We start from the raw sequence: 40,908 nt of genomic DNA, 5'->3' as shown, positions 1-40,908 counted from the left end.
CCCCGCGCCCGGGTCAGCGGGCCGTCGGGGGGAGGGCCGGGTGGGGGTCGCCCGAGGCGATGGCCGCCGCCCTGGCCACGGTCGGCGGGTCGCCGCTCATGATCGGCAGGCCGCCCGTGACGGTGTGCGTGCGGACGTCGAGCACGCCGCCCGCCGGCGCCGCCGCCACGGCGAACGCCGGGAAGGCGCTGCCGCCGGGAACGATCGAGACCGAGAGGTAGTCGCCCGCCATCCGGCCGTCCGCGGTGGCGGCCAGCCAGCCGGGCGACATCGGCCCGGCCAGCTCCAGCGGCGGCGACCAGCTCGCCCCGCCGTTGGAGGAGGAGGTGTAGGCGACCGTGAGGCGGCAGGTCGCGGGCGTGCAGAGGGCCTCGGGGTAGCGGTAGTACACGAGCGCGAGCCTGGCCTGGTCGCCCGCGCTCTCGCGGTCCACGCCCAGGCCGGGGATGAAGTGGTCGCCCCCGTAGGCGGCGACCCGGGCGGCCTCGCTCCACGAGGCGCCGGTGGCCGAGCGGCTCAGCACGATGTCGTTGCCGCCGCAGTCGGTCTGGAAGCGGCAGTCGTGCCAGGCGACGTACACGGCGCCGCTCGCGTCGGTCTCCGCCGACGGCAGCGGCGCGGCCCGTAACCCGCCCGCCACCGCGTGCCGCTGCGTCTCCGCGACCAGCACGCTCTCCTCCCAGCTCGCCCCGCCGTCGCGGGAGCGGACCGAGCGGATCCGGCCGTCGTTGCCCAGGTACGGGACCACCACGGCCCCGTTCGGCCGCACCACCGGCTGCCCGCCGATCCCCGTGGCGGACGTGCCCGTGACCTCCCAGCTCAGGCCGCCGTCGGAGGAACGGGCCAGGTGGATCGCGTTGCCGTCGGCGTGGTCGTCGTACAGGACGTGGCAGCGGCCACGGAACGGGCTTTGCGCGCCGTTGTCGCAGACGATCCACGGCTTGTCCAGGTCGCCTCCGCCCGCCACGGCGGTCGTCACCGGTCTGTCCCAGGTCACCCCGTCGGCCGAGCGGCTGGTCAGCACCGCCGCCCCGGTGAGCCCGCCCGCGTCCGACAGTGCCAGCGAGGCGATCAGCCACACGCCGTGCCGGGCGTCGAAGGCCACCGACGGGTCGCTGACCCGCGCGTACGGCCCGCCGCCCGGCGTCGTCAGCCCGGGTAACAGCCCCTTCGCCCAGGTGGCGCCGTTGTCGGCGGAGGTCGCGAAGGCGATCCCCGACGCGCCCGCGTCGTGGAAGCGGCCCGACTGCTGCGCCGCCACGATGGTCGAGCCCCACTGGAAGGTGTCCGATCCGGCCTGCGTGCCGCGCTGGCCCGCGCCGTCGTCGGCGGTGTCGTCGGCGGTGTCGGCGCCGAGCTCGGTCAGCGGGACGCCTGCCCCGTCGTCGGCGCGAACGGGAACGGGAACGGCGAGCAGGGCCGCGATGAGGACGGCCACTTCGATGACGGGGACGAGTCCGCCGATTCCTCGGCGCCGGGCGGGGGCTGGCACAGTCCACCTCCACTTGGCGTGTCCCATCCAGATGGCACCGCCCGACCCCCTGCTGTCAACCTCCCGATCAAGAAATGGGACACTTCCGGCCCCGGAGGGCTCATCGTTCGGCGTGGGCGACGTCCCGGTGGATGCGGACCAGGGGCACGCCGTTCCCCTGGAGACGGCGCACGGTCTCGTTGACCATGGCGGCCGGGCCGCACACGTACACGTCGTGGTCGCTCCAGGAGCGCAGGCGCTGCGTCACCTCGGGCAGATGGCCGCGCATGCCCTCGTAGCCGGGCTGGCCCGACACCACCGGCAGCACCCGCAGCCAGGGGAACGACGACTCCAGCCTGATCAGGTCGGGCAGGTCGTACAGCTCGTCGGCGCTGCGAGCCCCGTACATCAGGTGGATGGCGGGACGGCGTCCCGAGGAGATGATGGACTCCACGATCGCCTTGAGCGGTGCCAGCCCGGTGCCGCCGGCCACGCACAGCACGTCGCGCACGCTGTTCTCGCGCGGCGTCATCGTGCCCATGGGCGGGCCCAGCATCAGCGTGTCGCCGACCTTGGTGTGCCTGATCAGCGCGGTCGAGACCCAGCCGCCGGGCACGGAGCGGACGTGCAGGGTGATCGTGTTGTCCGGGCGCGGCGCGTTCGCGATCGAGAACGTGCGCCACACGCGCGGCCAGCGCGCGGTCTGCACGCTCACGTACTGGCCCGGCGTGTACGGCAGCCGCTGCGTCGGCCGCAGCGTGGGCACCGCGATGTCGCGGTGCCGCCGCTCGTGATCGACGACCTCGGCCAGCCACCAGGCCGGGGAGACGCCGGCGTCCGACTCGGCCGCCCCGATCATCAGGTTGGCCGCCGCCGAGTACGCCGACACCCAGGCCGCCTCGATCTCGTGGTTCCAGATGTCGGCGGCGAAGCGCCTGATCGTGGCCAGCAGGGCGTTGCCCACGGCCGTGTAGTGCTCGGCGATGACGCCGTACTTTCGATGGTCCCTCCCGAGTTGCCCGAGGAAGCCCGCCAGCCCGTCCGGGCTGTCCAGGCTCCAGACGATCCGGACCAACGAGCTGAACAGCCGGTCCCGCTGCACGTCCATGGCGGGCGGGAACATCCCGCGCAGGTGCGGGTTCTCGGCGAACAACCGGCCGTAGAAGTAGGCCGTGGCCTTGTCGGCCACCGGCTCGATGACGGAGAAACTCTCTTTTACCAGGCGCGGATTCAACGACATATATCCAACCCCACCCCTTGACCGGAAACGCGTTCCGGCTTTCGTCGTTCACCTCCCTGACGGTTCCGGGTCACGAGCGCGGGACAGGCCCCGGCACGTCCGTGCGCTCGAATTCGAGTGTTACACCACCGATGACCCCTCACAACCGTTTCCCCCGATACGGTGCGAAGCGGAACTACCTGTAGTGGTTTCGTGATTCTCCGCGTCCGGCCGCACGGGATTTTCGGATGGCCAAGATGAATGAAATTAATATTCGCCTTCCGTGGCCCGGGAAAGGTCGTTTCCGGGGATTTCCGCGAAGCCGGGGACGGACGCCCCGCCCGGGCCGCCGCGGGCCGTCCTCCGGCGGCCGCCGGAGGCAAGTGACGGGCAGGGATCTCGGGGAGGGGTGACATGTCGGAAAGGGAGTGCGCCATGATGGGGCAAGTGGCCGTCATCTCGAACCGGCTGACAGCCGCCCGAACTCCACCCTGCACCCTGGAGATCGCATGTCCCGTCCGCTCATCGGCATCACCGCCTACTTCGAAGCCGCGCGCTGGGGTGACTGGGTGCGCGAGGCCGTGGTGTCCCCACCCTCCTACGCCAAGGCGGTCATCCGGGCGGGAGGCGCGCCCGTGGTGCTGCCGCCGCTCGGCCCGCACGCCGTGGACGACTACGTACGCGGCCTGCGGGGCATCGTCCTGGCCGGCGGCGTCGAACTCGGCGCCGACACCTACAACGGCGAGCAGGACGAGCACGTCGCCGAGCCGCAGAGCCACCGCGACCGGTTCGAACTGGCCGTCGCCAGGGCCGCCATCCGCGCCGACGTGCCCATCCTGGCCATCTCCAGGGGCATGCACGTGCTCAACGTCGCCCAGGGCGGCACGCTGATCCCCTGGCTGCCCGAGGTGCTCGACAGCGACCGCCACGCCGTCCCCGGCGCCGTCCACACGATCCAGGTCAGCGTCTCCAGCAAGCTCGGCAAGGCCGTCGGCGACCGGATCGAGGTGAGCGCGCCGCACCACCAGTCCGTACGCCGCCTCGGCACCGGCCTGCTGGCCGTGGCCTGGGCCGAGGACCAGATCGTGGAGGGCGTGGAACTGCAGGGACACCGCTTCGGGGTGGGGGTGCAGTGGCATCCCGAGCGGGGTGAGGACAATCGGCTCTTCGATGCGTTCATGGAGGCGGCCCGGTAGGCTGCGATCATGCCGCTGCACCCCCAGGCGCGGGACTTCGTCGCCCAGAACTCGTCGGTCGCCGGTGCCGGCCTGTCCTCGCTCAGCCCCGCCGAGATCCGCGAAATGCGTGAGCAGGACCTCCTGGCGCCCCACCGAGGGCCGCTGACGAAGCTGCCGTTCGTCCGTGACGAGCGGGTCGGCGACGTGCCCATCCGCATCTACCGCGCCGACCCGGGCGACGGCCCGCTGCCCGTCGTGGTCTACTTCCACGGCGGCGGCTGGGTCTTCGGCAGCGTCAAGCGCAACGACGCGACCGGCCGCGGCCTGGCCATCGGCACCGGCGCCGTGGTCGTGTCGGTCGACTACCGGCTGGCTCCGGAAGATCCGTTCCCCGCCGCCGCCGACGACGCGTGGACCGTGGTGCGCGACATCTTCGCCCGGCCCGCCTTCTACCAGAGCAACGGCAGCGTCGCCGTGATCGGCGACAGCGCCGGCGGCAACCTGGCCGCCGTGGCCGCCTGGCAGGCCCGCGACGCCGGCCTCACCCTGGCCCACCAGGTGCTCGTCTACCCGGTGCTCGACGTCGCCATGGACACCCCCAGCTACACCGAAAACGCCAAGGGCCTCGGTCTCGACGCCGCCGACATGGCCTGGTTCGCCGAGCAGTACGCCGCGGGCACCGACCCGGCCGACCCCCGCCTGTCGCCGCTGCGCCTGCCCGACGTCACCGGCCTCGCGCCCGCCACCGTCGTGACCGCCGAGTACGACGTGCTCAGGGACGAGGGCGAGAGCTACGCCGCCCGGCTGGCCGAGGCCGGCGTGCCGGTCGAAATGCGCAGGTACGACGGCATGGTGCACGGCTTCTTCGTCCTGCCCGGTCTGTTCGACCAGGCCGTCGAGGCTGGCGACTACGTGGCGGAACGGCTGCGCGCGTCGTTCTGAGTCCATACCGGCCGACATCACGAAAGACATCGCGAGCGGGGGAGCGATCATGACGGCGACGACGGGGGAGCGGCTGTGAGGGACGCCTACGACAAGCTGCTGCTCGACACTCCCGCCGAGGGCGTTCTGCGCATCACCATCAGCGAGCCGGGCAAGCTCAACGCCGTCGACGCCACCGCCCACCGCGAGCTGGGCGAGGTCTGGCGCGACGCCGACCGCGACGACTCCGTCAGGGCCGTCCTGATCAGGGGAGAGGGCCGGGCGTTCTCGGCCGGCGGCGACCTGTCCATGATCGAGGACATGATGCGCGACCACGCCACCAGGCTGCGCGTGTTCGCCGAGGCCCGCGACATCGTCTACAACGTGCTCAACTGCTCCAAGCCGATCGTCTCCGCCATCCAGGGCCCCGCCGTGGGCGCCGGGCTCGCGGTCGCGCTGCTGGCCGACATCTCCGTCGCCGGCCGTACCGCGCGGATCATCGACGGCCACACCAGGCTCGGCGTCGCGGCCGGCGACCACGCCGCGATCGTCTGGCCGCTGCTGTGCGGGCTGGCCAAGGCGAAATACCACCTGCTGCTGTGCGAGCCCATGACGGGCGCGGAGGCCGAGCGGATGGGCCTGGTCAGTCTCTGCGTGGACGACGACGAGGTGCACGACAAGGCGATGGAGATCGCCGTCAGGCTCGCCGCCGGGTCACCCGAGGCGATCAGGCTCACCAAATACTCGCTCAACAACTGGCTGCGCCTGGCCGGGCCGTCCTTCGACGCGTCCCTCGCGATGGAGTTCCTCGGCTTCACCGGCCCCGACGCGGCCGAGGGAGTGCGCGCGCTGCGCGAGAAGCGGCCGCCCGCGTTCGGCTGAGCCTGGTGTGCTTGCCCGAGCCCCGGGTAGCGGGAGCCCATGGAGGACCACAGGGGGGTGGACCTGCCGAGGCTCCGGCATCGGGAGGCCGCGGCCCCGTCCGCCGAGGCCGAGAACGCAGCCCGGGCGGAGGGAGCCGGCGCCTGCCGGCGGCTGGTGCGGTCGCCGGTGGTCCGCGGGACTACGGGGAGGAGGCCAGGAGCACGTACGCCCGCCGCGACAGGGCGGGCGACCCGGCCTGAGAGCCGGTGCAGAGCCGCGGGGCGGTCCGAGCGTCCGCGTCACGAGGGGTTGAGCAGGAGCTCCCCGGTCAAGAGGCGCGGCCCGTCCGATCCAGGCGCCGATCGGGCGGCCGGCCACCCCGTGCCTTCCCGCCGAACACCCGCGCGTCGCCCGTCAGCGGGGGCGGCGGGCGTGGAAGACGAAGGCCGGCGGGGTGTTGCGCCACACCGTACGCCCCTGCACGACCTCCTCGAACCGCTCCGCCAGCAGCGCGCGGAACCGCCGCGCCGAACTCAGCGGAATGGCGTGAATGTAGGAGAACGTGGTGAAAGCCGCCCCAGGGTTCATCGCATCCGTCACCGCACTCAGCAACTCGTGCTGCAACTGCTGGGGAAAGGCCGCCCACGGCAGCCCGCTCACCACCACGTCGGCCCGGCGCAGCCCGCGCTCGCCGAGCAGCTCACACAGCCGGGAGGCGCTGTCGTTGACCACGTCCACCGTGGGGAAGCGCTCGGCCAGCAACGTGGCCATCGCCTCGTTCAGCTCCACGGCCAGATGGTGGCCCCGCCCGCCCAGCCGCTGCTGGATCTCCACCGTGAACGAGCCCGTGCCCGGCCCGAGTTCCACCACGATCGGCTCGCCCCGCTCGGGGATCGGCGCGCAGACGGCCGACGCCAGCCACCGCGAACTGGGCGCGAGCGCGCCGACGGTTCCGGGGGAGCGCAGAAACTGGCCGAGGAAGAGTGCGGTGTCGTTGGACATGACCCGAACCTAGGCTACTGGAGGGCATGAACGCTCCCCCCTCGGGGCGGAGCTGCGGCCACTTGGAGGAGGCGGTGTCCTCCGCGCGGAGGATCAGCAGCTCACACGGGGCCTATACGGTGTGTTCCATGCGTTGGCGCGGTGTGCCGCTTGATGTCCTGCTCGCGGCCTCTGGAGTGGGTCTCGATCTGCTGACCACGGCGAACGCGGGCGACACCGAACATCTGCCCATGGAGACGAACCTCCTCATGGCGCTGCTCGTCGGGCTGCCCATGGGCCTCGTCCGCCGCCGCCCCGTGGCCGTCTCCCTCTATCTGGCCGTCGTCCTGGCCGTCACCGACCAGCTCGGCTCCTTCACCTCCAACACGGCGCAGATCCTCGTCTGCGTGGCGCTGGGAGTGGCGGGATACAGCGCGCCGGTGCGCTCCACCGCCCTGGCCGTGATCGCCACGATCTTCGCGACCGCCTTCAACATCGCCGACCCCGGCATCGCCCTCACCGGCAACATGTGGATGTACTCCGTGCTGCTGCCCGTCTTCCCCGCCGTGCTCGGAGCATATCTGCGCAGCTCGGCCGAGCGCCTCGACGAGAGAGACGTCACCCCTGACGCGCTGCTGGCCGCGGGCGGAGTCGCGATCACCGTGCTCAGCACCTGGACCAGCTGGCACTCCGGCACCCAGCCCGTCTGGGTGGTGGGGCTGCTGGCCGTGGTGGGCGGGCTGTCGCTGGGCATCGCCAGAAGGTGGCCCGGCCTGGTCTTCACCCTCCAGGGCATTCTGCTCGTCTCGGCTGACATCTACCTCAACGAGGCGGTCGGTACGTGCCTGATCCTCACCCTCATCGCCATCGGGGTGTTCGCCATGCGCGTGGTGTCGTGGGCCTGGACGCTGGCCGCGTACCTGACCGGCTGCCTGCTCAGCTCCATCGCCGTCGTCGGCGACGACACCGAGATCACCGGCTTCCGCGTCGGCATCCTGCTGACGCTCGTCGCCACTCCCATCGCGATCGGCCGCTACCTGGGCATGCGCCGCGCCGCCGTCGCCTCCGAACGGCTGCGCGCCGAGGAGGCCGCCCGCGCCGCGGTCGCGCAGGTGCGCGCCGACCAGCTCGCCGAGCGCGAGCGCATCGCCCGCGACGTGCACGACATCGTGGCCCACCACGTCGGCGCGATGGTGCTGCGGGCCAGCGCCGCCCGCTACACCGCGCCCGACGGTCCCGTCGCCGACGCGCTCAACGACATCCGCGAGACCGGCCACCAGGTGCTGCAGGACCTGCGCGACCTGCTCGACCTGCTGCGCGACCCCGAGCGGCAGCCCGACCTGCTGGCCAACCCCGCCGACGTCGTACGCGAGTCCGCCGAACGCATGGCCGCCGCGGGCCTGCTCGTGGACCTCGACCTCGACCCGGCGACCGACCAGGCCCCGCTCATCGCCCGCACCTCAGCGGCCCGCATCGTTCAGGAAGGACTGACCAACGTGCTCAAACACGCAGGCCCCGGCACCCGGGTCCGCGTAACCGTGTCCCCCGGGGAAGAAGGGCTGGACGTGGAGATCCGCAACGGCCGCCCGCCGACCGCGATCGAGCGGCTGCCCTCGTCCGGGCGTGGCCTGGCCGGCATGCGCGAGCGGGTGCGCACCGTCGGCGGCACCCTCAGCGCCGGCCCCGACGGCGAGGGAGGCTGGCTGCTGGCCGCCCACCTGCCCACCCGCCTGCCGCAGGGGAACGCGGCGTGATCCGCGTGCTGGTGGCCGACGACCAGGCGCTCGTCCGCGCGGGCGTGCGCATGCTGCTGCAGGCCACGGGGGACATGGAGGTGGTGGCCGAGGCCGAGGACGGCGCCGAGGCCGTCCGCCTGTCCGAGCGGCACCTGCCCGACGTCATCCTGATGGACCTGCGCATGCCCAGGGTGGACGGGCTCGAGGCCATCAGGCGGGTGCTCGCGGCCCGGCCCGGCACCAGGGTCGTGGTGCTGACCACGTTCGCCGAGGACGGCAACGTCTACGCCGCGCTGCGCGCCGGCGCGGTCGGCTTCCTGGTCAAGGACGACGACCCCGAGCGCATGGTGGACGCCGTGCGCCGGGCGGCGGCCGGTGAGCAGCTGCTCGCGCCCTCCGTGCTGCGCCGGGTCGTCGAGCGCTTCCTGGCCGCCGAGGAGCAGGCCGCCGCCCCCTCCGCGCCGCCCGGGCTGACCGAGCGCGAGCTGGAGGTCCTCGCCCTGGTCGGCACCGGCCTGTCCAACGCCGAGATCGCCGAGGAGCTGCACGTCGGCGTCACCACGGTCAAGACCCACATCGCCGCCGCCATGGACAAACTGGGCCTGCGCAACCGGATCCAGGCCGCCGTCGTCGCCCACCGCATCGGCCTGGTGGACGCCGCCTTCCGCCCCGTACGCCCGCCCCGCGGCGGCCCCACCGGCTGACCGGCGCGCTCCCGGTGGCGGCCCGCCGCCGCTAGAGTCGGAGACGTGTATGTGAAGATCTGCGGACTGAGCGAGCCGGAACACGTGGCCACCGCCGTGCGGGCCGGCGCCGACGCCATCGGGTTCGTCATGACCCGCAGCTCCCGCCGCGTCTCGCCCGAGCGCGCGGCGGAGCTGGCCGCGCTCGTCCCCGGCCATGTGCTCACCGTGGGCGTGTTCCGCGGCGAGGACCCCGAGACGGTCAGGGCCGCGGCGCTGACCTCCGGCGTGCGGGCCGTCCAGCTGCACGGAAACCACCCCCACGGCGACTTCACCGCGCTGAAGGACCTCGGCGCCGGCCTGATCAGGGCCGTGGACGCCCAGGCCGACCTGCGCTGCGGCGCCTACGACGAAGACCTGCTCATCGTCGACGCCCCCCAGGCGGGCTCCGGCCTGCCGTGGGACTGGGCGGCGGTGCGCGGCCGCCCCTCCGGGCAGTGGATGCTGGCGGGCGGCCTCGCTCCGGCCAACGTGGCCGAGGCGATCGAGGCCGCGCGGCCCTGGGGGGTCGACGTGTCCAGCGGCGTGGAGAGCGCGCCGGGCGTGAAGGACTCCGGCCTGATCGAGGAGTTTCTGGGGGAGGTGCGGCGGACGCGTGGATGAGCTCGCCAGGGGCCCCGCCCTCGATCGCGGGGGCGCGGCCGGCGACCTGGCACGCGCCGTCGCCTTCCTGCACGGCTTCGCTCGCCGCAGGGCGCCGGTGGTGCGGCCGGTGCCGGGCGGCTTCGCGGTCCTGGACGATCGTTACCCCGGCTCGTACGACGACAACAGGCTCATCATCCGCGAGGCCCCGGGCGACGACCTGGAACGGGCCGCCGGACTGCTGATGGCGACGGCCGACGAGGCGCTCGCGACGCGCGGGCACCGGCTGGTGTGCGTCGACGACGACCGGCTCGGCACATCCTGCGCCCCCGCCTTCACCGCCGCCGGCTGGACCCACGAGACCAACCTGGTCATGACCTTCCACGGCCCGATCCCCGCCACCCCGCCCCCAGCCACGCCTTCACCCGCGTCCCGGGCGGCGTCCCCGGCCGCCTTCTCCGCGGCGCCCCCGACGGCGCCCCAGGCCGCATCCCAGGCAGTGTCCTCAGCCGGGCCTCCGCCGGTTGAGGTGCTCGGACTGGAAGAGGTGGTGGGGGTGTTGCGGCGCGACTGGAGGGAGTCGCTGCCCGAGGCGTCCGACGAGACGATCGACGCACTCGCCCGGCGGGCGGAGGCGCGGCTGCTGGGTGCCGCCACGGTCGGCTTCCGTGGCGTGCGCGCCCCCGGCGGCGACATCGCCACCAGGGCCGACCTGTACGTCCACGGCGGCGTCGCCCAGATCGAGAGCGTCTTCACCGCCGAGCCGCACCGCGGCCAGGGCTACGCGAGGGTCCTGATGCACGCCCTGCTCGCCGAGGCGGCCGAGGCGGAGCTGATCTTCCTGCTGGCCGACGCCGACGACTGGCCCCGCCACTTCTACACGAGCCTCGGCTTCGAGATCGCCGGCCGCACCCACGCCTTCCTCCGCACCTGACCGCCCGTTGACGCATCCGGCCGCTCAGCGCCACCTGACCGCCCAGCCGTGCCCGACCGTGCAGCGGTGGTTGACCGCCTGCGCGTATCCGGCCGTCTGGTGGGACCCCCGACCGCCTGGCCACACACCTGACCACCCGGCTGTGCCTGGACGTCCGAGACCTGGCCGACCGTCCGGCCGGGCTCGATCGCCTGGCCGCGCCCGGCCACCCGGCCCGTCCCAGAACCGGTTCGGCCGTGTGACCAGGGGGCGGGCAGGGTGGGGAGAGTGGGTGTGAGCGGGGCCGCTGCGTTGGAGTTCCACGCAGTAGGGTCTCCTGCGTGAGCGAAACTTCCGCCGAGGACCGGATCTGGACGGTTCCCAACCTGCTGAGCTTCCTGCGCCTCCTCGGCGTCCCCGTGTTCCTCTGGCTGGTTCTCGGGCCCAAGGCGGACGGATGGGCCATCGGGATCCTCGCGGTGGCCGGGTTCACCGACTGGCTCGACGGAAAGATCGCCCGCGCGTTCAACCAGATCAGCAGGCTCGGCCGGATCATCGACCCGGCCGCGGACAAGCTCTACGTCTTCGCCACCATCCTCGCCCTGCTGCTGCGCGAGGTGATCCCGTGGTGGCTGGTGATCGTCATCCTCGCGCGCGAACTCTTCGTCGCGAGTTTCTTTCCTGTACTTCGCAAACATGGGTACAAGGCACTTCAAGTGCATTTTCTGGGCAAGGCGGCCATGTTCAACCTCATGTACGCCTTCCCTCTGCTCTTCCTCGCCTCCCACACTGGGTGGTATGCCGATATAGCCCGAATTGTCGGGTGGGCCTTCGCGCTCTGGGGCACGGGCCTGTACTGGTGGGCGGGGGTGCTGTACGGGATACAGGTGCGGCGGCTGGTAAGCGCGGCCAAGAAGGGGTGATCGGGTGAGGGCGGTCGTCATGGCGGGCGGGGAGGGCACTCGGCTGCGTCCGATGACCGCCAACCAGCCCAAACCCCTGCTCCCCGTGGCCAACCGCCCGATCATGGAACACGTGCTGCGCCTGCTCAAGCGGCACGGCGTCACCGAGACGGTGGTCACGCTGCAGTTCCTGGCCGCCCTCGTGCGCAACTACTTCGGCGACGGCGACGAGCTCGGCATGAGCCTCCAGTACGCCACGGAGGACCTCCCCCTCGGCACCGCCGGCAGCGTCAAGAACGCCGCCGACCGCCTGCGCGACGATCGATTCCTGGTGATCTCCGGCGACGCCCTGACTGATATCGATTTATCAGACATGGTGCGATTCCACCGAGAAAATCAGGCATTAGTGACGATCGGTCTGAAACGGGTCCCCAACCCTCTCGAATTCGGCATCATCATCGTGGACGAGGAGGGCCGCGTCCAGCGCTTCCTGGAGAAGCCCACCTGGGGCCAGGTCTTCTCCGACACCGTCAACACCGGCATCTACGTCATGGAGCCCGAGGTCCTCGACGCCGTCGCGTCAGGCGAGCCCGTCGACTGGTCCTCGGACGTCTTCCCCGCCCTCCTGGAGCGCGGCGCCCCCATCTACGGCTACGTCGCCGACGGCTACTGGGAGGACGTCGGCACCCACGAGAGCTACCTCAAGGCTCAGGCGGACGCCCTGTCGGGCAGGGTCAGGCTGGACATCGCCGGGTTCGAGCTGTCCCCGGGCGTCTGGGTGGCCGACTCGGCCTCGGTCGACCCCGACGCCGTGCTCAAGGGCCCGCTGCTGATCGGCTCGTACGCCAAGGTCGAGGCGGGCGCGGAGCTGCGCGAGTACACCGTGCTCGGCAACAACGCCGTCGTCCGCGAGGGCGCCTTCCTGCACCGCGCGGTCGTCCACGACAACGTCTACCTCGGCCCCGGCGCCCACCTGCGCGGCTGCGTCATCGGCAAGAGCACCGACGTGATGGCCGGAGCCCGCATCGAGGAGAACGCGGTCGTCGGCGACGAATGCGTCATCGAGGCGGAGGCGTACGTCTCCAGCGGCGTCAAGGTGTACCCGTTCAAGACCATCGAGGCCGGCGCGGTCGTCAACACCAGCGTCATCTGGGAGTCGCGCGGCCAGCGCAACCTGTTCGGCCCCAGGGGCGTCAGCGGCCTGGTCAACGTCGAGATCACCGCCGAGCTGTGCGTCCGCCTGGCCAGCGCGTACGCCACCACGCTGAAGAAGGGCGAGCACGTCGTCACCTCCCGCGACTGCTCGCTGGCCGCCAGGGCGCTCAAGCGCGCCGTCATCGGCGCCCTCACCGCCGGGGCCATCAACGTCCTCGACCTGGAGGCCGCCCCGCTGCCCGTGGCCCGCTTCCACACCGCCCGCGAGTCGGCCGCCGGCGGCATCGCGCTGCGCACCACCCCGGGCGACCCGCAGAGCGTGGACATCGTCATCATGGACGGCCGCGGCGCCGACCTGCCCCCGGCGGCCCAGCGCAAGCTGGAGCGCGTCTTCTCCCGGCAGGAGTTCCGCCGCGCCTTCCCCGGCGAGATCGCCGAGCTCACCTATCCGGCCAGGGCCGTCGAGGACTACACCCACGAGCTGCTGCGCCACGTCGGCGTGGCCGGCGTCAAGGACATGAAGGTGGTGGTGGACTGCGCGGGCGGCACCTCCTCGCTGGTGCTGCCGACGCTGCTCGGCCGGGTGGGCGTCGAGGTGCTCACCGTCAACGCCCGCCTGGACGACGTCTCGCCCACCGAGACGCTGGCCGGGCGCCGCCGCGACCTGCAGCGCCTGTCCGAGCTGGTCGGCTCCTCGCGGGCGGCGTTCGGCGTGCGCTTCGACCCGGTCGGCGAGCGCATCGCCCTGGTGGACGAGCAGGGCCAGCTCATCGACGAGGAACGCGCCCTGCTCGTCGTGCTCGACCTGGTGGCGGCCGAGCGCAGGGGCGGCCAGGTGGCGCTGCCGGTCACCACGACCAGGGTCGCCGAGCAGGTCTGCCGCTTCCACGGCGTCCAGGTGCAGTGGACCTCCACCGCGCTCGACGCCCTGACCTCCGCCGCCGCCGGCCCCGACATGATCTTCGCCGCCGACGGGCGCGGCGGCTTCGTGGTGCCCGAGTTCAGCCCGGCCATCGACGGGCTGGCCGCGTTCATGCGCCTGCTCGGGCTGGTGGCCCGCACCCGCCTGTCGCTCAGCCAGATCGACGCGCGGATCCCCGAGGTGAAGCTGCTGCGCCGGACGGTCCCCACGCCGTGGGCGGCCAAGGGCGCCGTCATGCGCTCGGTCATGGAGGCGGCCGAGGCCGAGCCCGACGGCCGCCGCGTCGACACCACCGACGGCGTGCGCGTGGCGCACGACGACGGGAGCTGGGTGCTGGTGCTGCCCGCCGCCGCCGAGCCCGTCACCGACCTGTGGGCGGAGGCCGGCGACGTGGACGGCGCCCAGACGCTGCTCGAACGCTGGGCCCGCATCGTGGAGCAGGCGGCGGGCCGGCCCGGTCACGGAACGTGATCGGAAAGGCTTTGCCGATGATGTGCGCGGAGAGTGCCGCAAGATCGTAATGTAGAAACGCGCGGCGGCATGGACCACGGGGCGGGGGCGGCGGTAACTTTGTCTGCGTCCGAACCAACGTGCAGCGCCCCGCCTTGACCTTTGCCGCTGATCAGCGTAAGTTGCGGCATTCGCAAACTTGAAATAGCGAAGCGAGGCGCGCCCCAGAGCACCGTCGCCGCGTCTTCGCGGTAGGAGGCCGAGCCGATCGATGCCGAGCGTCTACTGCACGCAGTGCGGGCACGCCAACCCCGAGGATGCCCGTTTCTGTTCCCGCTGTGGGTCACCGCTGACCAGGCCCGAGGTCTCCGGGGACACCACGTCGACGATCTCCGTCGCGGGAATAGAGGCGTACGAGGCTGAGACAGGCGACATGCTCCTGGCCGAGCGGGCGCTGGTCGAGCAGCTGCCGCCCGGCACGGCGTTGCTCACCGTCACCAGGGGCCCCAACCAGGGCAGCCGGTTCCGGCTGGACAAGGAGCTGACCACCACGGGGCGCCATCCGGAGAGCGACATCTTCCTCGACGACATCACCGTCTCCCGCCGCCACGTCGAGTTCTACCGCCACCGCGGCGGCCAGTTCTCCGTGCGCGACGTGGGCAGCCTCAACGGCACCTACGTCAACAGGGAGCGCATCGAGGAGGTCCCCCTGCACTCCGGAGACGAGGTGCAGATCGGCAAGTTCCGCCTCGTCTTCCTGATGCGAGGCAACTCCGGGGTATGAGCGGGCGGAGCGAGAGACCCATGGACACGGCCTCCGCACGCCCGCGGCCACGGGAGGCGGTCGCGTGAGTTCTCAGGCGGCACGGTCGCACATGAGCATCGGGGAGGTGCTCGCGCTCCTGCAGGGCGAGTTCCCCGATGTCACGATCTCCAAGATCAGGTTTCTGGAGGGCGAGGGGCTGATCGAGCCGGAGCGCAGCCCCTCCGGCTACCGCAAGTTCACCCACCTCCACGTGGAGCAGCTGCGCTTCATCCTCACCGAGCAGCGCGACCACTACCTCCCGCTGCGGGTGATCAAGGACCGGATGGCCGAGAGCTTCGGCCGGCCACGCGAGGTCCGGCAGACGCAGGAGGTCAGGCTCGACCGGGCCGAGCTGCTCGAGGCCGCCGAGATCGACGAGGAGACGCTCGCCGAGCTGGAGGACTACGGCCTGCTCGTGCCCGTGGCCAGGCGCTACGACGAGGAGGCGCTCAAGGTGGCCCGCGCCGTGGGCGCCCTGTCCCAGTTCGGCCTGCACGCCCGCCACCTGCGGGCGGTCAAGGCCGCGGCCGAGCGCGAGGCCGGGCTCGTCGAGCAGACCGTCGCCCCGATACTCAAACGGCGCGCCCCCGGCGCCATCGGCGAGGCCGACGAAGCCGCCAGGGAATTGACCGCGCTGCTGCTCGACCTGCACGCATCCCTTGTACGCACGGGCGTCCGTTCGGTCCTGGGGCGTTGAGAGCGTCGCGAGCTGCCAGGCGCGGGCACATTCGAGGCCTGCCGGGTGTTACGTTGAATTGAAGAAGCCATGTCAGCAGAAGTGATGACCGAAGAGCTGTGCCGGGTGACCGGTCAGGAATACGGAGCAGCCCGTGTTGCAGATGGAGGTCGTGGGCGTTCGAGTTGAAATGCCCACTAATCAGCCGATCGTCTTGCTCAAGGAGGCACACGGGGAGCGGTTTCTTCCGATATGGATTGGCATGACCGAGGCCACCGCCATCGCGCTGGCCCAGGCGGAGGAGCCGCCGCCGCGGCCCCTCACCCATGACCTGTTCAGAGACGTGCTGAGCGCGCTCGGCGTCGGGCTGCGCGCGGTCAACATCGTCGCCCTGCGTGACGGCATCTTCTTCGCCGACCTGGTCTTCTCCAACGGCGTGGAGGTGAGCGCGCGGCCGTCCGACTCGATCGCGCTCGCGCTGCGCACCGGGGCCCGCATCTTCGCCAGCGAGGAGGTCGTCCAGGAAGCCGGGGTCATCATCCCGGACGACCAGGAGGACGAGGTGGAGAAGTTCAGGGAGTTCCTTGACACGATCACTCCCGAGGACTTCGGCAGGGCGGGGTAGGTATTTCAGTGCATTTACGCTTCACGACGCGCCGAGCCGGATCGTTGACTGCGCATGGTCACGGTCCTACGGTGCAAGTGAAACCCGTGGTCGCCCTTTACGAACCCCCAGATCAGGCCACGGGATGAGAGAAAGCCGGAGGTCCGCGTGGCGGTCAGCAGCGGCGAGGGAAAGACGGCCGGCCAGGAAGATCCGGTACGGCGCGAGAGCGCGCGGCAGCGTGCCGGAGAGCAGGGTCTGCTCTTCGACCAGCAACCCAGGACGCTGCCGGGTGACATCGGATACCGCGGGCCGACGGCCTGTGCGGCGGCCGGCATCACCTACAGGCAGCTCGACTACTGGGCGCGCACCGGTCTGGTGGAGCCCACGATAAGAGCCGCGCAGGGCTCGGGCTCCCAGCGGCTCTACAGCTTCCGCGACATCCTGGTGCTCAAGGTCGTCAAGCGGCTGCTCGACACCGGAGTGTCGCTGCAGCAGATCCGCACGGCCGTGCAGCACCTGCGTGACCGCGGGGTCGGTGACCTCGCGCAGATCACGCTCATGAGCGACGGCGTCAGCGTCTACGAGTGCACCTCGGCCGACGAGGTGATCGACCTGCTCCAGGGCGGCCAGGGCGTGTTCGGCATCGCGCTCGGCCGGGTCTGGCGTGAGGTCGAGGGCTCCCTCGCGGAGCTGCCGGGGGAACGCGCGGCGGTCGAGGACACCGTCCCGGCCGACCATCCCGCTGACGAGCTGGCCCGCAGGCGACGCGCCCGCCGCACCGGCTGAGGGCACCCGGCTCCACGAGGGCCGGGATGCCGGACGAGGGGACTCCGATCCCCGGTAAGACGCGCAAGGCCCCTGGGAGCGCGGGGCCCCGCGACCACCTCCCGGGAAGGCGCCTGGGAGCGCTGAATCCCCAGGGAACACGCACGCGACGGTCCGATGACCGGCTAATGGGGCGTAGCGGTGTAATCTAGGACAGCAAGGCTGACGACCCCGTGCGGGAGAGTCCCCGGGCCCATCGCGGCACCGGGGCGCCGAAGGAGCAACCCTCCCCGGAATCTCTCAGGCATCCTGTACCGCTCGGGCGAGGCGACTCTGGAAAGCAGGCGCTCCCGCCAGGGGCGCCTCACCGACGGTGCAAGCCCCACCGGGGGTGAAGCTCTCAGGTCGCGGTAGCACGTACGTCGTGCGGCCGCGCTGACAGAGGGGGAGATCCGGCACTCGCCCGCGCCCTGGCGCCGGTCTCCACAGCCTCGGGAGGCACACCCATGACCGATCTGTCAGCTCCGCCGTTCTCGTCCAGGCACATCGGCCCGTCGGAGTCCGAGCAGCAGCGCATGCTCGAAGCCGTGGGCTTCGAGTCCGTGGCGGATCTGGTGGCGGTGGCCGTGCCCGAGTCCATCAGGGTCAAGGACCGCCTCAAGCTGCCCGCCGCGATCGGCGAGGCCGAGGCCGTCGCCGAGCTGCGCGCCCTGGCCGGGCGCAACCGCGTGCTCACCTCGATGATCGGCCTGGGCTACTACGACACCGTCACGCCCGCCGTCATCCGCCGCAACCTGCTGGAGAACCCGGGCTGGTACACCGCCTACACGCCGTACCAGCCGGAGATCTCGCAGGGGCGCCTGGAGGCGCTGCTGAACTTCCAGACCGTCGTCTCCGACCTCACCGGCCTGCCCGTCTCGGGCGCGTCCCTGCTGGACGAGGCCACCGCCGCCGCCGAGGCCATGACGCTGGCCCGCCGGGCGGGCAAGTCCAAGAGCTCCGTGTTCGTGGTGGACGCCGACGCGCTGCCCCAGACCAAGGCCGTGCTCGCCACCAGGGCCGAGCCGCTCGGCATCACGCTGGTGGAGCACCCGCTCGACGGCGAGCTGCCCGAAAGCTTCGGCGTGCTCGTGCAGTACCCCGGCGCCTCGGGCCGGCTGCGCGACTTCCGCGCCGTGGCCGCCGCCGCCCACGAGGCCGGCGCGCTGGTCGTGGCCGCCGCCGACCTGCTGGCCCTGACGCTCATCGCCGCCCCCGGCGAGCTGGGCGCCGACATCGCCATCGGCTCATCGCAGCGCTTCGGCGTGCCGTTCGGGTTCGGCGGGCCGCACGCCGCCTACATGTCCGTACGCGAGGGGCTGCAGCGCCAGCTCCCCGGCCGCCTGGTGGGCGTGTCGGTGGACGCCGACGGCGACCCCGCCTACCGCCTGGCCCTGCAGACCCGCGAGCAGCACATCCGCCGCGAGAAGGCCACCAGCAACATCTGCACCGCCCAGGTCCTGCTGGCCGTCATCGCCGGCATGTACGCCGTCTACCACGGCCCCGAGGGCCTGCGCCGCATCGCCCACCGCGTCCACCGGCACGCCGGCGCGCTGGCCGCCGGGCTGCGCGAGGGCGGCGTGGAGATCGTGCACCAGGAGTTCTTCGACACTGTGCTCGCCCGCGTGCCCGGCCGGGCCGCCGAGGTCGTGGCCGCCGCCGCCGAGCGGGGCGTCAACCTCTGGCGGGTGGACGACGACCACGTCTCCGTCGCCTGCGACGAGAAGACCGGGGCCGCCGAGGTGGCCGCCGTGCGGGCCGCCTTCGGGATCTCCCCGGACGGCGGGGCCGCGCCCGAGCACACCCCCGACGCGCTGCCCGCCGAGCTCCTGCGCGAGAGCGCGTACCTGACCCACCCGGTCTTCCACGCCCACCGCTCCGAGACCGCGATGCTGCGCTACCTGCGCAAACTGCAGGACAAGGACATCGCGCTCGACCGCTCCATGATCCCGCTCGGCTCCTGCACGATGAAGCTGAACGCGACCACCGAGATGGAGCCGATCACCTGGCCCGAGTTCGCCGCGATCCACCCGTACGCGCCCGCCGGGCAGACCGAGGGCTACCGCGAGCTCATCGGCACGCTGGAGGGCTGGCTGGCCGAGGTGACCGGCTACGACGCCGTCTCCCTCCAGCCGAACGCCGGCTCCCAGGGCGAGTTCGCCGGGCTGCTGGCCATCCGCGCCTACCACCGCGACCAGGGCCAGGGCGAGCGCGACGTCTGCCTCATCCCGTCCTCGGCCCACGGCACCAACGCCGCCAGCGCCGTCATGGCCGGCATGCGGGTCGTCGTCGTGGCCTGCGACTCCGACGGCAACATCGACCTGGCCGACCTCGACGCCAAGATCGACAAGCACCGGGACGCGCTGGCCGCGATCATGGTGACGTACCCGTCCACGCACGGCGTGTACGAGGAGAGCATCACCGAGGTCTGCGCCAAGGTGCACGAGGCCGGCGGCCAGGTGTACGTGGACGGCGCCAACCTCAACGCCCTGGTCGGCCTGGCCAAGCCGGGCGAGTTCGGGGCCGACGTGTCCCACCTCAACCTGCACAAGACCTTCTGCATCCCGCACGGCGGCGGCGGCCCCGGCGTCGGCCCGGTCGCGGTCCGCGCCCACCTGGCCTCCTACCTGCCGGGCCACCCGCTGCACGACGGCAGCGCGGTCGGTCCCGTCTCGGCGGCCCCGTACGGGTCGGCCGGCATCCTGCCGATCTCGTGGGCGTACGTCAGGATGATGGGCGCCGACGGGCTCACCGCCGCCACCGAGCAGGCCATCCTGTCGGCGAACTACCTGGCCAGGCGGCTGGCCCCGCACTACCCGGTCCTCTACACCGGCCGCGGCGGCCTGGTCGCCCACGAGTGCATCATCGACCTGCGCCAGATCACCAAGGAGACCGGCGTCACCGTCGACGACGTGGCCAAGCGGCTCATCGACTACGGCTTCCACGCCCCGACCATGTCGTTCCCCGTCGCCGGGACCCTCATGATCGAGCCGACCGAGAGCGAGGACCTCGCCGAGCTCGACCGCTTCGCCGACGCCATGGCCGCCATCAGGGCCGAGATCGCCAAGGTCGCCTCCGGCGACTACGACAGGACCGACAACCCGCTGCGGAACGCGCCCCACACGGCCGAGTCGGTCAGCGCCGACGAGTGGACGCACCCGTACGGGCGCGGCGAGGCCGCCTACCCGCTGCCGTCGCTGCGCGACGGCAAGTACTGGGTGCCGGTGCGCCGCATCGACCAGGCCTACGGCGACCGCAACCTGGTGTGCTCCTGCCCTCCGCTGGAGGCGTACGAGGACTGAGCCGGACGAGGTGGGAGGACTGTCACCCCCGGTGCCAGTCCTTCCGCGTCAAGTGAGCAGACATGATCGTCAGAAGTCGTTAGGCTTCGGTGCGACCGTCGCCCCAAGGAGCTCTCTTGACGTCCTCAGAGCTGGAGACACCGCCCCTCGACACCGCCCGCCGCCTGGCCGAGGAGGGTGACCTCGACGCCGCGGCCGACATCCTGAGCCGGCTCGCGGCCGACCCCGCCGAGCCCGACAGGGCGCAGGCCGCCGTGGGCCTGGCCGTGGTGCTGGAGCAGCGCGGCGACGTCGAGCGGGCCAGGGCCGCAGCCAGGACCGCCCTGGCCACCGGGCACCCCGAATACGCCGCCCAGGCGGCCTGTCACCTGGCCCAGGGCTTCGAACGGGAGGGCCGGGCCGACCAGGCCAGGGCCGCCTGGCAGGCCGTCCTCGGCGTCGGCACGGCCGCGTACGTGCCGCTGGCCCACCTCGCGCTGGCCCGGCTGGCGGTCGAGGCGGGCAACCTGGAGGAGGCCGGTGACGAGTTGCGCGCCGCCGTGCGCGCGGGGGTCGAGTCCGGCGACGACAAGATGGGCGCGCAGGCGGCGCAGCGGCTGGCCGAGCTGATGCTGGAGCACGGGGAGCCGGGCCCGGCGGCCGAGGTGCTGCTGGAGGCGCTGGAGTTCGCCCCCGCCGACGAGGTGCCCGGCCTGCGGGTCCAGCTCGGCATCGCGCATCTGGAGCTGGCCTGCGCCGAGTTCGCCGAGAGCGTCGAGGGCGGCGCCGACCCGCGCACCGGCGCGCTGGCCATCGAACTGCTCGCCCGCACCCTGCCGCTGCGCGGGCGCGACGACGACGCGGGCCGGGTGTGGACGTACGGGCTCGAACACGAGGACGAGACGCTGGCGGAGGAGGTCCGCCTGCGCTACCAGCGCGACGCCTGACCTCGCGCCGCCTGCCCGCAGGTCAGGGGCGGCGCATGACGGCCACCGCCGCCGCCACGTTGACCAGCACGATCGCCATCCACGCGACCAGCAGCCCGAACGCGCCTCCGGTGGTGCCCGCGATGGCCGTGAGCGGAACCCCGATGCCCAGCGAGCCCAGCGCGATCGGGACCAGCGGGGTCGTCTGACCCGCCCTCTTGCGCGGCGTGGCGCCGTGGTGGTCGAGCTCGGCCCGGACCCGCGCGGCGATCGTGGCGTCGAGGCGCTCCATGAACGAGTCGACAAGCGCCGCCTCGTAGTCGGGGCCGAGGTCGCGGCGCGCCTCCAGCGTGGCCCGCAGGTCGTCCCTGAGGCGTTTGTCTGACATGGACAGCATCATCTCCCGCCGCACGCCGCGCCGTCATCAGCCCTGAGGTCTAGTGCGCGATCCTCCCCAGGTACCGTGCTGGCATGCAGGTGATGACCCCGAGAGGGCCGGCGCTGGTCGAGGTAGACGAGGTCGCGGACGCGCGGCTGCTGCTGGTGCTGACCCACGGATCGGGCGGGGGAGTGGATGCCCCCGACCTGCTGGCCGTGCGCGACGCGGCCGTGGCAGCCGGGGTGAGCGTGGCCAGGGTGACGCAGGCGTTCCGGGTGGCGGGGGCTCGGGCTCCCGGTTCGGCGGCGCGGCAGGACGAGGCGTGGGAGATCGTCCTGGGCGAGCTGCGGGCGGCCCGGCCGGGGCTGCCGGTCGTGCAGGGCGGGCGGAGCAACGGGGCCCGCGTGGCCTGCCGGACGGCCAAGGCCGTCGGGGCCGCCGCGGTGGTGGCGCTGGCCTTCCCGCTGCACCCGCCGGGGCGGCCTGAGCGGTCGAGGGCCGATGAGCTGCGCGGCGCCGGCGTGGACGTGCTGGTGGTGAACGGGGAACGCGACCCGTTCGGCGTTCCCGACGCCGGGGACGCCGCGCGCCTGGTGGTGCTGCCTGGGGAGGGCCATGAGCTGAAACGCGACCCCGCCCGGGTGGGCGAGGTCGTCGCGGAGTGGATCGTCCGCTACGCGTAGGCGTGGATCTCGCGGGACGCGTGCGTGTGGACCCCGCCTGAGGCGTCAGGCCGGACGCGGGCGCAGACCTCGCGGGGAGGCGTCAAGCGGCGCCGACGGCGGGCCGGTGCGGGGCGATGGCGGTGCCGCTGGGAAGCAGCTCCCCGGTGTCCTCGAACAGGACGACGCCGTTGCAGAGCAGGCTCCACCCCTGTTCGGGGTGGCAGGCCAGGGTGCGTGCCGCCTCGCGGTCAGGCGCCTCGGCATCCGGACAGGCCGGGTCGTGCGGGCACATCGGCGTGCCTCCGATATCTCGTGGGTCGCTCCCGTGCTGGAGGGTCGGGAGCCGGCTCGGGTTGTTGTGTTCGTTCTGGCAAGTGTGCGATGTGTGTCACGTGTTCCGACATAGTCCGTTCGGACTGTTACAGGAGGATCCCCGGGTCGTGTGACCTTCGACACAGCGTGCCTTATGCAGGATAACGGGCCAAGCGCGACACGCGCATCACGTTTGCAATCCCTTGAGCAGAGCGTCGAGCCCGCGCTCGAAGTCGATATCGGCTCTTTCGTCCCTCCTGACCCATTCATCAACCTCCGGGTCGGCCCATCCGGACTGCTGCACCTCGACGGCCACGCTGCCGAACACGAATGCCCGCAGCGACCTGACGGCCTCCGGGGCGTCGCCGAGACCGCCCTCGGCGAGCTGCTCGGTCTGCTCCCTGATGGCGATGGCGGTCGCCCCCTTGGGCGGCTTGGTCAGGGCCAGGGCCAGCACGCCAGGATGCTCGCGCAGCAGCTCCCTGCCCGCCCGGCACCACGCCCTGGCCGTCTCCTGCCAGGTCGGGCCCCGCTCGACGTGGACGGTGGTGACGTGTTCGGCCAGGGCGTCCATCAGCGCCTCCTTGCCGCGTGGCAGGTGGTGGTAGATGGCCATGGCCTCCACCTCCAGGGCGTCGCCCAGGCGGCGCATGGTGAGGCGGCGCAGGCCCTGGCTGTCGGCGATGTGGAGTGCGGCCTCGATGATGCGCTCGCGGGAGAGGGGCACTGGTGGTCTCTTGGCGGGCATGGAGATCATCTTACTATGTAAAGGCGGTCACGCCAGGGCGATTTCCGCCCGTGTCGCGCGACGGCGTACCCTAAGGCGTTGCACCAGTACCGACAGCTTTAAGGGGCAGGGCCGATGGCGTTTTTCCGTCCGCGGGTGAGCCGGGAGGCAGAGGTCCGCTACCACGCGGACCTGGAGATCTCCAAGAGCTTCCCCGAGTTCATCGAGAAGGCCAGGCAGGCCGAGCAGGTGCTGCGCGAGCTGCGGGCCGCCGATGCCGACGAGATCGAGTTGCTGGCGGCCGGGAAGGCCTTCGACGCGGCGCTCACCGAGGCGCTGCGGGCCGCGGAGGCCGGGCAGCGGGCCACGTTCGGGGTGAAGGCCTACGACGACCGCATCGCCCGCCGCAAGGCCAAGGCCACGCCGGCCGGCGCCATGTGGACGGCCGAGGTCGAGCGGCTGCGCACCCTGCGTGAGGACAACCGGCTGTGGGGGATCCCCCGCGTGCCCCGGCCGGTGCCCGCGACCGCCTGATCCGAGAAGATCCCGCTCGCGGTCGTCCGGTCCGGCCGGACTGTCCGGATACGCAGGCGAATGAGCCCCGGCGCCGTGTGAGGGTGCCGGGGCTCTCGTTCAGCTGGCCCAGTCGAGCAGCGGGCGCGTGTTGCTCGGGTGGCGCAGCTTGGACAGCGACTCCTTCTCCAGCTGCCTGATCCGCTCCCTGGTCAGCCCCAGGTACTTGCCGATCTCGTCCAGCGTGTGCGGCTTGCCGTCCACCAGGCCGAAACGCAGCGCCATGATCTTCGACTCCCGCGGCGAGAGGTTGTCGAGCACGCCCCGCAGCTGGTCGCCCAGCAGCTGGCGGTCGACGATCTCCGACGCCTCGGGGGAGTCGACGTCCTCGATGAGGTCGCCGATCGTGGTCTCCCCGTCCTCGCCGATCGTCGCGTTCAGCGAGATCGGCTGACGGCTGGTGCGCAGCAGCTCCTCGATCTGGTCCGGCGTCTTGTCCAGCTCGACGGCCAGCTCCTCGGGCGTGGGCTCGCGGCCCAGGCGCTGGTGCATGTCACGCTCGACGCGCGACAGCTTGGACAGCATCTCCAGCACGTGCACGGGCAGCCGGATCGTCCTGGCCGAGTCGGCGAAGCCGCGCTGGATGGCCTGGCGGATCCACCACATGGCGTACGTGGAGAACTTGAAGCCCTTGGTGTAGTCGAACTTCTCCACGGCCCTGATCAGGCCCAGGTTGCCCTCCTGGACGACGTCCAGCAGCGACATGCCGCGGTCGGTGTACTTCTTGGCGACCGAGACCACCAGGCGCAGGTTGGCCTCCAGCATGTGGTCCTTGGCCTGCCTGCCGTCCTCCACGACCAGGTGGAGGTCCGCCTTGGCGGCGGGCGGCAGGCCGGGCTGGGTCTCCAGCTTGTACTCGGCGTACAGGCCCGCCTCGATCCGCCTGGCCAGCTCGACCTCCTGGGCGGCGGTGAGCAGGGTGCGCCGGCCGATGGACTTGAGGTAGGTGTGCACCGAGTCGCCCATGACGGACTGCGTGTCGTCCAGGTCGATCGGCTCGTTGTCGATTTCGGCGTCCGTACCGGCGTCGGTACCGGTGTCCTCCGCGTTCGGGACGAGGTCGTCCGGGACGTCCTCCTCGTGCTCGGGCTTGGACTCCGGCGCCGTCACCGCCTTCGCCGCTTCGGCCGTGGCGGCTCCCGCGCCGTTTCGGCTGCCGTTGCCGCTCGCCGCGCCGTTCGCCGCGCCGTTCGCCGTGGTGGTTTTTGCCTCGGAGCCCTTGCGGCGGGTACTCTTTGCCCGCGCGGTCTTCCCGGCGGGAGCGGTCTTCTTCTGGGCGTTCTTCTTGGGGGCGGTCGTGCTGAGAGACGGCTCGTTCTCGGCGGCCAGGCTCACGCCGGCCTCTGACAGCTCGCGCAGGATCGTGCGGCCTTCAGAGGGGCTGATGCCGGCCATCGCGAACGCGTCCCGCAGCTCCGCCAGAGAAAGGTGACCCTGGGCTCGCCCTCGTTCAATCAGCTGATCGAGAGTAGCGGGTGGGGTCGCCACGGCGGTTCTGGGCATGAGGACACCTCCTCCGTACGGAGTGGAAGCGATCAGGCAGGTTGTGGTGGGGCGGCTTCGCGTCCGCACGGCGCACCAGTATCAATAACGCCAAACGCCGTCATTTGTTCCCGTGCGCCCTAAGCGGGACGAAAAAGGGGCGGATCGCCCACATGACGAACTGCCCCAGGGGCCGGGTTTATTCCGTCGACCCGTGGCCGTCCGGCCGCACCTCAGGCATCGGCATGGGCTCGGCGTCCTCCATGCGCTGGTCGGTCCAGTATTCGAGGACCTTCTCCGGATCCGGGTTGATCTCCCTGGAGACGATGAAACCGTCGGTGGTCGCGGGGGCCGGAGTCGCGTCCAGCACCTGGGGCAGCTCTTGGGGCTCGCCGGACGGCGCCTTCTCCACCACGGCTCGGGTCTCCCTCGCGACCTGGTCGAGCTTTCCCGCCGAGGCGGCCGCCGCGACTGAGGCGCCTCCGGCGACGATGACGCCGACGACGGCCGCGGATGCCCACAGCTTGCGGGTCTGGTCCATGAAGGCTCCCTCCTTCTCCCCACTATGACGCATCGGCCACTCGTCAGGTTCCTGCCCTAAGCCGCATCAAATCGGTCTTGCCGTTCGGGAGCAGCGGGAGCCGCTCGACGAGCCGCAGGTCGCGCGGGGCGGCGTAGGGGGCGAGCCTATCGCGGCAGAATGCCCGCAATTGCGGAAGTGTGACGGGTGTGTCGGGGTCGGCGGGCACCACGACGGCGGTGACGCGCTCGCCCCACTCCGCGTCGGGCAGGCCGATCACGGCGGCGTCGGCGACCCCGGGATGGTCGCGCAGGACAGCGGTCACGACGCCGGCCACCACCTTCTCGCCGCCGGTGTTGATGACGTCGTCGGCCCGGCCGAGCACGCGCAGGCGGCCGTCGTTCAGCTCGCCGAGGTCGGAGGTGACGAACCAGCCGCCGTCGAGCGGGGCGGGCGGCTCGGCGAAGCGGTAGCCGGAGAAGAGCACCGGACCGGAGATCCTGATCAGCCCGTCCGCGCCGATTTTGAGATCTACATTGTCAAGGGGCCGGCCGTCGTACACGCAGCCGCCGCTCGTCTCGCTCGACCCGTACGTCGTCACGACCCTCGCGCCGAGGGCGGTGGCCCGCTCCACCAGGCCGGGCCCTGGGGCCGCCCCGCCCAGCACGATGGTCCTGAACACCGACAGGTCCGCCCCCATCTCGACCAGCCGGTGCAACTGGGTGGGCACGAGAGAGACGTGGTGGGCGCCGGAGCCCAGCACCGCGTGCGGGTCGAAGGCCGGGTGGATGATCGGCTCGCTCTCCGAGAGCAGGGCGCGGACCAGGACCTGCAGCCCCGAGACGTGGGAGACGGGCAGGCAGCACAGCCAGCGGTCGCCCTTCGCGGCGCCCACGCGGCGGATCGAGGCGGCCGCGCACGCGCGCAGGGCCTCGGCGGAGAGCATCACGCCTTTGGGCGGGCCGGTGCTGCCGCTGGTGGCGATGACGATCGCCACGTCGCCCGGCACGCCGGCCCCGCCGGGTCCGGGGACGCCGTTCACGTGGGTAGGGCGCAGCGCGTCCAGGGCGGGCTCGTGGTGGCCGGGGGAGAGCGGGAGGACGGCCGGGCCGTCGCCGGAGAGGGCGTCGCGGATCGCCGTGAAGAGGGCGGTCCCGGCAGGCTGCACAATGGCATGCAGCGGGCGGTCCGGATGCGACGGGTTCCTCCACATGCTCGTAAGGTTAACGGTGACAGGTCGGACAGTGGCGCAGGGAGGGTCGTGACGCGTTCTCCCGTGGTCTTCCGGATCCCGATGCGGACGCGGTTCCGTGGGCAGACCGTCAGGGAAGGGGTGCTGCTGCACGGCTCGGCGGGGTGGGGGGAGTTCTCTCCGTTCCCCGAATACGGCCCGCGCGAGTGCGCCCGCTGGCTGGCCTGCGCCCGCGAGGCGGCGTTCGAGGGCTGGCCGGAGCCGGTGCGCGACAGCGTCCCGGTCAACGCGACCGTGCCCGCGGTCGATCCAGAGCGGGCCCATGACATCGTGCGGCGCTCGGGCTGCACCACGGCGAAGGTCAAGGTGGCCGAGCCGGGGCAGACGTTCGACGACGACGTGGCCAGGGTCGAGGCCGTGCGCGACGCGCTCGGGCCGTCGGGGCGGCTGCGGGTCGACGTCAACGGCGCCTGGGAGGCCGGCGAGGCCGTTCGCCGGCTCAAGCGGCTCGACCGTTTCGACCTCGAATACGCCGAGCAGCCGTGCGCCACGCTGGAGGAGCTGGCGGCGGTGCGGCGCGCGTGCGACGTGCCGATCGCGGCCGACGAGTCGATCCGCAGGGCCGAGGACCCGCTGCGGGTCAGGGCGGCGGAGGCGGCCGACATCGCGGTGGTCAAGGTGCAGCCGCTGGGCGGGGTGCGCGCGGCGCTGCGGGTGGTGGAGGCGTGCGGGCTGCCCGCGGTGGTCTCCAGCGCCGTGGAGACGTCCGTGGGCCTGGCGGCGGGGCTGGCGCTGGCCGCGGCGCTGCCGTCGCTCCCGTACGCGTGCGGGCTCGGCACCATGGCGCTGCTGTCGGGCGATGTCGTGGACGATTCGCTGGTGCCGGTGGACGGCAGGCTGACGGTACGGCGTCCCAGCGTAGATTATGGCCTTTTGTCGGCTTTTGAGATTGAATCTCCCCAGTGGCTTCGCCGGATGCAGGAGGCGTCACGTTGAACCCCGCTACCGCGCTGGCCACCGTGCTGGTCGATGAGCTGGTGCGCTGCGGCCTGACCGACGTGGTGCTGGCGCCCGGCTCGCGCTCCGCCCCGCTGGCGCTGGCGCTGCACGCCGAGTCCCGGGTGCGGCTGCACGTACGGATCGACGAGCGTTCGGCGTCGTTCCTGGCCCTGGGGCTGGCCCGGCGCTCCGAGCGTCCCGTGGCGCTGATCTGCTCCTCCGGCACCGCCGCCGCCAACTTCCACCCCGCCGTCATCGAGGCGGGCGAGTCGGGCGTGCCGCTGCTGGTCCTGACCGCCGACCGCCCGCCCGAGCTACGCGGCACCGGCGCCAACCAGACGATCGACCAGATCAAGCTGTACGGCGGCGCCACCCGCTGGTTCGCCGAGGTCGGCGTGCCGGAAGACCGCCCCGGCCAGGTCGCCTACTGGCGTTCGCTGGCCTGCCGCGCCTACCAGCGCGCCGCCGGCGCGGGCAACCCCGGCCCGGTCCACCTCAACCTGGCCTTCAGGGAGCCGCTGATCCCCGACGGCGACACCACCTGGTCAGAGCCGCTCGACGGCGGCGCCAACGGCCCGTGGGTGCGCGCCAGGGTCGCGCCCCCGCCCATCGCCCTGCACATCCCGCCCACCAGGCGCGGCGTGCTCGTGGTCGGCGACGGCGCCGCCAACGTGCGCCGCTACGTCGCGGCGGCGGGCATGGCCGGCTGGCCGGTGCTGTCGGAGCCCAACGGCGGCGGCCGCTACGGCGACCACGCCATCTCGACCTACCACTACCTGCTCAGCACGCCCGAGTTCGCCGACGCGCACCGGCCCGACGTGGTCGTCACGCTGGGCCGCCCCGGGCTGTCCCGGCCGCTGCTGTCGTGGCTGAAGCGCGCGGACGAGCACATCGTGGTGGCGCCCGACCTCGACCGCTGGCCCGACCCGACCCGGTCGGCCACGCAGGTGGCGCAGGCGGTGGAGATCCCCGTCGCCTCGGGCGACGACACCTGGCTGCACGCCTGGCGGCAGGCCGACCTGGCGGTCAGGGCGGCCATGGACGAGGTGCTCGACCTGTCGGGCACCAGCGAGCCGCGCCTGGCCCGAGACCTGGTCGACGCGCTGCCGAACGGGGCGCTGCTGTTCTGCGGCTCCTCCATGCCGATCCGCGATCTCGACCAGGCGATGCGGCCCAGGCGCGGCATCCGGCTGATGGCCAACAGGGGCGCCTCCGGCATCGACGGCCTGGTGTCCACCGCCATGGGGGCGGCGCTGGCGCACAACGGCCCCTCCTACGCGCTGATCGGCGACCTGTCGTTCCTGCACGACCAGAACGGGCTCGTGCTCGGGCCCCGCGAGCCGCGGCCCGACCTGTGTCTCGTCGTGGTCAACAACGACGGGGGCGGCATCTTCTCGCTGCTGCCCCAGGCGGCGGTGCGCGACCCGTTCGAACGGGTGTTCGGCACGCCGCACGGGGTGGACCTGGGGTACGTGGCGGCCGCGACGGGCACTCCGTACACGCTGGTGGGCGATCTCAGTGACCTGCCCAAGGCGATGCGGGGCGATGGGCCCAGGGTGGTCGAGGTGCGTACGGACCGGGAGGAGAACGCGCTCGTGCACGCCCGCCTGCGCGACGCCGCCCAGGAGGCCGTCCGCGCCTACCTGGCCGGCTGACCCGGGCTCGGGGGTCGGCGGGCTCAGCGGGCGAGGACGTCCAGGAGGCGGTTGAGCGGGCCGTCCAGGCCGTAGCGGTCGGCCAGGGCGACCAGCGCCTCCGGGTCGCGCGGCTTGGCCGGCAGGGTCAGGTCGGCCTCCGGCAGCGGCGCGTCGGGAGCCACCTTCACCACGGCGGGAGCGGCGCTCAGGTAGTCGCGGGCGGCGCTCAGCTTGGTGCGGCTGCCGGCCGGGAAACCGTCGGTGACGCCCGCGTCGAGGGCGTCGAGCAGCGCCGCGAGCGAGCCGAACCGGGTGATCAGGGCGGCGGCGGTCTTCTCGCCCACGCCCGCCACGCCGGGCAGGCCGTCGCTGGGGTCGCCGCGCAGGGTGGCGAAGTCGGCGTAGGAGCGGCCGGGGATGCCGTACTTGCCGGTGACGAACGCCTCGTCCACGATCTGCAGGTTGCGCACGCCGCGGGCGGTGTAGAGGACGCGGACCGGCCGGGAGTCGTCGACGAGCTGGAACAGGTCGCGGTCGCCGGTGACGATGTCGACCGCGCCGGACGCCTGGTGGGTGAGCGTGCCGATGACGTCGTCGGCCTCGTAGCCGGCCGACTCCAGCCGGGCCACGCCGAGGGCGTCGAGCACCTCCTGGATGACCGCGATCTGCGGCACGAGCGCCTCGGGCACCTCCTCCTCGTCGACCCCTTGGCCGGTGCCGGCGACGCGGTGCGCCTTGTACGTCGGGATCGCCGCGACCCGGAACGCCGGCCGCCAGTCGGCGTCCATGGTGGCCGCCAGCTCGGTGGGGGAGTGCCGGCGTACCAGGGTGGCGATCATGTCGATGAGGCCGCGCACCGCGTTGACGGGCGAGCCGTCCGGGGCCTTGATCGACTCCGGGATGCCGAAGAAGGCGCGGAAGTAGAGCGACGGGGTGTCCAGAAGCATCAGCACTAGGACAGTATGCCCACCGCCAGCAGGCACGCGTCGTCCTCCGGGTTGGGGCCGCCGATGTCGGCGAGCAGGCGGTCGAGGCTCGCGTCCAGATCGTGCCCGCGCACCCGGCGCGCGGCGGCCAGTACCAGGTCGAGGCCGACGTCGATGTCGCGCGTACGCCGCTCGACCAGCCCGTCGGTGAACAGCAGCAGTTGGTCGCCGGGCAGCAGCCTTGTGGTGGCCAGCTCGTAGGGGCTGCCGGACGCCGCGCCGAGCAGCACGCCCCTGGGCTGCGCGAGCTGGGTGGCCTCCCCGTCGCGGACGAGGATGGGCGCCAGGTTGCCCGCCTGGCCCCAGGCGAACACCCGGGTCTCGGGGTCGAGATGGCCGATGATCGCGGTGGCGGTGGTGTCCTTCAGCTGGTGCATGACGAGGTCGTTCAGCCAGGCCAGCAGCCGGTTGGCGCCCTGCCCGGTCATCGCCAGGCCGACCAGGGCGTGGCGGAGGTGGGCCATGCGCGAGATCGCGGGCAGGCCGTGTCCCGAGGCGTCGCCGATGGCCAGCAGTACGCGGCCGTCGGGCGCGGGGGCCGCCTCGAACCAGTCGCCGCCCAGGTTGGCGGTCTTCTCGGCGGGCACGTACCGGACCGCGATCCTCGTCTGCGGCAGGTCCAGGCAGCCGACCGGCTCGGGCAGGATCGCCTCGCGCAGCGCGAGCATCACGTGGCGCTCCTCCGCGGCCCGTTCGCGCGCCTCCAGGAGCTGGCGGCGCGACTCCGACACCATGCGCTCGGCGCGGCGGCGGCCGGTGATGTCCTGGATGACGCCGTGCATGCCGATCGTGCCGCCGGGCCCGGCCAGCGGTTCGAGCACCACCCGCAGGTCCCGCAGGTCGGCCGAACCCCCGCCGCGGCGGATGCGGAACTCGGCCTGCACCGGCTCCACGCCCTGCACGACCGACCACAGCAGCCGGTCGAGCGTGGCCACGTCGGAGGGCTCGACGTGCTCGGGCAGGTCGGGCAGGGGGATGGGGCCGTCGCCCGGGTCACGGCCGAAGATCACGTACACCTGGTCGGACCAGATCGTCTCGCCGGTGTGCAGATGCCACTCCGCCCAGCCCATGTTGCCGAGCCGCTGGGCATGGCCCAGCCGGACGGCGAGCATCTCGGCCTCGTGCCCGAGCAGCTCGGCCGCGCCTGTGACGTCGACCATGATCTCACTCTCGAACGCAGGGGAACTGGACAATTGGCCCCACACTACGTGATCGACCCGCAACCGTGTGTGCCGATGTCCGGCCGCGTGGCGAGACCTTTTCGCGGATTTTAGGAGCCGCGATCACGAGTAGATTGAGCCTGTGACGTCCTCAGACCTGTATCCCGTGTCCCGTCTCGCCGCCGTCCAGGAGGCCACCGCCAAGGCCGGTCTCGACGCCCTGCTCCTGACGCCCGGCCCCGACCTGCGTTATGTGAGCGGCTACGACGCCAAGCCCCTTGAGCGGCTGACGTGCCTCGTGGTGCCCGCCGCGGCGGAGCCGTACATGATGGTGCCCCGGCTTGAGCTGCCGGCCGCGCAGGCGTCGCCCGCCGCGCGGCTCGGGGTGGAGTTCGTGGCGTGGGACGAGACCGAGGACCCCTACGCGCTGGCCGCGGCCCGGCTCGGCGGGGCCGCCAAGGTGGGCCTGGCCGACCGCATGTGGGCCATGTCGTCGCTGCGCTTCCGCGAGGTGCTGCCGGAGGCCGAGCAGGTGCTGGCCGGCAGCGTGCTGCGGGAGCTGCGGATGCGCAAGTCGCCCGGCGAGGTGGCCGCGCTGCGCGAGGCGGGCGAGGCCATCGACAGTGTGCATCGGCTCGTGCCCGGGCTGCTGCGGGCCGGCCGCACCGAGCGCGAGGTGGGCCGCGACATCGCCGAGGCCATCCTCGCCTCGGGCCACGCGACCGTCGACTTCGTGATCGTCGCCTCGGGCCCCAACGCCGCCAGCCCCCACCACGACGTGTCCGACCGGGTGATCCAGGCGGGCGAGCCCGTCGTGGTCGACATCGGCGGCCAGCTGCACAACGGCTACTGCTCCGACTCCACCCGCACCTACAGCGTGGGCGAGCCGCCGGCCGACTTCGCCGCCTACTACGAGGTGCTGCGCCGGGCGCAGGAGGCCGCCTGCGAGGCGGTGCGGCCCGGGGTGTCGTGCGAGTCGATCGACGCGGCCGCGCGTGATGTCATCGCCGAGGCCGGTTACGGGGAGCACTTCATTCACAGGACCGGGCACGGGATCGGCATCGAGACGCACGAGGAGCCGTACATCGTGGCCGGGAACGACGAGCCGATGGAGGCCGGGTTCGCCTTCTCGGTGGAGCCGGGGATCTACCTGGCGGGGCGGCATGGGGCGCGGATCGAGGACATCGTGGTGTGCACGGAGAGCGGGGGCGAGCGGCTGAACAACACGCCGCGCGACCTCGTGATCGTCTGACCCGGCGTCGTCGCGTCCGGGCCGGGGCGGGGCCTCGTTCCGAGCGATGCGGTCAGTGCGGGAAGGTGGCGGCCGGATAGGCGTTCTGGAACGCCAGCCGGTCGTCGGCCCGGCCCGCGACGGCGGTGAGCAGGTCGTCCAGCTCCATGAACACCTGCCAGCCCGGCGCCGCGCCGGTCAGCCGGTCGACCACGAGCTGCTCCAGGTCGGGCACCCGCTTGGCCTTCCACACCTTGTCGGTCAGGCTGACCAGGTGATCCTCGAACGTCGTGCCCGCCTCCGTCCACGAGCCGTGCGTACGGGCGAAGCGGGCCAGCCGCTCAGGCACGCCCCGGGCGAGCAGGAGCTGGTGCCCCGCCTCCTCGTGCGCCGACCCCGGCCCTGACAGCTCGGCCGGGTGCAGGCACTTGCCGACGTCGTGGGTGGCGGCGCCGTACCGGACGGCCTCGTGGTCCACGGGGACGGCGGGATGACGGTCGCGCAGCCAGCCGAGCACGCCGAGGGCCGCGTCGTGGACGGCACGCAGGTGGGCGGCCAGGCGGGGCGGTGCGTCCAGCTCGCGCAGCAACTCCTCCGCCGCGCCGGGCAGGCGGGGCAGGGGCGGATCGGTGAGGGCGCGCCACAGGGTCGTCACCGTCCCACGATAGGCGGGGGGGCGATGGGTGATGCGGTGTCTGTGGCACAGTCGCTGTCATGTTCGCGGAGATCACGTACGCCACCAGGCCCGGTTCCGAGCGGCCCAACGAGGACCTGGTGATCGCCGGGCCCTCGTGGATCGCGGTCCTGGACGGGGCGACGGCGGCGGCCGGGGCCGACAGCGGGTGCGCGCACGACGTGGCCTGGCTGGTGGGACGACTCGGCGGCGCGCTGGCCGCCGGGCTGGCGGCCGATGACGGCGCCTCGCTGGAGGGCCTCCTGGAAGCGGCCATCGAGAGGACCCGGTCGGCGCACGGGGGCCGGTGCGACCTGGGCAACCCGGACTCTCCCTCGGCGACGGTGGCCATGGTGCGGTCTCTGGGCTCCGGGCGGGTGGAATACCTCGTCCTTGGGGACTCGCCGGTCGTGCTGTCCCTGGTGGGCGGCGAGGTGCGGGAGGTGAGCGACGACCGGCTCGAACGGCTGCCCGGCGGGCGGCCGTACTCGGCGGAGCTGGTGCGGCGCCTGCGGAACGCTCCCGGCGGCTTCTGGGTCGCGGCCGCCCGGCCGGAGGCCGCGCGCGAGGCGATCACCGGCGAGGCGGACGGGGTGCGAGGGGCCGGTGTGTTCACCGACGGAGTGGCGCGGCTGGCCGACTGGTACGGCTGGAGCTGGCAGGCCGTTCTGGACACGCTGGAGGGCCGCGGGCCTGGAGCCGTGATCGACGCCGTACGGGAGCTGGAGGTGCGGCGGGGGCCGGTGTGGGGCAAGCGGCACGACGACGCCACCGCCGCCTGGGGCCGCACGAACCCACGCTGAGGCAACCGCTCACCGCCGGTTGAGGACTGCGTGAGTCCGCCCTGAGGACGCCACCACCACCTGGGGGCCGCCTGAGCCCGCCCTGAACGTTCCGTGCCCGGGGTGTATCAGAGGGTGTCGCCGCCGGCTCTGAGGTTTGCGAGGGCGGAGGGAGGGAGCGCGCATGTTCGTCGGCAGAGCGGAGGAACTCGCCCTCCTGCGTGCGGAACTGCGCGCGGCCGACGCCGGGGCTGTCAGAGGAGTGCTGGTCGAGGGGCCGGAGGGGATCGGCAAGACCGCACTCATCCACCGCGCGCTCGACGGGGAAACGGGCGCGCGGGTACTGACCGTCAGCGGGGAAGAGGGGGAACGGGGGCTCCCGCTGGGGCTCGTCCGCCAACTCGTCACCGAGGCGGCACGCCTTGCCGGGATACCGGCGGGGGAGGCGGACACCGGCCCTGGAGACATCCTCACACGGCCGGAGGTGGGCGGAGCCGGCGTGTGCGCGGCCGGGGGAGGTCCACATGGCGCGGGGGCGTGTCCGTGTGGCGCCGGAGCCGGCTCGTGCGACGCCGGGGCGGCTTCGGGTGCTGCTGGGGCCGGTTCGTGTGGTGCCGAGGCCGATGCGTGTGCCGCTGGGCAGGCGGTGTGCGACCTCGTCGGGCGGCTGGCGGAGCGGGGGCTTCTGGTCCTGTTCGTCGATGACGCGCAGTGGGCCGACCAGCGCTCGTTGCAGGCGCTGGGGTATGCCTTGCGGCGGGTGCGGGCCGGGCGGGTGCTCGTCCTGGTGGCCTGCCGGGACCTAGGCGGCACCTGGCTGCCCGAGGGGCTGCGGCGGCTGCTCACGGGCGACGACACGACACGGCTGACGCTCGGCGGCCTGAACGCCGCCGACCTGGCCGCGATGGCCGCCTTGGCCATCCCGGCAGCCGAGTCCGCATCGGCCGCACTGCTCGCCTCAGCAGGCGTGTTCACATTGCCCGCATTGCCCGCATTGCCCACACCGCGCACACCCGCCGCCGGGCTCGCACCGGCGGCGTCAGTCACAGGGCCTGCACCGGCAGGTGGGCTTGCGCTGTCTGCGCTGCCCGCATCAACAGGCGGGCCCGCCTCGGCAGCACCGGCCACCGGGTCCGCACCGGCGGCAATGCCTGCGTCTGCCGTGTCGACCGCCCCGCCTGTACTGGCCGATGGTCCCGTACTGAATGGGAAGTCTGTGCCGCTTGCGGGGTCTGCGGCGGACGCGGGTCCGGGGGTGTGCCGCGACGCGGACGTCGCGGCACCTGAAGCTCAGGGGGGCGGGGGTGGTGGGCCGGGGGAGGCGACGATGGTGCGGTTGCGGGAGCACACCCGAGGCAATCCGCTGCATGCCCGTGCCCTGCTGGAGATCGTCCCACCGGCGGTGCTCCGCGATCCGTGGGCGCGGTTGCCGGCGCCGGAGACGTACCGGCGGATCTTCGCCCGGCGGCTGCGCTCCTGCGCGCCCGCGACCAGGCGGCTGGTGGCGGCGTGCGCGGTGCTGGGCGAGCAATGCCCGCTGCACCTGGCGGCCATCGTCGCCACGGAGGCCGGCAATCAGCTTGACGGCTTGAAGGTAGGAGGGCCGCTCGCCGGTTTGGGGGTGGGTGCGCGGCTTGGCGGCTCGGCGGTCGGTGGGTCGCCTGATCCCTTGGCGGTCGGTGCACGGCCTGACGTTCTCGAGGGAGGCTGGGCGCTCGACGCGCTGGAAGAAGCCGTTGGCGCGGGGGTGTTGCGGGAGTCGCCCGGCCACATGGTCGGCTTCGCCGAGCCGTTGGCGCGGGCGGCGGCGTACGACGGGATCGGCGCCGGCACTCGGGCGCGGCTGCACCTGGCGGCCTCGCGGGTGATCGAGGACAGCGGCGCGGTCCTGCGGCATCGTGCCGCCGCGGCCTGCGGGCCGGATGAGCCGCTGGCCGAGGAGCTGGCCGGGTACGCGGCCAAGGCGGCGCAGCACGGACTGTGGCAGGAGGCCGCCGCCCACCTCGACCTGGCCGCCCGGCTCACCGAGCCGGCCGCGCGCCGTGACGAGTTGCGTACGTCCGTGCTTGAACACGTCCTCATCGGGGGCGACGTGCTCCGGGCGGCCGAGCTCGCCACCGTGCGCAACGCCGACCCGCGCCCGGTACGCCGGTACGTGCTGGGACGGCTCGCGCTGGCCGCCGGGCGCTTCGACGAGGCGTCCGAGCTGCTGGCCGAGGCGTGGCGGCACGCGGAACCGGGTTTCGCGGCCGACGTGGCGGAGCAGCTGGCCTGGCTGGGTCTGGTCACGGGGGACCGCGCGGCGGCGGCGGACTGGGCCCGTGTGGCGATCGAGCAGCCCATCCAGGGCTCGGCCGCCAGGCCGTACGACGTGCTGGCTTTGGCAGGGGCGCCCTGCGCCGGCGCGCCGCCCGGCAGCCTCGCGGCGGCAGTGACACTGCTGGCCCGCGACGAGCCCGGGCAGGCGCGCGTGGTGCTCGGACGTGCGGCCGGGGCCGCCGCGCCGGGGCATCACCGGTTGCTGGCCACCGCGCTGCTGGCCGTCGCCGAGCACGCCTGCGCGCGGTGGGACAAGGCGGCGGCCCACGCGGAGCACGCCTTCGCTCGGGCGGTGGCGCTCGGGCAGCGGTGGTTGCTGCCGTCACTGGAGGCGGCCTGCGTGGCACCGCTGGCGGCCATGGGCGAGCACGTACGGGCGCTGACCCACGTCACGGAGGCCGCGATCACGGCCCGACAGATGGGACACACGATGGGGGAACGGCAGGCCGGCCTGGCCATGGTCCTGCTGACACCCGGCGAAGCGCCACCGGCACCACCCCTTCTGCCGGTGTCGCACCTTCCGCCGGCACGCCCCCTTCCGCTCCCCTCCGGCACATCTGCCACATCTGGCACATCAGGGATGTCCGGTGCATCGGGAGCCGGGGGAGGTGGCGCGGGCGGAGGCGATTGGGGGTGGGGCGGAGGGCTGGACGTGTTCGTGCCGGACCCGCGCCCCGCCCGGATCGAGGCACTGGTCGCGGACGGGCGGCTGGAGGAGGCGGAGCGGGCGCTGGCCGCGTTCGACGGCGAAGGGACACGGTACGACGGCGACGGGACGCACGGGCACGGCGACAGGACGCAGCGGGGCGGCGAAGAGGCGCGGTGCGACGGCGAAGAGGTGGGGCGGGGCAGCCGGGAAGCGCGGCGGGGTGACGCCAGACGGAGGGCTGAGCGGGCTCGGCTCCGTGGGCTGTTGCTGGCCGGAAGGAATGCGCCGGCCCGGGCCGAGGAGGCGTTCGTACGCGCGCTCGCGCTGGTCGAAGCGGGAGTGAGCCCGCTGGAGGAAGCACGGGTGCTGCTCGACCTGGGCAGGCTGCTGCGCAGGACCGGACGGCGCAAGGCGGCGGCCGAGCGCCTGTCAGCGGCACGGGCGATCTTCGAGCGGCTGGGCGCCCGTCCCCTGGCGGAGCGGTGTGGCAAGGAGCTGGAGGCGTGCGGGATGGAGCCGCCCGCCACGGCCCGGCTCGGCCTCACGCCGCAGGAGCTGAGCACCGCCACGCTGGTGGCCGGCGGCCTGACGAACCGGCAGATCGCCAGAGAGCTGCTCATCAGCGTCAAGACCGTCGAGTACCACATCGGCAAGATCTACACCAAGCTCGGGATCAGCTCCCGGGTGGCGCTGGCCGCCAAGCTGACGACCTGACCTGGCCCGGGGGGCGGCCCGAAACCGGCCCACATCCGGCCCGAAGGCGGGTCGGAACCGGCTCGGGAAAGGTCCGGGACCGGCCCCGCCCGGTGATGGGAGAGTTACGGAGAGGGAGGTGACATCGCGGATCCGGATCGGCCACCCGGCCGATGCCTTGATCGGAACCGCATGATCATGAAAGAATTCTTCGACAGGTGTATATCCGGATGTTGGGGGTCTTCGCCCATGATCCGCGAGCCGATCGAGCGGCCTTAGGATGCCCGACGAGCTGGACGAGGCGTTCGAGCTCGGAAAGACCTGCGCGACGGCCGCCGAATGCGGCAGGGACCTGCAGCGATGCGCGCAGATGTACACCGGGCTGTTCCCGCAGGCCGTCTTCGGCACGGAGTTCTTCCATGGCCTGACCCTGGCTCACGCGTTCAGCTCGCCCTGGGCCGGCGCTGGCCGGCTGCGGGTGGTCAACCGGGCGGCCCTGTGGGTGCTGGCCGTGGACCGGCACGTCGAGTACACCGCCACCACCCGCGCGCAGGTCGATCGCATGACGCGAGAATGCCTGTCCGTCGCCGAGGGGGCCGTGCCGCGCACGGCCCTCACGCGTTTCCTGGCCGACCTGCGTGACGAGATGGCCACCGCGGGAGGGTTCGAGCGGCTGCAGCGGATCTGGCGCGACCAGCTCGCCGACATGCTGGTGGCCATGACCACGGCCTGGGAGTGGCGGGAGCGGCGCGCCGTCCCGACGCTCGCCCGCTACGTCGACAACGCCGACTGCCGGGGCTCCTGCTTCGTGGACCTGTCGCACTGGATCTACGCGGCCGACGACTGGTCGAAGGGGCACCTGGACGACCTGCGCACCGCGAGCAGGCAGGTGCAGCGCTACCTGCACCTGCTCGGCGACGTCGTCTCCTACCGCAGGGACATGAGCTGGGGCGATCTCAACGTCCTGGCGCTGGGCGTCGAGCGTACGGAGGTGACGGACGCGATGACGGAGCTGGCGGGCGAGGCGTGCGAGCTCATCGAGCGGCTCCGCCTGAACAGCCCGAGGACCGCCTCCTACCTGCGCAGACAGATCGGATTCAGCGCGGGTTTCACCGGTGTTTCGGGCTTTCGGCGGGTGCCGTAACGGCCTTGTCTGAATCCATGACAGACAAACTTGACTCCTACCCTGTTAAGGTCGCGAATAACGGGGCGCTGGACGACAAACCGTGACATTTTGTTTCTTGTAAAAGATTGCGGCTTGAGTGGAAAATGTGGCGTTGCTAGGGTGTCTCCGATGCCAGGCATGTGGATCAGCCTTTTCAAAGCGCCTTGACAGGTACCACTGACCACGGCACCTCAGGGGCGGGGTTGCGCATGCGCGGGACAGGTACGGGCGGTGCTGGATGGAAGTCGGTCGCACAGACCGTTGGCGGCTGCCGACTGCGATCAAGATTCTGATCGCGGGCGGCTTCGGCGCGGGCAAGACCACGATGGTCGGTGCCGTGTCCGAAACACGGCCTCTGCGCACAGAAGAGGCCCTGACCCAGGTCGGCACGCACATCGACGACTTATCAGGCGTCGAACGCAAGCTCACCACCACCGTGGCCATGGACTTCGGCCGCATCACGATGCCCAACGACTACATGCTCTACCTGTTCGGCACCCCGGGCCAGGAGCGGTTCTGGTTCGTGTGGGACGAGCTGGCCATGGGGGCGCTGGGCGCCGTCGTGCTGGCCGACACCAGGCGCCTCGACGACTGCTTCCCGGCGGTCGACTACTTCGAGAAGCGCGGGCAGCCGTTCATCGTGGCGCTCAACTGCTTCGACGGCACCAGCCCCTTCACGGTCGGCGAGGTGCGCTCGGCGATCGGCCTGGAGCCGGACATCCCCATCGTGCGCTGCGACGCCCGCCGCAAGGACTCGGGCAGGGAGGTGCTCATCACTCTCGTCGAGCACGCGATGCGCAGGGGAGTCAGTCCCGTCGGGACCATGTCGTGACCATGACCGGCTACCTTTGACCGATGGAGGAGATCGACCGCCGGATCGTCACGCTGCTGGCCCGCGACGGCCGCATGAGCTTCACCGACCTGGCCAGGGAGACCGGGCTCTCGGTCTCAGCGGTTCACCAGCGCGTACGCCGGCTGGAGAAGCGGGGCGTGGTCCGCGGATACGCCGCGATCGTCGACCACGACGCGGTCGGCCTGCCGCTGACCGCCTTCGTGTCGATCAAGCCGATCGACCCGGCCGCGCCCGACGACGCCCCCGAGCGGCTGGCCCACCTGGCGGCCATCGAGGCGTGCCACAGCGTGGCCGGCGACGAGAGCTACATCCTCAAGGTGCGGGTGGCCTCGCCGGTGGCGCTGGAGGATCTGCTGCAGCAGATCCGCGCCTCGGCCAACGTCTCGACCCGCACCACGGTCGTGCTGAGCACGCCGTACGAGCACCGCGCCCCCGCCGTCGCCGGCGACCCCGGGCCCGCCCCCGACGGCCAGGCCTGAGCCGCGGCCGCTCAGCCCTCCACGACGCCCCCCACACCCCCCACGTCGGCCACGCCGAACACCTCGTCGCGCACGGCGGCCAGCGCCAGCTCCAGGGCTCCGGCCAGCACCGGGTTGCCCTCGACGCTCGACAGGCGGACCGGGGGCCTGGGGATGGTGAGCGCGTGCAGTTCGTGCTCGACCAGCTCGCGCAGCGTCTCGCCGCCCGGCAGCACGACGCCGCCGGTCAGCACGATCAGCTCGGGGTCGAACAGGGACGAGATCGCCGCCAGGCCCACGGTCAGGCGGGAGGTGAG

Annotated in this window: 37 protein-coding genes, 1 pseudogene and 1 riboswitch; of the genes and pseudogenes, 25 read left to right on the top strand and 13 right to left on the bottom strand. The window is 72.4% G+C overall.

The window, feature by feature from the left end:
- Positions 1-13: 13 nt before the first annotated feature.
- Positions 14-1,492 (bottom strand): sialidase family protein, encoded by a 1,479-nt coding sequence (locus ABFX54_RS35060; RefSeq protein WP_346110951.1) that lies wholly within the window; start codon positions 1,490-1,492, stop codon positions 14-16.
- A gap of 100 nt (positions 1,493-1,592) precedes the next feature.
- The gene (locus ABFX54_RS35055) at positions 1,593-2,711 is read right to left on the bottom strand and encodes a globin domain-containing protein (protein WP_346110950.1); all 1,119 of its coding nucleotides are present in this window, start codon (positions 2,709-2,711) and stop codon (positions 1,593-1,595) included.
- A gap of 488 nt (positions 2,712-3,199) precedes the next feature.
- Between ABFX54_RS35055 and ABFX54_RS35050 the strand changes: the two genes are divergently transcribed.
- The 3 genes from ABFX54_RS35050 (at position 3,200) to ABFX54_RS35040 (ending at position 5,671) form a co-directional block, all read left to right on the top strand.
- Positions 3,200-3,886, top strand: a complete 687-nt coding sequence (locus ABFX54_RS35050) for a gamma-glutamyl-gamma-aminobutyrate hydrolase family protein (protein WP_346110949.1) — start codon at positions 3,200-3,202, stop codon at positions 3,884-3,886.
- Positions 3,887-3,895: 9 nt separating this feature from the next.
- Positions 3,896-4,810 (top strand): alpha/beta hydrolase, encoded by a 915-nt coding sequence (locus tag ABFX54_RS35045; protein WP_346110948.1) that lies wholly within the window; start codon positions 3,896-3,898, stop codon positions 4,808-4,810.
- Between the two features lie 75 nt (positions 4,811-4,885).
- A complete protein-coding gene (locus tag ABFX54_RS35040) occupies positions 4,886-5,671 on the top strand; it encodes an enoyl-CoA hydratase/isomerase family protein (protein WP_346110947.1) in 786 nt (261 codons plus the stop codon).
- Positions 5,672-6,067: 396 nt separating this feature from the next.
- Here ABFX54_RS35040 and ABFX54_RS35035 read toward each other — a convergent pair whose 3' ends face one another.
- Positions 6,068-6,655, bottom strand: coding sequence for a class I SAM-dependent methyltransferase (locus ABFX54_RS35035; protein ID WP_346110946.1), 588 nt, complete (start codon positions 6,653-6,655; stop codon positions 6,068-6,070).
- Positions 6,656-6,783: 128 nt separating this feature from the next.
- Between ABFX54_RS35035 and ABFX54_RS35030 the strand changes: the two genes are divergently transcribed.
- The 12 genes from ABFX54_RS35030 (at position 6,784) to ABFX54_RS34975 (ending at position 21,157) form a co-directional block, all read left to right on the top strand.
- On the top strand, positions 6,784-8,388 hold the full coding sequence (locus ABFX54_RS35030) for a sensor histidine kinase (protein WP_346110945.1): 1,605 nt from the start codon (positions 6,784-6,786) through the stop codon (positions 8,386-8,388).
- On the top strand, positions 8,385-9,074 hold the full coding sequence (locus tag ABFX54_RS35025; protein ID WP_346110944.1) for a response regulator: 690 nt from the start codon (positions 8,385-8,387) through the stop codon (positions 9,072-9,074). The genes ABFX54_RS35030 and ABFX54_RS35025 overlap by 4 nt, the downstream gene beginning before the upstream one ends.
- Before the next feature lie 45 nt (positions 9,075-9,119).
- Positions 9,120-9,716 carry a phosphoribosylanthranilate isomerase gene (locus ABFX54_RS35020; protein WP_346110942.1) on the top strand — a complete coding sequence of 199 codons (597 nt, stop codon included), beginning with the start codon at positions 9,120-9,122 and terminating at the stop codon, positions 9,714-9,716.
- Positions 9,709-10,629 carry a GNAT family N-acetyltransferase gene (locus ABFX54_RS35015; RefSeq protein ID WP_346110940.1) on the top strand — a complete coding sequence of 307 codons (921 nt, stop codon included), beginning with the start codon at positions 9,709-9,711 and terminating at the stop codon, positions 10,627-10,629. Before ABFX54_RS35020 ends, ABFX54_RS35015 begins: the two co-directional genes overlap by 8 nt.
- 320 nt (positions 10,630-10,949) lie before the next feature.
- Positions 10,950-11,531 (top strand): cardiolipin synthase ClsA, encoded by a 582-nt coding sequence (gene clsA, locus ABFX54_RS35010; RefSeq protein WP_346110939.1) that lies wholly within the window; start codon positions 10,950-10,952, stop codon positions 11,529-11,531.
- 4 nt (positions 11,532-11,535) lie between these two features.
- Entirely contained in the window at positions 11,536-14,058 is a 2,523-nt protein-coding gene (locus tag ABFX54_RS35005; protein ID WP_346110938.1) for a sugar phosphate nucleotidyltransferase, read from the top strand.
- Positions 14,059-14,308: 250 nt separating this feature from the next.
- Positions 14,309-14,821 carry a double zinc ribbon and FHA domain-containing protein gene (locus tag ABFX54_RS35000; RefSeq protein ID WP_346110937.1) on the top strand — a complete coding sequence of 171 codons (513 nt, stop codon included), beginning with the start codon at positions 14,309-14,311 and terminating at the stop codon, positions 14,819-14,821.
- Between the two features lie 91 nt (positions 14,822-14,912).
- The gene (ftsR, locus tag ABFX54_RS34995) at positions 14,913-15,539 is read left to right on the top strand and encodes a transcriptional regulator FtsR (protein WP_346110936.1); all 627 of its coding nucleotides are present in this window, start codon (positions 14,913-14,915) and stop codon (positions 15,537-15,539) included.
- 133 nt (positions 15,540-15,672) lie between these two features.
- The gene (locus tag ABFX54_RS34990) at positions 15,673-16,143 is read left to right on the top strand and encodes a bifunctional nuclease family protein (protein ID WP_090771501.1); all 471 of its coding nucleotides are present in this window, start codon (positions 15,673-15,675) and stop codon (positions 16,141-16,143) included.
- A gap of 147 nt (positions 16,144-16,290) precedes the next feature.
- Positions 16,291-16,911 carry a MerR family transcriptional regulator gene (locus ABFX54_RS34985; protein WP_106237615.1) on the top strand — a complete coding sequence of 207 codons (621 nt, stop codon included), beginning with the start codon at positions 16,291-16,293 and terminating at the stop codon, positions 16,909-16,911.
- Between the two features lie 205 nt (positions 16,912-17,116).
- Positions 17,117-17,217, top strand: a riboswitch (glycine riboswitch).
- 179 nt (positions 17,218-17,396) lie between these two features.
- Positions 17,397-20,231 (top strand): aminomethyl-transferring glycine dehydrogenase, encoded by a 2,835-nt coding sequence (gcvP, locus tag ABFX54_RS34980; protein WP_346110934.1) that lies wholly within the window; start codon positions 17,397-17,399, stop codon positions 20,229-20,231.
- Positions 20,232-20,347: 116 nt separating this feature from the next.
- Complete coding sequence (locus ABFX54_RS34975) at positions 20,348-21,157, top strand: tetratricopeptide repeat protein (RefSeq protein WP_346110933.1); 810 nt, start codon at positions 20,348-20,350, stop codon at positions 21,155-21,157.
- A gap of 22 nt (positions 21,158-21,179) precedes the next feature.
- On the opposite strand, the gene ABFX54_RS34970 is transcribed toward ABFX54_RS34975, so the two are convergent.
- Positions 21,180-21,524, bottom strand: a complete 345-nt coding sequence (locus ABFX54_RS34970; protein ID WP_346110932.1) for a hypothetical protein — start codon at positions 21,522-21,524, stop codon at positions 21,180-21,182.
- An 83-nt stretch (positions 21,525-21,607) separates the two neighbouring features.
- Here ABFX54_RS34970 and ABFX54_RS34965 point away from each other — a divergent pair, with 83 nt between their 5' ends.
- The gene (locus ABFX54_RS34965; RefSeq protein WP_346110931.1) at positions 21,608-22,198 is read left to right on the top strand and encodes an alpha/beta hydrolase family protein; all 591 of its coding nucleotides are present in this window, start codon (positions 21,608-21,610) and stop codon (positions 22,196-22,198) included.
- Positions 22,199-22,280: 82 nt separating this feature from the next.
- Here the strand turns inward: ABFX54_RS34965 and ABFX54_RS34960 are convergent, their stop codons facing one another.
- Together ABFX54_RS34960 and ABFX54_RS34955 are read right to left on the bottom strand one after the other, a co-directional pair.
- Positions 22,281-22,472, bottom strand: coding sequence for a DUF5999 family protein (locus tag ABFX54_RS34960; RefSeq protein WP_106237625.1), 192 nt, complete (start codon positions 22,470-22,472; stop codon positions 22,281-22,283).
- 207 nt (positions 22,473-22,679) lie between these two features.
- Positions 22,680-23,240 (bottom strand): TetR/AcrR family transcriptional regulator C-terminal domain-containing protein, encoded by a 561-nt coding sequence (locus ABFX54_RS34955; RefSeq protein WP_346110930.1) that lies wholly within the window; start codon positions 23,238-23,240, stop codon positions 22,680-22,682.
- A 114-nt stretch (positions 23,241-23,354) separates the two neighbouring features.
- Here ABFX54_RS34955 and ABFX54_RS34950 point away from each other — a divergent pair, with 114 nt between their 5' ends.
- Complete coding sequence (locus ABFX54_RS34950) at positions 23,355-23,753, top strand: hypothetical protein (RefSeq protein WP_346110928.1); 399 nt, start codon at positions 23,355-23,357, stop codon at positions 23,751-23,753.
- A gap of 99 nt (positions 23,754-23,852) precedes the next feature.
- On the opposite strand, the gene ABFX54_RS34945 is transcribed toward ABFX54_RS34950, so the two are convergent.
- The 3 genes from ABFX54_RS34945 to ABFX54_RS34935 form a co-directional block, all read right to left on the bottom strand.
- Positions 23,853-25,295: an RNA polymerase sigma factor gene (locus tag ABFX54_RS34945; protein WP_346110926.1), complete on the bottom strand. Its 1,443-nt coding sequence runs from the start codon at positions 25,293-25,295 to the stop codon at positions 23,853-23,855.
- Positions 25,296-25,473: 178 nt separating this feature from the next.
- Positions 25,474-25,815 carry a hypothetical protein gene (locus ABFX54_RS34940; protein WP_346110924.1) on the bottom strand — a complete coding sequence of 114 codons (342 nt, stop codon included), beginning with the start codon at positions 25,813-25,815 and terminating at the stop codon, positions 25,474-25,476.
- 43 nt (positions 25,816-25,858) lie between these two features.
- A complete protein-coding gene (locus tag ABFX54_RS34935) occupies positions 25,859-27,007 on the bottom strand; it encodes an AMP-binding protein (protein ID WP_346110923.1) in 1,149 nt (382 codons plus the stop codon).
- Positions 27,008-27,088: 81 nt separating this feature from the next.
- Between ABFX54_RS34935 and ABFX54_RS34930 the strand changes: the two genes are divergently transcribed.
- Positions 27,089-27,982, top strand: coding sequence for an o-succinylbenzoate synthase (locus tag ABFX54_RS34930; protein WP_428834606.1), 894 nt, complete (start codon positions 27,089-27,091; stop codon positions 27,980-27,982).
- On the top strand, positions 27,979-29,640 hold the full coding sequence (menD, locus tag ABFX54_RS34925) for a 2-succinyl-5-enolpyruvyl-6-hydroxy-3-cyclohexene-1-carboxylic-acid synthase (protein WP_346110920.1): 1,662 nt from the start codon (positions 27,979-27,981) through the stop codon (positions 29,638-29,640). The genes ABFX54_RS34930 and menD overlap by 4 nt, the downstream gene beginning before the upstream one ends.
- A 23-nt stretch (positions 29,641-29,663) precedes the next feature.
- On the opposite strand, the gene ABFX54_RS34920 is transcribed toward menD, so the two are convergent.
- Together ABFX54_RS34920 and ABFX54_RS34915 are read right to left on the bottom strand one after the other, a co-directional pair.
- Positions 29,664-30,569 (bottom strand): 5'-3' exonuclease, encoded by a 906-nt coding sequence (locus ABFX54_RS34920; RefSeq protein ID WP_346110954.1) that lies wholly within the window; start codon positions 30,567-30,569, stop codon positions 29,664-29,666.
- Between the two features lie 5 nt (positions 30,570-30,574).
- Positions 30,575-31,768: a PP2C family protein-serine/threonine phosphatase gene (locus ABFX54_RS34915; RefSeq protein ID WP_346110919.1), complete on the bottom strand. Its 1,194-nt coding sequence runs from the start codon at positions 31,766-31,768 to the stop codon at positions 30,575-30,577.
- 142 nt (positions 31,769-31,910) lie between these two features.
- Between ABFX54_RS34915 and ABFX54_RS34910 the strand changes: the two genes are divergently transcribed.
- Positions 31,911-33,020 carry a M24 family metallopeptidase gene (locus ABFX54_RS34910; RefSeq protein WP_346110917.1) on the top strand — a complete coding sequence of 370 codons (1,110 nt, stop codon included), beginning with the start codon at positions 31,911-31,913 and terminating at the stop codon, positions 33,018-33,020.
- Positions 33,021-33,072: 52 nt separating this feature from the next.
- On the opposite strand, the gene ABFX54_RS34905 is transcribed toward ABFX54_RS34910, so the two are convergent.
- Positions 33,073-33,654, bottom strand: coding sequence for an HD domain-containing protein (locus tag ABFX54_RS34905; protein WP_346110916.1), 582 nt, complete (start codon positions 33,652-33,654; stop codon positions 33,073-33,075).
- Between the two features lie 59 nt (positions 33,655-33,713).
- Here ABFX54_RS34905 and ABFX54_RS34900 point away from each other — a divergent pair, with 59 nt between their 5' ends.
- From ABFX54_RS34900 to ABFX54_RS34880, 5 genes are all read left to right on the top strand, one after another.
- Positions 33,714-34,475: a protein phosphatase 2C domain-containing protein gene (locus ABFX54_RS34900; protein WP_346110915.1), complete on the top strand. Its 762-nt coding sequence runs from the start codon at positions 33,714-33,716 to the stop codon at positions 34,473-34,475.
- A gap of 163 nt (positions 34,476-34,638) precedes the next feature.
- Entirely contained in the window at positions 34,639-38,136 is a 3,498-nt protein-coding gene (locus tag ABFX54_RS34895) for an AAA family ATPase (protein WP_346110913.1), read from the top strand.
- 259 nt (positions 38,137-38,395) lie between these two features.
- Complete coding sequence (locus ABFX54_RS34890; RefSeq protein WP_346110912.1) at positions 38,396-39,259, top strand: terpene synthase family protein; 864 nt, start codon at positions 38,396-38,398, stop codon at positions 39,257-39,259.
- 259 nt (positions 39,260-39,518) lie between these two features.
- Positions 39,519-40,112: a GTP-binding protein gene (locus ABFX54_RS34885; protein WP_346110910.1), complete on the top strand. Its 594-nt coding sequence runs from the start codon at positions 39,519-39,521 to the stop codon at positions 40,110-40,112.
- Between the two features lie 23 nt (positions 40,113-40,135).
- Positions 40,136-40,612 carry an Lrp/AsnC family transcriptional regulator gene (locus ABFX54_RS34880; protein WP_346110909.1) on the top strand — a complete coding sequence of 159 codons (477 nt, stop codon included), beginning with the start codon at positions 40,136-40,138 and terminating at the stop codon, positions 40,610-40,612.
- Between the two features lie 11 nt (positions 40,613-40,623).
- Here the strand turns inward: ABFX54_RS34880 and ABFX54_RS34875 are convergent.
- A pseudogene (locus ABFX54_RS34875) lies at positions 40,624-40,908 on the bottom strand (hypothetical protein); the annotation flags it as partial.

This window comes from Nonomuraea maheshkhaliensis (assembly GCF_039529435.1).
Classification (GTDB): domain Bacteria; phylum Actinomycetota; class Actinomycetes; order Streptosporangiales; family Streptosporangiaceae; genus Nonomuraea; species Nonomuraea maheshkhaliensis.
This window is presented reverse-complemented; position numbering and strand designations above follow the sequence as displayed.

Excerpts from the sequence above, each read along its gene's own strand:
- ABFX54_RS34945 (WP_346110926.1), bottom strand. The coding sequence starts at position 25,295 with ATGCCCAGAACCGCCGTGGCGACCCCACCCGCTACTCTCGATCAGCTG.
- ABFX54_RS34890 (WP_346110912.1), top strand. The coding sequence starts at position 38,396 with ATGCCCGACGAGCTGGACGAGGCGTTCGAGCTCGGAAAGACCTGCGCG.
- ABFX54_RS34895 (WP_346110913.1), top strand. The coding sequence starts at position 34,639 with ATGTTCGTCGGCAGAGCGGAGGAACTCGCCCTCCTGCGTGCGGAACTG.
- ABFX54_RS35000 (WP_346110937.1), top strand. The coding sequence starts at position 14,309 with ATGCCGAGCGTCTACTGCACGCAGTGCGGGCACGCCAACCCCGAGGAT.
- ABFX54_RS34955 (WP_346110930.1), bottom strand. The coding sequence starts at position 23,240 with ATGCCCGCCAAGAGACCACCAGTGCCCCTCTCCCGCGAGCGCATCATC.
- ABFX54_RS34960 (WP_106237625.1), bottom strand. The coding sequence starts at position 22,472 with ATGTGCCCGCACGACCCGGCCTGTCCGGATGCCGAGGCGCCTGACCGC.
- ABFX54_RS34885 (WP_346110910.1), top strand. The coding sequence starts at position 39,519 with ATGGAAGTCGGTCGCACAGACCGTTGGCGGCTGCCGACTGCGATCAAG.
- ABFX54_RS34965 (WP_346110931.1), top strand. The coding sequence starts at position 21,608 with ATGCAGGTGATGACCCCGAGAGGGCCGGCGCTGGTCGAGGTAGACGAG.
- ABFX54_RS34915 (WP_346110919.1), bottom strand. The coding sequence starts at position 31,768 with ATGGTCGACGTCACAGGCGCGGCCGAGCTGCTCGGGCACGAGGCCGAG.
- ABFX54_RS35055 (WP_346110950.1), bottom strand. The coding sequence starts at position 2,711 with ATGTCGTTGAATCCGCGCCTGGTAAAAGAGAGTTTCTCCGTCATCGAG.
- ABFX54_RS34940 (WP_346110924.1), bottom strand. The coding sequence starts at position 25,815 with ATGGACCAGACCCGCAAGCTGTGGGCATCCGCGGCCGTCGTCGGCGTC.
- ftsR (WP_346110936.1), top strand. The coding sequence starts at position 14,913 with ATGAGCATCGGGGAGGTGCTCGCGCTCCTGCAGGGCGAGTTCCCCGAT.
- ABFX54_RS34900 (WP_346110915.1), top strand. The coding sequence starts at position 33,714 with ATGTTCGCGGAGATCACGTACGCCACCAGGCCCGGTTCCGAGCGGCCC.
- ABFX54_RS34935 (WP_346110923.1), bottom strand. The coding sequence starts at position 27,007 with ATGTGGAGGAACCCGTCGCATCCGGACCGCCCGCTGCATGCCATTGTG.
- ABFX54_RS34930 (WP_428834606.1), top strand. The coding sequence starts at position 27,089 with ATGCGGACGCGGTTCCGTGGGCAGACCGTCAGGGAAGGGGTGCTGCTG.
- ABFX54_RS34880 (WP_346110909.1), top strand. The coding sequence starts at position 40,136 with ATGGAGGAGATCGACCGCCGGATCGTCACGCTGCTGGCCCGCGACGGC.
- ABFX54_RS34920 (WP_346110954.1), bottom strand. The coding sequence starts at position 30,569 with ATGCTTCTGGACACCCCGTCGCTCTACTTCCGCGCCTTCTTCGGCATC.
- ABFX54_RS34970 (WP_346110932.1), bottom strand. The coding sequence starts at position 21,524 with ATGTCAGACAAACGCCTCAGGGACGACCTGCGGGCCACGCTGGAGGCG.
- gcvP (WP_346110934.1), top strand. The coding sequence starts at position 17,397 with ATGACCGATCTGTCAGCTCCGCCGTTCTCGTCCAGGCACATCGGCCCG.
- ABFX54_RS35045 (WP_346110948.1), top strand. The coding sequence starts at position 3,896 with ATGCCGCTGCACCCCCAGGCGCGGGACTTCGTCGCCCAGAACTCGTCG.
- ABFX54_RS35035 (WP_346110946.1), bottom strand. The coding sequence starts at position 6,655 with ATGTCCAACGACACCGCACTCTTCCTCGGCCAGTTTCTGCGCTCCCCC.
- ABFX54_RS35030 (WP_346110945.1), top strand. The coding sequence starts at position 6,784 with ATGCGTTGGCGCGGTGTGCCGCTTGATGTCCTGCTCGCGGCCTCTGGA.
- ABFX54_RS35050 (WP_346110949.1), top strand. The coding sequence starts at position 3,200 with ATGTCCCGTCCGCTCATCGGCATCACCGCCTACTTCGAAGCCGCGCGC.
- ABFX54_RS34950 (WP_346110928.1), top strand. The coding sequence starts at position 23,355 with ATGGCGTTTTTCCGTCCGCGGGTGAGCCGGGAGGCAGAGGTCCGCTAC.